The organism is Methanoregula sp., assembly GCF_041663825.1.
Classification (GTDB): Archaea; Halobacteriota; Methanomicrobia; order Methanomicrobiales; family Methanospirillaceae; genus Methanoregula.
Window position 1 is genome coordinate 1 of sequence record NZ_JBAYLY010000007.1, and the last position, 55,416, is coordinate 55,416.

Annotated in this window: 58 protein-coding genes, 2 tRNA genes and 1 pseudogene; 31 read left to right on the forward strand and 30 right to left on the reverse strand. The window is 51.6% G+C overall.

Annotation, left to right across the window (positions count from 1 at the left end; all coding sequences use genetic code 11):
- Nucleotides 1-224: 224 nt before the first annotated feature.
- Nucleotides 225-749, forward strand: coding sequence for a DJ-1/PfpI family protein (locus WCX19_RS04625; RefSeq protein WP_373005621.1), 525 nt, complete (start codon nt 225-227; stop codon nt 747-749).
- 97 nt (nt 750-846) lie between these two features.
- Here the strand turns inward: WCX19_RS04625 and WCX19_RS04630 are convergent, their stop codons facing one another.
- Nucleotides 847-1,212 (reverse strand): hypothetical protein, encoded by a 366-nt coding sequence (locus WCX19_RS04630; RefSeq protein WP_373005623.1) that lies wholly within the window; start codon nt 1,210-1,212, stop codon nt 847-849.
- Between WCX19_RS04630 and WCX19_RS04635 the strand changes: the two genes are divergently transcribed.
- Nucleotides 1,190-1,627, forward strand: a complete 438-nt coding sequence (locus WCX19_RS04635) for a methyltransferase domain-containing protein (protein ID WP_373005625.1) — start codon at nt 1,190-1,192, stop codon at nt 1,625-1,627. The genes WCX19_RS04630 and WCX19_RS04635 overlap by 23 nt on opposite strands.
- Before the next feature lie 132 nt (nt 1,628-1,759).
- Here the strand turns inward: WCX19_RS04635 and WCX19_RS04640 are convergent, their stop codons facing one another.
- From WCX19_RS04640 to WCX19_RS04650, 3 genes are all read right to left on the reverse strand, one after another.
- Complete coding sequence (locus WCX19_RS04640; RefSeq protein WP_373005627.1) at nt 1,760-2,278, reverse strand: tryptophan transporter; 519 nt, start codon at nt 2,276-2,278, stop codon at nt 1,760-1,762.
- Between the two features lie 327 nt (nt 2,279-2,605).
- Entirely contained in the window at nt 2,606-3,037 is a 432-nt protein-coding gene (locus WCX19_RS04645; protein WP_373005629.1) for a nuclear transport factor 2 family protein, read from the reverse strand.
- Between the two features lie 136 nt (nt 3,038-3,173).
- The gene (locus tag WCX19_RS04650) at nt 3,174-5,141 is read right to left on the reverse strand and encodes an alpha/beta fold hydrolase (RefSeq protein WP_373005631.1); all 1,968 of its coding nucleotides are present in this window, start codon (nt 5,139-5,141) and stop codon (nt 3,174-3,176) included.
- 549 nt (nt 5,142-5,690) lie between these two features.
- Here WCX19_RS04650 and WCX19_RS04655 point away from each other — a divergent pair.
- Nucleotides 5,691-5,828, forward strand: a complete 138-nt coding sequence (locus tag WCX19_RS04655; RefSeq protein WP_373005633.1) for a hypothetical protein — start codon at nt 5,691-5,693, stop codon at nt 5,826-5,828.
- A gap of 477 nt (nt 5,829-6,305) precedes the next feature.
- Here the strand turns inward: WCX19_RS04655 and WCX19_RS04660 are convergent, their stop codons facing one another.
- The gene (locus WCX19_RS04660) at nt 6,306-7,253 is read right to left on the reverse strand and encodes an IS5 family transposase (protein ID WP_373005635.1); all 948 of its coding nucleotides are present in this window, start codon (nt 7,251-7,253) and stop codon (nt 6,306-6,308) included.
- 87 nt (nt 7,254-7,340) lie between these two features.
- Nucleotides 7,341-8,039, reverse strand: coding sequence for a hypothetical protein (locus WCX19_RS04665; RefSeq protein ID WP_373005637.1), 699 nt, complete (start codon nt 8,037-8,039; stop codon nt 7,341-7,343).
- Nucleotides 8,040-8,210: 171 nt separating this feature from the next.
- Between WCX19_RS04665 and WCX19_RS04670 the strand changes: the two genes are divergently transcribed.
- Nucleotides 8,211-9,566 carry a PAS domain S-box protein gene (locus WCX19_RS04670; RefSeq protein WP_373005639.1) on the forward strand — a complete coding sequence of 452 codons (1,356 nt, stop codon included), beginning with the start codon at nt 8,211-8,213 and terminating at the stop codon, nt 9,564-9,566.
- Nucleotides 9,567-9,755: 189 nt separating this feature from the next.
- Here WCX19_RS04670 and WCX19_RS04675 read toward each other — a convergent pair whose 3' ends face one another.
- Entirely contained in the window at nt 9,756-10,103 is a 348-nt protein-coding gene (locus WCX19_RS04675; protein ID WP_373005641.1) for a hypothetical protein, read from the reverse strand.
- Nucleotides 10,100-10,363, reverse strand: a complete 264-nt coding sequence (locus WCX19_RS04680) for a hypothetical protein (protein WP_373005643.1) — start codon at nt 10,361-10,363, stop codon at nt 10,100-10,102. Before WCX19_RS04680 ends, WCX19_RS04675 begins: the two co-directional genes overlap by 4 nt.
- A gap of 206 nt (nt 10,364-10,569) precedes the next feature.
- On the opposite strand from WCX19_RS04680, the gene WCX19_RS04685 reads away from it, so the two are divergent.
- From WCX19_RS04685 to WCX19_RS04695, 3 genes are all read left to right on the forward strand, one after another.
- Complete coding sequence (locus WCX19_RS04685; RefSeq protein WP_373005645.1) at nt 10,570-11,979, forward strand: phosphoadenosine phosphosulfate reductase family protein; 1,410 nt, start codon at nt 10,570-10,572, stop codon at nt 11,977-11,979.
- Nucleotides 11,954-12,562 (forward strand): imidazole glycerol phosphate synthase subunit HisH, encoded by a 609-nt coding sequence (hisH, locus tag WCX19_RS04690; RefSeq protein ID WP_373005647.1) that lies wholly within the window; start codon nt 11,954-11,956, stop codon nt 12,560-12,562. The genes WCX19_RS04685 and hisH overlap by 26 nt, the downstream gene beginning before the upstream one ends.
- An 85-nt stretch (nt 12,563-12,647) precedes the next feature.
- Nucleotides 12,648-13,481 (forward strand): hypothetical protein, encoded by an 834-nt coding sequence (locus WCX19_RS04695; protein ID WP_373005649.1) that lies wholly within the window; start codon nt 12,648-12,650, stop codon nt 13,479-13,481.
- Nucleotides 13,482-13,594: 113 nt separating this feature from the next.
- Here the strand turns inward: WCX19_RS04695 and WCX19_RS04700 are convergent, their stop codons facing one another.
- The 4 genes from WCX19_RS04700 to WCX19_RS04715 form a co-directional block, all read right to left on the reverse strand.
- Nucleotides 13,595-14,185: an ArsR/SmtB family transcription factor gene (locus WCX19_RS04700; protein WP_373005651.1), complete on the reverse strand. Its 591-nt coding sequence runs from the start codon at nt 14,183-14,185 to the stop codon at nt 13,595-13,597.
- Between the two features lie 2 nt (nt 14,186-14,187).
- Complete coding sequence (gene alaS / locus WCX19_RS04705) at nt 14,188-16,932, reverse strand: alanine--tRNA ligase (RefSeq protein ID WP_373005653.1); 2,745 nt, start codon at nt 16,930-16,932, stop codon at nt 14,188-14,190.
- Nucleotides 16,933-16,994: 62 nt separating this feature from the next.
- The gene (locus WCX19_RS04710; RefSeq protein WP_373005655.1) at nt 16,995-17,318 is read right to left on the reverse strand and encodes an SWIM zinc finger family protein; all 324 of its coding nucleotides are present in this window, start codon (nt 17,316-17,318) and stop codon (nt 16,995-16,997) included.
- Entirely contained in the window at nt 17,309-18,016 is a 708-nt protein-coding gene (locus tag WCX19_RS04715; RefSeq protein ID WP_373005657.1) for a Nif3-like dinuclear metal center hexameric protein, read from the reverse strand. Before WCX19_RS04715 ends, WCX19_RS04710 begins: the two co-directional genes overlap by 10 nt.
- Before the next feature lie 93 nt (nt 18,017-18,109).
- Here WCX19_RS04715 and WCX19_RS04720 point away from each other — a divergent pair, with 93 nt between their 5' ends.
- Genes WCX19_RS04720 through WCX19_RS04730 form a run of 3 tightly spaced genes read left to right on the forward strand, consistent with a single transcriptional unit; the run spans nt 18,110 to nt 20,711 of the window.
- A complete protein-coding gene (locus WCX19_RS04720) occupies nt 18,110-19,618 on the forward strand; it encodes a homocysteine biosynthesis protein (protein ID WP_373005825.1) in 1,509 nt (502 codons plus the stop codon).
- Nucleotides 19,615-20,001, forward strand: a complete 387-nt coding sequence (locus tag WCX19_RS04725) for a DUF362 domain-containing protein (RefSeq protein WP_373005659.1) — start codon at nt 19,615-19,617, stop codon at nt 19,999-20,001. Before WCX19_RS04720 ends, WCX19_RS04725 begins: the two co-directional genes overlap by 4 nt.
- Entirely contained in the window at nt 19,998-20,711 is a 714-nt protein-coding gene (locus WCX19_RS04730) for a UPF0280 family protein (protein ID WP_373005827.1), read from the forward strand. Before WCX19_RS04725 ends, WCX19_RS04730 begins: the two co-directional genes overlap by 4 nt.
- Here WCX19_RS04730 and WCX19_RS04735 read toward each other — a convergent pair.
- Nucleotides 20,706-21,116 (reverse strand): hypothetical protein, encoded by a 411-nt coding sequence (locus tag WCX19_RS04735; RefSeq protein ID WP_373005661.1) that lies wholly within the window; start codon nt 21,114-21,116, stop codon nt 20,706-20,708. The genes WCX19_RS04730 and WCX19_RS04735 overlap by 6 nt on opposite strands.
- Before the next feature lie 101 nt (nt 21,117-21,217).
- Here WCX19_RS04735 and WCX19_RS04740 point away from each other — a divergent pair, with 101 nt between their 5' ends.
- The 7 genes and pseudogenes from WCX19_RS04740 to WCX19_RS04770 all read left to right on the forward strand — a co-directional run bounded on the left by WCX19_RS04740 (nt 21,218) and on the right by WCX19_RS04770 (nt 25,405).
- Nucleotides 21,218-21,490: a MarR family transcriptional regulator gene (locus tag WCX19_RS04740; RefSeq protein ID WP_373005663.1), complete on the forward strand. Its 273-nt coding sequence runs from the start codon at nt 21,218-21,220 to the stop codon at nt 21,488-21,490.
- A gap of 2 nt (nt 21,491-21,492) precedes the next feature.
- Nucleotides 21,493-22,023 carry a tRNA (cytidine(56)-2'-O)-methyltransferase gene (locus tag WCX19_RS04745; protein WP_373005665.1) on the forward strand — a complete coding sequence of 177 codons (531 nt, stop codon included), beginning with the start codon at nt 21,493-21,495 and terminating at the stop codon, nt 22,021-22,023.
- Nucleotides 22,020-23,093 (forward strand): ATP-grasp domain-containing protein, encoded by a 1,074-nt coding sequence (locus WCX19_RS04750; protein ID WP_373005667.1) that lies wholly within the window; start codon nt 22,020-22,022, stop codon nt 23,091-23,093. The genes WCX19_RS04745 and WCX19_RS04750 overlap by 4 nt, the downstream gene beginning before the upstream one ends.
- On the forward strand, nt 23,093-23,614 hold the full coding sequence (locus WCX19_RS04755) for a transcription factor (protein WP_373005669.1): 522 nt from the start codon (nt 23,093-23,095) through the stop codon (nt 23,612-23,614). The genes WCX19_RS04750 and WCX19_RS04755 overlap by 1 nt, the downstream gene beginning before the upstream one ends.
- Nucleotides 23,607-24,104: an HD domain-containing protein gene (locus WCX19_RS04760; protein ID WP_373005671.1), complete on the forward strand. Its 498-nt coding sequence runs from the start codon at nt 23,607-23,609 to the stop codon at nt 24,102-24,104. The genes WCX19_RS04755 and WCX19_RS04760 overlap by 8 nt, the downstream gene beginning before the upstream one ends.
- Nucleotides 24,105-24,163: 59 nt before the next feature.
- Nucleotides 24,164-24,587 (forward strand): annotated as a pseudogene (locus WCX19_RS04765) (hypothetical protein).
- Nucleotides 24,588-24,658: 71 nt separating this feature from the next.
- Nucleotides 24,659-25,405, forward strand: a complete 747-nt coding sequence (locus WCX19_RS04770; RefSeq protein ID WP_373005673.1) for a cyclopropane-fatty-acyl-phospholipid synthase family protein — start codon at nt 24,659-24,661, stop codon at nt 25,403-25,405.
- Between the two features lie 181 nt (nt 25,406-25,586).
- Here WCX19_RS04770 and WCX19_RS04775 read toward each other — a convergent pair whose 3' ends face one another.
- A complete protein-coding gene (locus tag WCX19_RS04775; protein ID WP_373005675.1) occupies nt 25,587-26,087 on the reverse strand; it encodes a regulator of amino acid metabolism, contains ACT domain protein in 501 nt (166 codons plus the stop codon).
- Nucleotides 26,088-26,377: 290 nt separating this feature from the next.
- Here WCX19_RS04775 and WCX19_RS04780 point away from each other — a divergent pair.
- From WCX19_RS04780 to WCX19_RS04790, 3 genes are all read left to right on the forward strand, one after another.
- Nucleotides 26,378-26,462: transfer RNA gene (locus WCX19_RS04780), tRNA-Leu, on the forward strand.
- A gap of 107 nt (nt 26,463-26,569) precedes the next feature.
- On the forward strand, nt 26,570-26,725 hold the full coding sequence (locus WCX19_RS04785) for a hypothetical protein (protein ID WP_373005677.1): 156 nt from the start codon (nt 26,570-26,572) through the stop codon (nt 26,723-26,725).
- A gap of 1 nt (nt 26,726) precedes the next feature.
- A complete protein-coding gene (locus WCX19_RS04790) occupies nt 26,727-27,248 on the forward strand; it encodes a GNAT family N-acetyltransferase (protein WP_373005679.1) in 522 nt (173 codons plus the stop codon).
- 118 nt (nt 27,249-27,366) lie between these two features.
- On the opposite strand, the gene WCX19_RS04795 is transcribed toward WCX19_RS04790, so the two are convergent.
- From WCX19_RS04795 to WCX19_RS04805, 3 genes are all read right to left on the reverse strand, one after another.
- The gene (locus WCX19_RS04795; protein ID WP_373005681.1) at nt 27,367-27,588 is read right to left on the reverse strand and encodes a type II toxin-antitoxin system HicA family toxin; all 222 of its coding nucleotides are present in this window, start codon (nt 27,586-27,588) and stop codon (nt 27,367-27,369) included.
- Nucleotides 27,589-27,608: 20 nt separating this feature from the next.
- Nucleotides 27,609-27,803, reverse strand: a complete 195-nt coding sequence (locus WCX19_RS04800; protein ID WP_373005683.1) for a type II toxin-antitoxin system HicB family antitoxin — start codon at nt 27,801-27,803, stop codon at nt 27,609-27,611.
- 226 nt (nt 27,804-28,029) lie between these two features.
- Entirely contained in the window at nt 28,030-29,271 is a 1,242-nt protein-coding gene (locus WCX19_RS04805) for a hypothetical protein (RefSeq protein ID WP_373005685.1), read from the reverse strand.
- A gap of 204 nt (nt 29,272-29,475) precedes the next feature.
- Between WCX19_RS04805 and WCX19_RS04810 the strand changes: the two genes are divergently transcribed.
- On the forward strand, nt 29,476-29,643 hold the full coding sequence (locus tag WCX19_RS04810; protein ID WP_373005687.1) for a hypothetical protein: 168 nt from the start codon (nt 29,476-29,478) through the stop codon (nt 29,641-29,643).
- Nucleotides 29,644-29,650: 7 nt separating this feature from the next.
- On the opposite strand, the gene WCX19_RS04815 is transcribed toward WCX19_RS04810, so the two are convergent.
- The 5 genes from WCX19_RS04815 to WCX19_RS04835 all read right to left on the reverse strand — a co-directional run bounded on the left by WCX19_RS04815 (nt 29,651) and on the right by WCX19_RS04835 (nt 36,831).
- A complete protein-coding gene (locus tag WCX19_RS04815) occupies nt 29,651-29,902 on the reverse strand; it encodes a hypothetical protein (RefSeq protein ID WP_373005688.1) in 252 nt (83 codons plus the stop codon).
- 165 nt (nt 29,903-30,067) lie between these two features.
- A complete protein-coding gene (locus WCX19_RS04820; RefSeq protein ID WP_373005690.1) occupies nt 30,068-31,534 on the reverse strand; it encodes a DUF5677 domain-containing protein in 1,467 nt (488 codons plus the stop codon).
- A gap of 69 nt (nt 31,535-31,603) precedes the next feature.
- Entirely contained in the window at nt 31,604-34,732 is a 3,129-nt protein-coding gene (locus WCX19_RS04825; protein WP_373005692.1) for an Eco57I restriction-modification methylase domain-containing protein, read from the reverse strand.
- A gap of 741 nt (nt 34,733-35,473) precedes the next feature.
- On the reverse strand, nt 35,474-36,670 hold the full coding sequence (locus WCX19_RS04830; RefSeq protein WP_373005694.1) for a BMP family ABC transporter substrate-binding protein: 1,197 nt from the start codon (nt 36,668-36,670) through the stop codon (nt 35,474-35,476).
- 23 nt (nt 36,671-36,693) lie between these two features.
- Complete coding sequence (locus WCX19_RS04835) at nt 36,694-36,831, reverse strand: hypothetical protein (RefSeq protein ID WP_373005696.1); 138 nt, start codon at nt 36,829-36,831, stop codon at nt 36,694-36,696.
- A 575-nt stretch (nt 36,832-37,406) separates the two neighbouring features.
- On the opposite strand from WCX19_RS04835, the gene WCX19_RS04840 reads away from it, so the two are divergent.
- The 8 genes from WCX19_RS04840 to WCX19_RS04875 all read left to right on the forward strand — a co-directional run bounded on the left by WCX19_RS04840 (nt 37,407) and on the right by WCX19_RS04875 (nt 47,419).
- Complete coding sequence (locus WCX19_RS04840; RefSeq protein ID WP_373005698.1) at nt 37,407-37,955, forward strand: cache domain-containing protein; 549 nt, start codon at nt 37,407-37,409, stop codon at nt 37,953-37,955.
- Nucleotides 37,956-38,407: 452 nt separating this feature from the next.
- Entirely contained in the window at nt 38,408-39,646 is a 1,239-nt protein-coding gene (locus WCX19_RS04845) for an aldo/keto reductase (RefSeq protein ID WP_373005700.1), read from the forward strand.
- The gene (locus tag WCX19_RS04850) at nt 39,639-40,325 is read left to right on the forward strand and encodes an MBL fold metallo-hydrolase (RefSeq protein WP_373005702.1); all 687 of its coding nucleotides are present in this window, start codon (nt 39,639-39,641) and stop codon (nt 40,323-40,325) included. The genes WCX19_RS04845 and WCX19_RS04850 overlap by 8 nt, the downstream gene beginning before the upstream one ends.
- A gap of 9 nt (nt 40,326-40,334) precedes the next feature.
- Nucleotides 40,335-41,006: a TetR/AcrR family transcriptional regulator gene (locus tag WCX19_RS04855; protein ID WP_373005704.1), complete on the forward strand. Its 672-nt coding sequence runs from the start codon at nt 40,335-40,337 to the stop codon at nt 41,004-41,006.
- On the forward strand, nt 41,003-41,731 hold the full coding sequence (locus tag WCX19_RS04860; protein ID WP_373005706.1) for an ABC transporter ATP-binding protein: 729 nt from the start codon (nt 41,003-41,005) through the stop codon (nt 41,729-41,731). Before WCX19_RS04855 ends, WCX19_RS04860 begins: the two co-directional genes overlap by 4 nt.
- A complete protein-coding gene (locus WCX19_RS04865; protein ID WP_373005708.1) occupies nt 41,724-43,130 on the forward strand; it encodes a hypothetical protein in 1,407 nt (468 codons plus the stop codon). Before WCX19_RS04860 ends, WCX19_RS04865 begins: the two co-directional genes overlap by 8 nt.
- A gap of 73 nt (nt 43,131-43,203) precedes the next feature.
- Nucleotides 43,204-44,289, forward strand: coding sequence for an AI-2E family transporter (locus WCX19_RS04870; protein WP_373005710.1), 1,086 nt, complete (start codon nt 43,204-43,206; stop codon nt 44,287-44,289).
- Nucleotides 44,290-44,848: 559 nt separating this feature from the next.
- Entirely contained in the window at nt 44,849-47,419 is a 2,571-nt protein-coding gene (locus WCX19_RS04875; RefSeq protein ID WP_373005712.1) for a 6-bladed beta-propeller, read from the forward strand.
- A 132-nt stretch (nt 47,420-47,551) separates the two neighbouring features.
- Here WCX19_RS04875 and WCX19_RS04880 read toward each other — a convergent pair.
- The 4 genes from WCX19_RS04880 to WCX19_RS04895 all read right to left on the reverse strand — a co-directional run bounded on the left by WCX19_RS04880 (nt 47,552) and on the right by WCX19_RS04895 (nt 49,951).
- Nucleotides 47,552-47,625: transfer RNA gene (locus WCX19_RS04880), tRNA-Thr, on the reverse strand.
- 228 nt (nt 47,626-47,853) lie between these two features.
- Complete coding sequence (locus WCX19_RS04885; protein ID WP_373005714.1) at nt 47,854-48,045, reverse strand: hypothetical protein; 192 nt, start codon at nt 48,043-48,045, stop codon at nt 47,854-47,856.
- A 311-nt stretch (nt 48,046-48,356) separates the two neighbouring features.
- Nucleotides 48,357-49,265, reverse strand: coding sequence for a mechanosensitive ion channel family protein (locus WCX19_RS04890; RefSeq protein WP_373005716.1), 909 nt, complete (start codon nt 49,263-49,265; stop codon nt 48,357-48,359).
- Complete coding sequence (locus WCX19_RS04895; protein WP_373005718.1) at nt 49,262-49,951, reverse strand: DUF432 domain-containing protein; 690 nt, start codon at nt 49,949-49,951, stop codon at nt 49,262-49,264. Before WCX19_RS04895 ends, WCX19_RS04890 begins: the two co-directional genes overlap by 4 nt.
- Nucleotides 49,952-50,191: 240 nt before the next feature.
- Between WCX19_RS04895 and WCX19_RS04900 the strand changes: the two genes are divergently transcribed.
- Together WCX19_RS04900 and WCX19_RS04905 are read left to right on the forward strand one after the other, a co-directional pair.
- A complete protein-coding gene (locus WCX19_RS04900; protein WP_373005720.1) occupies nt 50,192-50,833 on the forward strand; it encodes a hypothetical protein in 642 nt (213 codons plus the stop codon).
- A gap of 31 nt (nt 50,834-50,864) precedes the next feature.
- Nucleotides 50,865-52,019, forward strand: coding sequence for a geranylgeranyl reductase family protein (locus tag WCX19_RS04905; RefSeq protein WP_373005722.1), 1,155 nt, complete (start codon nt 50,865-50,867; stop codon nt 52,017-52,019).
- Nucleotides 52,020-52,035: 16 nt separating this feature from the next.
- On the opposite strand, the gene WCX19_RS04910 is transcribed toward WCX19_RS04905, so the two are convergent.
- From WCX19_RS04910 to WCX19_RS04925, 4 genes are all read right to left on the reverse strand, one after another.
- The gene (locus tag WCX19_RS04910; protein WP_373005724.1) at nt 52,036-52,935 is read right to left on the reverse strand and encodes a metal ABC transporter permease; all 900 of its coding nucleotides are present in this window, start codon (nt 52,933-52,935) and stop codon (nt 52,036-52,038) included.
- Nucleotides 52,936-52,948: 13 nt separating this feature from the next.
- On the reverse strand, nt 52,949-53,710 hold the full coding sequence (locus tag WCX19_RS04915; protein ID WP_373005726.1) for a metal ABC transporter ATP-binding protein: 762 nt from the start codon (nt 53,708-53,710) through the stop codon (nt 52,949-52,951).
- On the reverse strand, nt 53,701-54,654 hold the full coding sequence (locus tag WCX19_RS04920) for a metal ABC transporter solute-binding protein, Zn/Mn family (protein WP_373005728.1): 954 nt from the start codon (nt 54,652-54,654) through the stop codon (nt 53,701-53,703). The genes WCX19_RS04915 and WCX19_RS04920 overlap by 10 nt, the downstream gene beginning before the upstream one ends.
- Nucleotides 54,655-54,896: 242 nt before the next feature.
- Complete coding sequence (locus WCX19_RS04925) at nt 54,897-55,334, reverse strand: metal-dependent transcriptional regulator (RefSeq protein WP_373005730.1); 438 nt, start codon at nt 55,332-55,334, stop codon at nt 54,897-54,899.
- Between the last annotated feature and the right edge of the window lie 82 nt (nt 55,335-55,416).

Below are 55,416 nucleotides of genomic sequence, written 5' to 3' on the forward strand. Positions count from 1 at the left end.
ATAGAATACGACCGATTTCGTCCTGATTTCCATTGTCGCTTTCACCCGCAAGCACCGGTTCGGTGCTCTTGAAAGCGGACATAAATACTGTCACTATATGAGGACAGAAACTCTGGCACTCTAAACATATCGTTTGAAAATCGGGACAATACTTTTTATTGATATTGGGTTTAACCCTGTATTTTGCCAACCCTCAAATATGAAGAAAGAAAATTACGGATATCATGAAAGTCGTCATCGCAGTAGCACCGGAAAAATATCGTGATGAAGAACTGGCCGAGCCAGTTGCTGCCCTGAATAAAGCCGGGATCGTGTTCGATATCGCGTCAATCCACCCCGGCCCATGCACGGGAATGCTTGGCGGTAAAACATTAGCAGGAATTTCGTTTGATGATATCGACCCGAAGAGTTACGAGGGGCTAATCATCATCGGGGGCTCCGGGTGCCAGTTACATCTTTGGGAGGATGATATGCTCGTGCAGTTGACCCGGTATTTCCACGAATCCGGGAAAGTTGTTGCTGCAATCTGCCTTGCGCCCGCAGTGCTCGCCCGGTCCGGGATCCTCAAAGGAAAGAAGGCAACAGTCTATAACAGCCCCGCTGCTATTTTCGAGATGAAAAAAGGAGGGGCTGTGCTTGTTGGCCAGCCCGTTGTGACCGACCACAGGATCATCACCGCGAACGGCCCGGCTGCCGCCAGGGGTTTTGCTGCGGCGACGGTAAAGGAACTATCAGATGAGTTCTGGTAAGGGACAGAGCATATCTTCGGATTTTTTTATTTGGCGATCACTCAATAAAAGACCACCTTGAATCAGTATTGTAACAGAAAAAATTCCTGTCACTTTTTTACCCGGGCCGGTGATGAGGGAAAATCCCGCGATAACCTGCCTCGCTGATCCGGCAGGATAAAATAACCACAATTTTTTTCACATCACCATATTCATCATATTCCCTGCCAATGCGCTTGTATTCGTGCCGTGATGCGAAGACCCGGGCCGGGTACGGATGGCGCATGATGTCGCCCGGGCCATCATCAGGACAATCCGGCCGGAGCTGGATATGGACGTGCTGGACTTCGGGCGCGGGACGGATCTGTTGACCCTTCTCCTCCAGCCCCAGGTCTGCACGAGCACGGCAGTCGACAGCTCGCAGGGTATGTTCGACGTGCTGGACAAAAAGATCATGGCGCATGATCAGAAAAAACGTCATCATCCGGCGCGTGGACCTGGAACAGGGAGACGAACTCCCCGGCACATTCGACCTCGCGGTCAGCAGCATGACCTTTCATCACATCCGGGACACCTGCATGCTCCTCAACCGGATCGCCGGCGTCATAAAGCCTGCAGGAAGAATTGCCATCGCCGATCTTGATTCCGATGAGGAAAAGTTCCATGACTCAACCGCGGGTGTGTTCCATCTCGGCTTCGATCGGCACACTATGATGAAATCCTTTGAGGGCGCCGGTTTTTCTTCGATCCGGAACCGGACTGCGGCAATTTTCAAAACCCGGACCTTCCGAGGAGATGCGGATGTTTGTGATAATTTTGATGACCGGGGAGAAAATGGTTTAAGTTACCCTCCAGAGTGTGCTTTTTTAACGTCTCACCCTCGTTTTTGGGTTTTATAAGGTGGCAGGATCCCTGTGTCAGCCCGAGTTCCGGGAATACATCACGAGCGTAAAAAGGGCGTTGAAGCGTTGACGAGACCCCGCGTACCCGCTTAAATAAGCCCTGATGATCGCGATCATCCCGTCTGTTTTTCAGATCTGTGCCCGCACCTTGCCCATGACGATGGTCAGTGCCTGGATAATGACCGCATTGAGTAATGCAGTAATAACGATGAGGGGAAGAAATGCCAGGACAAATCCTGCAAACGTGCTGTATGTGGCACGGATTGTTCCGAACATAACCACAGTGACAATTACAACGAACGTAACACCGCTCACCAGCGTGGCTGAAGTGGTTGAGACGAGCGGGGCAAGGTTGCTTTTGTCCCGGACAAGTTCATAACAATAAAAACAGCAACACGCCCCTACGATCCCGCTTACCAGGTTTGCAGGAGGGAGGATGGAACCGGGGATCATCATTGACAGGGCCCCGCCAATGATACCGATACCCAAGGCCTCGTTCACCTTTGGCCAGAAGAGAATAATCGAAAGACAGTAAAATGCGGTAATTACATCCGGTATAATCGGAGTGTTGAGCCAGGAAAGGCAGTATTGCAGGACCGTACCCGCGGCAAGCAGGACTGCGACAAGGACAATATCACGGGACTTCATCGGTATCACGTTTTTTTATAACCGGACACTTATTCCGGTCAATCCCTCTTTTGCTCCCCGGTAAGAATGTATGGAACTGCATCCCATGCCGGGTTTATTATGATAGTATACAACGGATGAGATTCGGGTTGATAATTATTCTGACACGAAATAAACTTTTCTTGAAAGTTTTACAACCGGACACTCTGTCCCTTGCGTAACCTTTTTAAAAATACGGTTTTGCAACACCAGGTTCTGGCAGTAACCGGATCCAGAAGCGACGTGTGAAAAGAGGTAATATCGACTCTCCATGCGCGGGCCAGATAAAAAAAAGTCCTGGCGCTGCCTTCACGCGCCGGGGAACGACTGGCCCGAGGACTGGCCTCCGTAAGGCATGGAGAAATGGTACTGTTCGATTTTCCAGCGGCTGCCGGTGTTTCTCATCACCATCGTGGACCGGCCGTGCATCGTCTGCTTTTTTGCACCCGGGAGGGTAAATGTGATGACTGTCTCTGTCATCAGCCATGCGACCCGTCCCTCGCCAAAGATCACTGTGTCCGAGAAATCGACCGCGTTCACCGTGGCCTGGCTCATGTCGCGCGTAATCTGCCGGATGAAATCGTTGATGTTTTGGACCACTTCGTCCGGCCCACTGCCAAACCCGCAGATACCGGGGGAAAATACGGCAAGTAATCCTTTGACATCCTTGTTCCGGTATGCCATGACGTACTGCTGCATCGTTTCTTTGACTTCAGCTTCCTGAGCATTTGTGAGTGCCATAGAGATTGGTTGTCGAGTCCGATCAATTATTTTTTGTTACGTGTTGCCAAAAACAGGGGGAAATTCATGAAGCGCGTCCTTGCAGGGTGTGACATAACACGTGACCTGTGAAGAACAGGATCATCCTGCAAAAAAATCAGGTACTCCCGTTTACGTACCGGTTCATCCAGTCGATCTCCCGGAGCCAGAGGTCCCGGACCTGTTGTGGCTCGGTCGGGAAATGGGCGGCTCTCGGGTAGATGACCAGTTGCGTCGGGATGCCTCTTTTTGTGAGCCCGGTATAGAACTGCCGACCCTGCCCGGGCGGGACCTGGGCATCTTCCTTATCGGTGACAATGAGCGTGGGGGTCGAGACATTCCCGATATGCCGGACCGGTGAACGTTCCGAATAATAATCCCAGTCATTCCAGTACTCGGTCCCGAAATAGAGGGGTGTCATGTCAAGGCCTTCCCTTGTCCCGGCATTGCTGATGATATCCGTGATGGGCGCTATCGCGACAGCTCCTTTGAACCGGCCAGTCTGCGTCACGGTCCAAACCGTCATGTACCCGCCATAGCTGTGCCCGATGATCCCAAGCCTTTCCGGATCCGCAATCCCCCGGGCCACCAGGTCATCGACGCCCGCCATCAGGTCCCGCTCGTCCCCGCCGCCCCAGTCATGATAATTTGCCCACGTAAAGTTCGGTCCGTACCCGGTCGAACCCCGGATATTGGGCCGGAGAACTGCATACCCGAGCGAGGAGAACGTGGCGACCGGGACTACACCCCCGGTCCCGGTGTAGATGTGTACATAATTATCAGATGGCCCGCCATGGGGTACGACAATGAGGGGGTAAACTGTGCCCGGTGTATAATTGACCGGGTAGGTGAGCAGTCCCTCAATCCCGGTACCATCGTACGATGTCCAACGGACGATCTCGGTTTTCCCGAATTTCGCCGTGGGGAGATCGCTGTTGAGCCGGGTCACCTGGACGGGACTGAACGTGTCCGCCGGGGTAACGTAGATCTCCGATGCTACATCCGTGTCTTCAGCGGTGCAGGCAAGGATAGTCTTTTCCCGGTTTTCGGCAAGTGTCCCGATGGACCCGTACGTGAAGAGTACTTTTTTCCCGGATCCATCTGTCGCGATGGCATAGACTGAGACCAGGGTCCGGTTTGATTCCGGTGCATACAGGTACTTCCCGTCTATCGACCAGAAAAGTCTGTAATTGAGCAGAAGCGTGGCCGGGATGTCGAGGTCGTGTGCAACGATCCGGCTGCTGCCGCCGGTTACGGGAACTACAAAGAAGTCCTGGTAGGGAATGGCGCCAATCATGCTGTAGGCAACCGTTGTTCCGTCCGGGGAAAAAACGACCCGGTAGTAACTGCCCTTATCCGGCTGTGGGGCAATGGTTGTCATCTTCCCGGTCGTTGGGTCCAGGAGGGATATGGATGTGTCGGGCGAGAGCAAATCAGTATTTGGTGCAGTGATAGCCGCGATGGATTTCCCATCCGGCGACCAGTCCCAGCTCACAATGCTTGCCGTATCCGGCGAGATGAGTTGTGCGGTCTGCGGGTATTTGGCCGATGAGATATCGGAAATAAGGTAGAGGCCGGTCCTGTACGTATTGTTCCCGAAAACAATCACGATATTTTCCGCTGCGGCCGCACGCTTCTGTTCATCGGTGAGTGGCAGCATCGCGGAGTACGTGATCCGGTTTTTGTCCGGTGCCCAGGCAAATACCGCGACCCCGGTCTCCTGGTTTGTCAGTACAAAAGCACCGGAGCCATCAGCGTTCATTACCCGGATCTGGGGGAGACCGGATTCAACACAGATGCCCGCGATCTGTTTCCCGTCCGGGGACCAGGCGGGACTTGAGCAGGAATCCGTATCGTTGGTGAGCTGCCGTGTGCCGGTCCCATCGGTATTTACAACATAGATAACCGACTGGTACCCGCTTTCCGTACCATTCAACACCGTTTTCTGGACCGCGTATGTGATCTGGTTTCCATGTGGTGATACATCCAGGGACTGGACTGCAGCAACATTGAACGTATCGGCGATTGTCCATGAGGCATTCTCATCGGCGGATCTCTGGGATCCTGCAGCCGAAGCGACCGGCATGCAGGAAAAGAAAAACAAAACCAGAAACCCGAAGGAGAGATATGTTCCCCATGAGTGCCTTATGAGGGATATCATAGTCCCGTCTGGATGCAGGAGAGTAAAAACGTTATGAAATGTTTTTTGCCGGATAAAACAAGGAAGGTGCGGAGGATTACAGATCGATTTTCAGGGCTCTCTCATTTGGGTCTCCTGACCCGTGACAGATAAGGGGATGTGGTGGAAAATGCACGGAGATAAAAAAAGGTACGAATGACCTTACCGATAACCGCAAAAAAATTTTTCAACTGACACCATGTTTATGGCAAATCGTGCTGTCTATTACAGTATGAAATGTTGTGGCTGCCGGGTCTGGTGGCTGTGCCCTTACTACAATGCTGACCGGTATTAAACCCTCATGCGCTATTGACAAGGCCGGGTTTCTTCGTTGTTTACTCTTATGTCACCCCCGCTCTTTGTTTATTCGAAGTTAAAGGGGCGCCACAATACAGGGATATATTAAAAAGGAAAAAAGCCAAATTAAATCAGCCACAGACGTAGCGAGGTAACTGTATGCCAACGAGTAAAAAACAGATGACGAAGCTGAACCAAGTGAAGAAGGCCAAGGCTGAAGAGCTCTCAAAACAGGCGGCTGCGGGTAGCAAAGACGCCAAGAAGAAACTCAAGAAACTCGAAAAAAAACTCAAGTAAGCTGCCTGGAAACGGCATCGTCCTTTTTTTATCCGAAAAGTTATCCTGAAAAATTTCCGCAGGTAAAAGAATCAGGACGAGACCCGGACAAATGTCCCGTTTTACATCCGGATGTCTCGAACACGTTGAACCAGACGCGGTCGAAAGTCCCGCAGCTTGCAAAACGTGAAATTCACGACAGTGTCGGACATGGTTTCGCGGAACATATTCCCGTTATATGATGTGAGGAACAGGGGCGCCGGAGCATGGCCGGGATAGAAAGGTAGCCCCAGTGGCATTCGGGACTATCCGGATCCTGCCGTAATATCCTCCGATTAATGGTTGGAAATGATCTTTTGGGATGGCGATCACCTCCGGGCCGGGAGGGCCATAGCGGCCTTTTTTGCCCCGATCACGTATTCTAACCCATCCGGAAAACAGGTGCCCGTACAGGTCCGCTATTATGCAGGTTCAAGTGGCCTTGGTTTTGCCCTGTTTTCAAAGATAATTCCAAATTGTCGTTTTTTCTGCTCTGTAGAAAACCTCAACAAAGAAAAAGAGTAAGAACCTGTGAATGTTACAGACAATCATTTTGTTAGCGATTTCTTTGATCTGAATCCTGAATCTTCTTGCTTTAAGATCCCCACCAAACTTTCTTTTCAAGACGGAAAATTTTGTTTCTACGAGTTGTCGTCGAGGATAAATAATATCATTGAACCGTTGCGCCATTTCCTGACGGTAAGTACCGCCAATAATCTCGTTATTCCAGGAGCGGATGGGAATAACAGAATTGGCGTGAAGGCCCTCTCGGATCTGTCGATGAATTGCTTCAGAGTCGTATCCTTTATCCATGACGTAGCAATCTGACTTTCGGAGTTTGTGACATTGTCGGAGTAATTTCACAGCATGTCGAGTATCGTGAACCCGGCTGTTCGAGGCAACAAACCCTGTAATCGCCTGTTGCTCGGTATCAACGGATATGGAAACTTTCAGGAAATGTTTTCGGATCTTACCCGTTCGTTCGGAGAAATAATGGCTACAGTACCCGCTGGTAAACCCGGATGAATCAATGGCGGTTATGGGAATATTTTCATCGGAAGAATAAAACAGGTTCACCATTTTTCTGAAGGTGAACCGAAGATAAAGAGTTTTTAGCCGACTGATAAATCTCTGGAGCGTTGTGAAATGAGGTACCTCGGAGAGATCAAGAATCCCCTGAACTTCGGCCATATCTCCGACATCTTCGATGAATTCCCGGTAGTGCTGGTTTCGGAAATCTTTGAACAAAATCAGGACGAGAAGTTGGTGTTGCGTGTAGATCTTCTTTGAAAATTTACAGGAATAGGGATTGAGATGCGTGAACTTTACGATAGAAATGGCCGCTTGGATAAACCTGATATTCCGGCTTAACGATTTCTTATTTGTCTCCTGTCTTTTTGACCACACATCAAAAGAAGGAGACGCTGTACCTTAGATCTTTCGGTCATCGGTACAACTCGTTTTAAATTAGGATTTCTACAGAGCAAAAAAATTTTATGGTTTCTCTTTCTTCGCGACCACTGAATCGATGATCTTATCCATGATCGCTTCGCTGCGGTTCTTAAGCCCGAAGCCGACGATGATAGCAATTGCTGCGCCAAGACCAAGACCGATACCCCATGCAACCGGGGTAACAAACGTGTAGATGATGGTGAGGTCGAGCATCAGCTGGGAGAGGGAAAGGACTACAATCACGAAGTACAAAAAGAGCCGGAGCAGGAACAGGAACGGCGAGATGAACGAGATGTCCTGCTTTGAATAGTACTTTGCGAGAAAGTCGATGAAATAATCCGCGAGAAGGAGACCCACTACAAGAATGATGACAAATGCTACAACATGCGGGATATACTCAACAATTACTGTCATCAGCTTGCTCATGTAATCCATGTTGAGGATGTCAACTGCGGCAAGGATTGCAATCAGGTAAACAAATATCCTTACTGCGATATCACCGATATAACCGACAGTGAGGCCGGCGTTTTTCACAGACCCGGCAAAGGATGCCTGATCGGCAACCTGCTCGACAATATGCTGTTCGCTGATCTTATCGAGAACAATCCGGACTGCTTTTCCTAACAGGCGGCCAACAATCCACCCGATAAGAAGTACAATAATTGCTCCCAGGATAGTGGGAACATATGTCATTATAGTGGCATACCATTGGTCTATCAGACCAGAAGCGATAAAAGCCATTTACATTTCCTCCAGTTTTCTGTCATACTTTAAAATAATTGAATATTTAGAGTAAGTACATTGATCATGATAAATTATAAATCTTTTCATTATCTGCCATACATATAAATGAGTGACGGCAATTATAAATATGTATTTGAGTATACCATTTGAAAAGGAACAGTCATTCATATGATGCACGATTACCAGCAGGAACTTATTCTCATAAAGAATCTTCTCAAACAAAACCCTGAAGGAATGAGTGTTACTGACATAGCAAAGGCGCTCAAAAAGAACAAGAATACGACTGGCCGCTACCTCGATATTCTCCTGATCTCCGGGCAGGTGAATATGCGGACATATGGGATGGCAAAAGTGTTTACCCTCTCACAGAGAGTCCCCCTGTCAGCGATGCTCAGTTATTCAAAAGACCTTATCATGGTCCTTGACAATGAGTCCCGCATCATCGAGATCAATGATAATTTTCTGGCACTCCTTTATCTCACACGAAAAGAGGCAGTCGGGAAAAACATCTCGTTTCTCAAATCACCTGAGGTGGATGTACATGAACTTGTCAATTCCCTTGCTACGACACCCTCTGAAGAAACAGAAACTACCCTCTCGTTCCAGGTAAAAGAGACCGGCGAACGTATCTTCAAGCAAAAATCCATTCCCACGGTTTTTGATGATGGTGCCCGGGGGTTCACGATCATCCTTTCCGATGTGACCGGGGACATCATGAGGGAACGGGGGATCCGTGAATGGGAAGAACGGTTCAGGATGATGGCAGAGAATATCCAGGACGGCCTGCTTATCCTTGAGAATGAAAAGTGTACGTTCGTGAACCGGAGGGTTGCCGAGATTACCGGGTATACTTTTGAAGAACTGTGGGCAATGGACCCCATGACCATCATCGCGCCGGAAGATCGGAAAAAGATCAAGCCGCTGGTGGATCCCCGCAAGAATCTTCCTTCGGGGCTCGCCGAATTCCATGGACTGATCCGGAGGAAAGACGGAGTGTACCGACATGTGTATGTCAGGATCACCGGCATTGAGCACGGAGAGATCCTGTACCACTTTGTTATTATAACTGATGTCACGGACCTCCAGTTAAAAGATGCCGCACTTGTTGAGAGTGAGCAGCGGTTCAGGATGATGGCAGAGAACATCCAGGATGCCGTGCTTATCATCGAAAACGATCAGTTTGTCTATGCCAACCGGCGCATCTGCGAAATCTCGGGATATTCATTAGAGGAGCTGAGTACGAAGAACACTCAAGACCTGGCGACACCGGAGACAAGGTTGATGATGGATGAGCTCTACCGGAAATCCCAGACCTGTACAGAACCTCCGGCAAAATTCCAGACATGGATGCTCTGCAAAAACGGGGAGAAGCGGTGTATATATGGACAGATCAATTCGGTGCGGCACGGGGACACGGTAAGTACGTACTTCACGATGACTGATGTGACAGCATTTGCACAGCGTGAGCAGGATCTTATGGACAGGATCGCTGCGCTTGAAAAACGCCTTGCCGCAGATCGGTGATCGTCTCCCTCTTTTTAGGAATTTGGAAAAATGGGTTCTGTTAAAATCCACACCGGTTCACAGAAATCTGCCGTTACTCTTTTTGGAAAGTTCGATAATGCCAGAGGCAACAGCGTCTGATCAGGAAGAGAAATGGGCAGTATACCGGATAAGACCTGCGTACATCCGCTTAAATTTAGACATAAAAAATTACCGATTGTCTTTTTGTTCTTTGGATACTTGTTGGCCCGGTACGGTTTTACGACAAACTTCGTTTGCTGCGATCCGGTTCAGGATCACGACAAGGACACACATCAGGACTATAGCAATAATGTATAACAGATATTGTAGCCCGCCGGTTGTAATCCAGAGAAAAAGACCGTAGCAGATCCCGGCGATGGTGACAAGTGCGATGGCAATAAAGCCGGCCCGCAGACCGGTAAATGCCCTGCTCCGGATATCCGGAAAGAGAATCAGACCAATCACGCTGATCCATCCAAAACCGATGGCTGCAAGGAGCAGGATGTACAGGAACACATCCACCGCCCACTCGATCATAGAACCTCACTCCGGTGTACCTCAGCGATCCGTATGGTGGCCACAAATACGATACATTCAATCAGCCCCGCAATTACCGGAATGATCAGGTTCCCCGCAGACACCGTGAGGGTAAGCGCTCCCGCACATGCAAGGGTAGCCGCTACGTTTACTGCAAGAAGTCGGTCATGCAGAGTCGGGCCGGGAATGACACGCAGCACTGCGCAAAAAGCAAGGACAAAAAGGCAGACTGCCGCAAAAAGCCAGATGTCAAGCGTCACCTGCGATCACACTCCGAAAACCACGGGATATCCGGGTCCCCTGCGGTCTCGTATCACAGTATTAAAATGGAGAACAGGTACATATCAAACCTCCCGATACACCCGGCATCCCCGGTTTTGTCCCATGGTAATACGGCAATTGTAACCTTACATGTGATGGGAAAAGCGCCTACCCTTTTATCGGACAAACGCGAACAAATGTAGGAATGCACCCGTCCTATCTTGGTAAGATCCTGCTGCGCTGGTGCGACAAGTGCCATACGCCGGTCTTGGCAAAAACCTGTGCCTGCGGTGCAGCCACCCGCGAGGTTCCACTCACCCCCCCAGGTGATGCCCGACCGGCATTTCCGGCGGATGTCGCGCTCATCAACAGTATCTTTACAGAGCACTTCAGGGCGCCACTCGTTCCTGACGGACACCTTGTCCTCTTGAACAAGGTACCGGACAACGACCGGATGGAAGAGATTATAATCGGCGGCGGGCTCGCCGGCTCCATCCGGTACATCCCAATGGAGCGGCGCTGGGAACCGATCCCCCGCCCAGAGGCATACGGTCTTTTCAAACCCACAAAACACGTCGTTGTCGTGGATGACAGTGCTGCGCCGTTTATCCGCGACCAGGGGATGAGCGTCCTCAGGCCGGGCCTTGTTTCCCTCGATGATGCCATCCGTACCGGTGACGAGGTCTTTGTTGTTACCGAAAGCGGGGAGTGCATCGCAGTGGGCCGGGCAAAAGCGGGGGCAGAAGAGGCGCGGGCGATGCAGAAAGGCCAGATCGTCCGCACCCGCAGGAACGTTCCCTCGCAGATCGTGCCAGGGAAGGCAACCTGGGAGGATGCAGTCCGGGCAAATGCAGATGTGATCACGCGGGCTGAAGAAGAATCAGTCCGGTTCGTCAAAGACGTCGCCGCTGCGTATCCCCTCCAGCCTACGGTCTCCTACTCAGGAGGAAAGGACAGCCTCGTGACCATGCTTGTCGTGAGAAAAGCACTCGGGAACGTCCCGCTGCTCTTTGCCGATACCGGTCTCGAATTCCCTGAAACGTATGCAAATGTGGAGGCGGTGCAGCAGAAGTACAACGCAGAGGTTATCCGGACCAATACATCGACCAAATTCTATGAGACGCTTGCCCGGGAAGGCCCGCCGGCGGTTAACGCCCGCTGGTGCTGTAGCGTCTGCAAGTTGTTGCCGGTCGCCGCGACAATCCGCTCGACCTGGGGTGAATGCCTCTCCTTTATCGGACAGCGCCGGTACGAATCCCTCTCCCGGGCAGAGAGCGATCGGGTCTGGAAGAACCCGACGGTAAAAGTCCAGGTCTCCGCGGCACCGATCCAGGACTGGACCGCACTTCATGTCTGGCTGTACCTGTTCCGCGAGAAGGCCCCGTATAATGTCCTCTACGAGCGCAGGCTGGACCGGATCGGATGTTTCATGTGCCCGTCCAGTGATATGGCATTAATCCACATGATCGAGACCGACTTTGCCGATCTCTGGAGCGGATGGGTAGAACGACTTAATGCGTGGCAGCAGGCACAGGGGCTGCCGGACGACTGGATCACGAGCGGGGCATGGAGATTAAAGGAGGGCGTACATGGGAAAGAACGTCACCATCATTGATTACGGCCTGGGAAACCTGCGGAGCGTAAAAAAGGGACTTGAAGCCGCAGGAGCGGATGCGACAATCACCGGGAATACGGAGGAGATTGCAGCGGCTGACGGAATCGTGCTCCCGGGTGTCGGCGCCTTCCACGAAGGTATGGACCAGCTGGGCCCACTTAAGGAAACGGTCTGCGCTGCCACAAAAGAGGTGCCGCTCCTTGGCATCTGTCTTGGTATGCAGATGCTTATGGACTCAAGCGAGGAACACGGGACACACCGGGGCCTCGGCCTCATCCCGGGCTGCGTGCGCAGATTTCCCCGGGTCCCGGGTGTAAAAGTGCCTCACATGGGCTGGAACACTATACAACTCAATAAAGAGAATAACCCCCTCTTATCAGGACTCTCCCCGGAAGAGTATGTCTATTTTGTTCATTCGTACTATGCAGATACAACACCGGAATATACGCTTACGACAACGGAATACATTGTCCCGTTTGCTTCGTCGATTGTGAGGGATAACGTGTACGGCGTCCAGTTCCACCCGGAAAAGAGCGGGGCGGTCGGCCTGCGGCTGCTCAGGAATTTTATCGATCTGGTCTGATGCATTGCTGTGCAGCCGGACCTGTACCAAAACCTCTGCAGATGAAGGGGGAACCTTTTTAATTTTGCCATTCGACAATTTAGACATGAAAAAGTATCTTTTTGTCCTGCTTCTGGCGACCCTGTTACTTGTGGGATCAGCATCCGCGTACGGGATGTACCTGAACTGTTCACCCAAGACAATCCCGGTTGGGGATACCCTCAAATGCGCGGTTGATTCCGATTTCCCGCCAGGGACCAGTTTTGACCTTGTCTTTTACCAGTCGCAGTATACCTCTACGGAAATTGACCGTCAACCCATGACAATCCAGCCAGACAAGTCTACCCAGTACAAGCTTTTCGATACTACGGGTCTTAAAGGCGGCCAGTACAAAATGGAGATCCATTTCAATGGAGTTGTTCCGTCAATGCGTGATGACTCCGTATCGAGCCTGCTTATAACCCTCACCGACCGGTCCAGCGAACTTACCATTACATCACCAACCACCCAGAACCTGGCTGATGCGCTCCTGATTGCAGGTTCCCTTAAGAAAGGAGGAAATTCGGGCATTCAGTTACAGGTTGACGGTGAATCGGCCGGGCGGGTGTTTGGTCCCCAGTATATCAGGACTGAGAACAATTTGCAGAGCGGTGACGGCTTTTTCACACAGACCGTAACCGTGACGCAACCGGATAATTATAATGTTCAGTTCGCCGATGCCAAAGGCACCATTGCTGTAATAACGTTCCATGTCGTGGCACCTACTGCAGCAACAACGGTACCTACAGTGACGACAACAAAAAAGGTCACCATAGTAAAAACTACTGCTCTTACTCCGATACCCACCGCAACCAAATCGCCCCTATCGGCGGTTCTTGTGATCGGGGCACTGGGAATCGTGATGTTGATCGCAAGCGGGATCAAAAAAGACCGAAAGTAAATAAATCCCCAGATTTTTTTTTTAGTAAGAGAAACCCGGATAATTTTACGGTACAAATAATGTGTACCGTAACCGCAGATAATTAAAAAAAATCTGTTGTTCACGTTGCAGGTTTATCGTTTCTTCTTCCAGAGATATGCTTCGTAGCAGAGCAGGACAAAGATGACAAATGCCCCGCCGCAGAAAAAGGCAAGTGCCAGGTCAGGAGATACTTCCTGCACAATACTTGAGTCTGCCACGGCTTTTACGGCATACATTTCCGATCCCCCTGCCCGGTTCGCCGCCATGGGAACTGCCCCGACCGGGGCCTGCGAAGCAAGAAGTGGGGTGAGTGCGAAGATCGCAAGCGTACCGGCAATGACAATCCCAAAGAGGGAACTGTACTTGAGAAGAAGGGCCCTGACATTGGTCTGTTTTGGCGCGACGATCAGGAGCTGATCGGTGAGTGAGTACATCTTGACCTCGCGCCCTTTGATGCTGTACCGTGTCTCGGAAACGGTAATGAGACCGGCATCGAGCAGGTTCTCGGCATGATATTTTGCCGTGGTGAGGGGAATGTTGAGCTGCTCGGTGATGTCAGTGAGGCTCTTTGTGCCGGCGGCAAGGAGGGTAAGAATGTCACTTGCTGTCTGGCTGCCCATGGCTTTTGCAATCTTCTGCGCCCGTTCATCGCCGGGTTCCAGCACCACGACATTTCCCGTCATGTTTAACTCTTTTGCAGCGCAGCAAGAATTCGCTCGCGCCCTACGTTCAGGGCAAAGTCAAGTTTTTCGACTTCCGGCCCGCCTCCCTGTGCCATGTTTGGTTTTCCGCCACCTTTGCCACCAAGGAGACTGCAGACCTGCCCGATGATCTCCCCGGCGTTCACCCGTTTGTCCCCCGATGCAAGGACAACCCGGGCGGTTTCGCCTAGGGAGGCAAGGAGAGCGACCCCGCCCTTTTCAGAAATTGCTGAAGCAATCGTTGAGAGTTCGCGTGGTGCGAGATCGATACGTTTTACAACTACAGGAATCACGCCGATCGTTTCGGACCGGATCGTCTTTATCTCAAGGTCTACCAGTTTCTGGCTCATGCGTTCGATCTCTTTTTTCTGGTCTTTCCATTCGGTGAAGAAACGGGAGACTGTGGTCGGGAGGTTTTCGAGCTGGACTGACAGGGTATCGGCAGAGGAGGTTGCAATCTGTTCAAGATGCTGCAGGTAATAGACTGCTGCCGTCCCGGCCGCAAACTCGATCCGTTCGATCCCGTCCTGGATGTGTTCGACCCGGAGGATCTTGATAATCCCAATCTCCCCGGTGCTCCGGCAGTGTGTCCCGGCGCAGGCCTCGATATCGCCAGCAACTTTTACGACACGGATGTCTTTTCCCTGCGGGACGCCCCCCTGATACAGAGAGAAACCGTACTGCTGTTCGGCCTTGGTGCGGCTCTCGACAGAGATCTCGACCGGTTGGTTAGCCATGACCATCCGGTTTGCCGCGATCTCGATCTTGCGCAATTCTTCTGGAGTAATGTGCTTAAAGTGCCGGATATCAATACGCGAGCTTTCGGCCCCTTTCTGCGCCCCCGACTGGTGGATGTGGGCACCAAGCACCTCTTTTGATGCGTGGAGGAGAATATGGGTAGCCGTATGGTGGCGCATCAGCGAGAAGCGCCGTTCCTCGTCAACCATACCCTTGACCCGCTCACCACGCTGCAGGAGACCGCCGCTGATATGATGGAGGATGACATCGCCGACTTTGACTACATCGTCAACGCGTGCCATGCTTTCGGATCCCACAAGGCTGCCGGTATCTGCCGGCTGGCCGCCGCCCTCCGGGTAAAAGAGCGTCTGGTCAAGCACCGCATACCCTTCGAAGAAGTCGATGACGACCGCTTCGAATTCGATATCTTCGGGTTGCTCGTAATAGAGTTTCTTTGTCGGCGGAAGGCCCTGTACTCGTTCGGTATATTTCGCGGTCTTGTCCAGAACAACCTCCTTCTTTGACTCGGAGTGCATGTCGGCAATCTGGGAATAAAAATTGTCCGGGAGATCGATGACAGCGCCTTCCTTTGTGGCGATATCCTTGATCATCTCGGGCGGGATGCCGTGGGAATCGTACAGGGTGATGATCTCGGAGAGCGGCACGCGCTGGCTCTTTGCCTTGTAGGTCTTTGCGACCTTCTGGACGATCCGGGTCCCGCGGTCGAGTGTCGCCGCGTATTTCTCTACTTCGCGGTCAACAATTTCACGGACAATGGCAATATCCTGCTCGAATTTTTTCAAGCCAATGATCTTCATCTGTTCTTCGATGAGATCGGCCAGGGAATCCTGCATCTTAAAGTCGTTCATCATCCGCAATGTCCGTCTGATGACAAGCCGGGCAAGGTAACCTTCGCGGACATTTGAAGGCACGATGCAATCACCGAGCATATACGCAAGGCACCGGGTATGATCGCAAATCGCGTACACCTTCTCGATGGGTGTCATCATCTTGTCAAGTTTCTCGGGCGAGATGTCGATGGCAGCTGCCACTTTCTTCCGCAGGTTAAAGAGATTGGAGCCGGAGATGTCCATGAGCCCGGCAAACTTCGCGTTCAGGGCCAGGATTTTCGTATAGTCCTTGTTTTCAAGCAGGTGTGAGATCCCGGCCGAACTCATGACCCGGCTGACCATTTCGGGGAACACGGCGTCGTAGATTGTCGGGGATCCTTTCGAGGCCCAGACCAGCCGTTCAAGCCCGTACCCGGTATCGACAATCCGTAGTTTTATCGGGTAATACATCTCGCCATTGAGATCGTAGCCGGGGTGGTTTGTCTTCTGTCGGCCAAGGCTCATGAAGACAAGGGTTGCAACCTCAAGGCCGCCGATCATGACCTCAACACTCGGCCCCGCGTTTCCGCCGCCAATCCACGGGTGTTCCTTATATGTGACCTTGGTGAGGTCGCCGCCGATGGAAGCGAGGAACTGGTCGCAGAGTTCGACAGTGCGGTCTTTCCAGTAAATCTCTTCGGTAGGGGTGTTGAATGCGTGGTGGGCAAGCATCTCGAACGTGGTCAGGTGCCGCCCGGATTTCCCGACCGAATCAAGGTCGTTTAACCGGATACAGGGCTGGGAGATGGTGAGCGGGTTTGCGGGCGGAGGGACAATGCCACTGGTCACAAACGGCTGGAAGTCGGCGATGGAGGCGATGGTGAGATAGATATCGTCCCGCCAGCGTGCGGCCACCGGGTAGCGCTCGATACGGGTGTGCCCGTTCTTTTCAAAAAATGAGAGAAATGCCTCGCGCATCTCGTCGATCGTATGGGGAGTAAACACGGGATTGCCGATAAACGTATAGGGTTCGCAGGCTGCGTCGCCGCAGTTATCCCGGGAACTGTCGCGGGTCCAGAACGGAGAACCGCATGATTTGCAGATCTTCCGCGTAAATCCCTGATTCTTGAAATATTCGAGCTGGTATTCTTCTTCGAACATGTGAAAACCACGACTGCCTGTATAGATAAGGATACCAGCATAGTTATTGTCTTTGGCTGCACTTATTTTTTCCAGTTTTCCTGGTACCAGGTATCGATCGTCTCAAACAGGCCGGTTGCTTCCGCAATCCTGACGGCAATAAGATGCCAGCAGGGTTTTTGCCGGAAGGCAAAATCCCGGCAGGTGCAGACGTTTTCAGAGACAACGTACTCGCCGGTTGACCCAATGACTACAAAAAAATCAAGATATTTTTTCACCAGGTTCCGGTCAATGGCATCAAGTGCCTTTGTGCCCCTTGTCCCGAATTCAGCGACAATACCGGCGCGGAGCGCGTCATCCAGTGCTTTTTTTTCGCGCAGCTGCTGCCAGAGATCGTTCATGGGCATACGGAAAGGAGCGGCGGATCGTCAATGTACTGCCAGCCCCGCAGGCCGGAAAGGCGCTTCATGGCCGGCGCTTCGAGTGCATAATGGGTCGACTCAATGCAGGGGAGTGATGCGGCCCGGGCGACCGAATGTTTCATCTCGGCCGAGAGGAATGCATCGGCCCCGAGCTGCTGTGCTTCGGCAATGAGGGAGAGATCAAACCCGCTGCCCGCTACAACCGCAAGCCGGCGGCAGGATACGAGAGTGCCCCAGATCCGGAGGTTCCCGCCCAGCCTTCGGGAGATTTCCGGGAGCGGAAGCGTGCAGGTGCCGACCGCGCCAAGAGACATCGGTTCGCATTCTGAGAGCCCGAGAAGTTCGGCAAGGGCATCGTTGACGCCGCCGGCCGCGTGATCGAAGTTCGTGTGCATCACGTACACGTTCAGGCCCCCGACAAGGATCTCCCGCATCAGGGAGGCAGTGGGCCCGGTGATCGCAGTAATCGGTGTCCAGATTGGCGTGTGATGGACGACGAGCATGTCCGCCCCGGAGGCGACTGCCTGCCGGACCACGGCGGGTGTGGCGTCCAGCGCACAGCAGACTTTATCAATTTCCGGTCTTCCTTCCACCACGAGCCCGATCCTTCCGGCATCGAACTCTTCGGCAAGAGCCGGGGGGGCAAGGGCCTCCATCTCTTCTGCAAAGGCACGCATCTGCATATACAATGAGTATCGCCGGGCGGGGATATATACCATTTATTACTATGGGTAATAGCAATGAGTTTTAATATTCATAAAACGATATTTTCAGCCATGCACAAGTCCATCGAACAGATCAACGAGCGCATCCGTGACGGCAGTGCCCGTGTTGTCACCGCAGAAGAGATGCCCGGCCTCGTTGACGAGTTGGGTGAAGAAGGCGCGCTTAAAGAGGTCGATGTTGTTACCACCGGGACGTTCGGTGCAATGTGCTCCTCGGGCGCGTTCTTGAATTTCGGGCACTCGGAACCGCCGATCCGGATGGAGCGGATCTGGCTCAACGATGTCGAAGCCTACGGCGGGCTTGCCGCGGTCGATACCTATATCGGCGCGACCCAGCAGTCGGATACGCTCGAAGAGCAGTATGGCGGGGCTCACGTTCTTGAAGATCTGGTCTCGGGAAAATCGGTGGAACTGCGGGCAACCTCCCGGGGCACTGACTGTTACCCGCGCAGGACGATCACGACCGAACTGCTCCTCGAAAACCTCAACCAGGCGATCATGTGTAACCCGCGGAACGCGTACCAGCGGTACAACGCGGCGACAAACACGACCGACCGGCTCCTGCATACCTATATGGGAACGCTCCTTCCGAACTCCGGGAATATCACCTACTCGGGAGCAGGTGTGTTAAACCCGATCTCAAACGATCCGAAACTCCGGCTGATCGGAAGCGGCGTCCCGATCTTTTTGTGCGGGGCTCAGGGTATGGTCGTTGGCGAAGGAACGCAGCACTCTCCGGGCGGCGGTTTCGGGACGCTGATGGTCACGGGCAACCTCAAAGAGATGTCATCCGAGTACCTCCGCGCTGCAACCATGACCGGGTACGGCGTCACGCTCTACGTGGGGCTCGGGGTGCCGCTGCCGGTGCTCGATATTGACGTAGTCAGGGCAACGGCGGTCCGTGATAAGGATATCTCGGTCGACCTGATCGATTACGGCGTGCCAAGCCGGAACCGGCCCCTGGTCCGGAGCGTAACCTACGAGGAACTGCGATCGGGATCGGTCGAGATCAACGGCGAGCAGGTGCGGACTTCGTCGCTGTCGAGCTATCGCAGGGCGCGCCAGGTTGCCGGGGAACTAAAAGACTGGATAGGGAAGGGAGCGATGCAGCTTACCCTGCCCACCCGGCCCATAGATAATACCAAGAAAGCACACCCGATGCATGAGACCAGAAAAGGCCCGCGCGTCATGGACATCATGGACCGACAGGTCGTGAGCGTCGGAGAATCAGAAGAGATCCGTGCGGCAGCGCAGAAACTGCTCAAGGGTGAGACCAACCACCTGCCGGTCATCGGGAAGGACGGGAGACTCGTGGGTATCGTGACCACATTCGATGTCTCAAAGGCAGTTGCTAATCCCGGCAAGGCCAGTATCGTTGGCGACATCATGAAAAAGAAAGTGGTGACGACCACGACCGATGAGGCAGTCGATATCGCGGTGCAGAAACTTGAGCAGAACAACATCAGCGCACTGCCTGTTGTCGATAAGGATCGCCACGTGATAGGCATGCTCACCGCGATCAATCTCGGGAAACTCTTCGGCGGGAGGTGGCTGAAATGAAACTGCTCGTGAACTTTTCCCGGGGGAAGGGGAATGCCCCGATCATCGCGCAGGTGGTAAAGGATACCGGCGTCCTCATCAATGTCGAACGTGCCGTGATCGATTCGTCGGAAGGCGAAGCGCTCATTGAAGTACCCGACGACCAGTGCCAGCTGGTCCGGAAGACCATGACCCGGCTCGGGGCGACCGTGCGGCTGCTAGAACACGGGATCAACCTCAACACGAGCGAGTGCGTGGACTGCGGCGCCTGTATCTCAATCTGCCCCCGCGAGGTCTTCTCGTTTGATAATGAGTGGAAACTCGTGATTGTTGAAGACCGGTGCGTGCTCTGCGGGAAATGCGTGGACGCGTGCCCGCACAGGGCGTTGTCTTTGCCGTTATGATCCGCGAGCCGTTCCGGTTCCGCGAGACCTTTGCGGCGATCCTCGCAGAGACCCCCGCTCACGCGGCAGCGGCAAAGGAGGGTATGATCGCCGCCCGGCAGGTGCTCGAAGGCTATATCGCCCGCGATCCTTTTTTTGCAAGCACGTTTTCCCCCTACACGCCGGATACGGACGAGCCCCTGATCCTGCATATGGCCGCTGCTGCATCCGCCGCCGGCGTCGGGCCTATGGCAACTGTGGCAGGAGCCATCGCTGCCGCCGGGATCGATGCCATGATCGGGGCAGGTGCTCGGTTCGGAGTCATCGATAACGGAGGGGATATTGCGCTTGTCAGCGACCGGGACGTGAGGGTGGGCGTGCATGCCGGGACTGCCCCGCTCTCGGACAAAATCGCCTTTGTCGTCCCGCCGCGCAACAAACCGTTTGGGATCTGCACCTCGTCTGCCACGGTCGGCCCGTCCATCTCGTTTGGTATCGCGGACGCGGTCACGATCTTCGCGTACGATCCCCTGCTTGCCGATGCGTGGGCAACCGCAGTCTGTAACCAGATCCGCCCGGACGACAAGAGTGTTCTTGACCAGATCGACCCTGACACGGTGCAGGGAGTCTTTGCGATTATGGGAGAGACCGTAATAAAATGGGGTGTTGTCCCGCCCGTTGTCCCGGCCCGGGTGGACGAACAGCTGATAAGCGCCGGCGACCGGTTATAACGTCGATTCGATATAGGTCTGGCTGTCGGCCACCGCACTCGCGCCGGAAAATGTTTTTAAGGGGTCTTTCCCGTCAGTTACAAGGATCTCGGGCCGGTTGTTTTTGACCCGGAATACTCTCGTAAGCAGCTCGATCTCATCGATCTCCACTCCTTCGACAAGCGACGATGCAGGTTCGAGTTCGAGGCGCTCCCGCACCAGTTCGTCCGGCACGGTGCGGAAGAAATAATAGAATACCTGCCACGCGTTCAGGAGATCCGAGACAATGAGTTCGTTTCTTGTCGGCCCGGGCAGGGTCTCCAGTCCGCGCATGAGCACGTCATCATCCTCGCCGCTTTCATCCAGCAGGCAGTCCGCGATTTTCACCAGTTCGGGAAATGTCGGCGCGGGATTTTCTGTATCCATGGGATATGGTATGCGGGAAAGGACAAAAAGAGTGCCGTAAAGGCCGGCAAAAAAACCCGCCGGCAATAAACTATAATCGGGCCGGGCGGGAATGATTACAGGTGAAAGAAGAGGATGCCGACTGGCTGATCTACCATCTCATCGCGCAGAAAAGTACGGCAACTGCGGAAGAACTGGTAAAAGAGAGCGGCCTTGACGCAGCAGCTGTCGACGCATCGCTTTTGCGGCTCGACCATAATCTCCTCATCAACCGGACCGGTTCAGAGGTCCGGGTGCTCTCTGTCGGGGAGTCACTCGTAAAATGCCAGGCAAAATACGATAATGAGCTTCCGTACGTTTTCGAAGATGGCGTGATAAAAGCCAGGAAAAAATAATTATGACGGGAAAAGATGTTGCAATACTCCGGATCGGCCACCGGCCCGAGCGCGACCAGCGGGTGACCACCCATGTCGCGCTGACCGGCCGGGCGCTCGGGGCTTCGGGCATGTTTCTTGCTGCAAGCGACAAGGGCGTGGTGGAGAGTGTCAATGACGTGGCAGACCGGTGGGGCGGGAAATTTTTCTGCGAGGACAATGTCCAGTGGCGTGCCTGCATCAAGGAATGGAAGGCTGCCGGGGGAAAAGTTGTCCATCTCACGATGTATGGGATCAACCTGCCCGATATCATCGGCGAGATCCGGCCATGCGAAAAACTTCTTATCGTTGTTGGGGCGGAGAAGGTGCCCGGCGAGATGTACGGCCTTGCGGACTACAATGTCGCCGTGACCGGCCAGCCCCATTCAGAGATCTCAAGCCTCGCGCTGTTTCTCGACCATCTCTACGAGGGAACGGAATTCTCTCACCAGTTCCCTGATGCAAAGATCCGGATTGTCCCCTCAAAGGCAGGGAAGCAGACGGAGGAGTTGTGAGAGGCCGGGTCCTCGTTGCCGGGTTTTCCACGCGCCATGTGGTGCAGTCGGCCGCACGGGCCGGCTATGAAGTCTGTGCGGTCGACCATTTCTGCGACCAGGACCTGTTCTGGTATACCCGGGACCGGATGAAGTTTGAAGATCTCTCTGATCTTCCCGAGACCGTGGACCGGATGTGCCGCAACTATTCATTTGATCTCGTGATTGCAACATCAGGGGCTGAAGACCTGACGTTTCCTGTCCCGCTGTGCGGCACTCCCCGGGATAGGGTGGGCCGGTTCCTTGACAAACTGGATATGCAGCACTTTTTTGAGGATCTCAAAGTTCCGGTTCCCCGTATTGCTGCGGACGGAAAATACCCGGTGATGGCAAAGCCCCGCAGGGGTGCGGGCGGGTGGAGGAACGCGGTGATCCGGGATGCCGACAAGGAAAAACACTGGGCATCCCTGTACCCGGATATTCCTTATATCCGCCAGCAGGTGGTTGACGGAATCCCCGCAAGTGTCTGCTGCGTGGCAAACGGCCATGAGGCCCGGGCGATTGCCGTAAACGAACAGCTGCTTCGGGGAGATGGCGAATCCGCATTCGGGTTCTCCGGGTCGGTGACACCTTTTGACCATCCATTGGCCGGGCAGATGATCGCCCTTGCCGAAAAAATTTCCGCATCGAGCGGATGTAAGGGAACGCTCGGCATCGATTTTGTTCTTGGTCGCGACACACCGTGGGTAATCGAAGTGAACCCCCGGTTCCAGGGAACGGTCGACACCGTGGAGATGGCCTGCGGATGCAGCCTGTTCCAGTACCATGTCAATGCCTGCGCGGGAACGCTACCGGAAGTGCCGGAGATGCAGGAATATGCAGCGCGGCGCATCCTTTTTGCCGACCGGGACATGACCCTGAAAGCAGATCTCAAGGATCTCGCACCCGTGGTATCCGATATCCCGTGGCCGGGAACTTTTTTTGAAGAAGAGCAGGCAATCGTGAGCGTTTCCGGGACCGGAAAAACACGCGATGAGGCACTTTCTGTGCTGGATAAAAATATTAGCTCTGTCCGACAATATGTTCACTAATGGACCCTGTGGAAGAAGTGCTCAATAATCCGGCAATGCGGGCTTACATACACCGGCTGATTGGCGATGAGGGGCTCAACCTTCTGGAAAAATTCCCCAAAGAAGGCGAGCACAGCGACGAGGATTTGGCCGCAAGTACCGGGATTAACTTAAACTCCGTGCGTCACACGCTCTACACGCTGTATGAGCGAAGGCTCGCCGAATATCACAGGATCAAGAACAACGAGACCGGCTGGCTCACCTATCTCTGGCAACTGCGGATCGATCACATCCACGACGCCATCCGCGATGATATGGAAGTGGTGCTGGACAAACTCGAACACCGGGCGCAGTTCGAAGAAGAAAACGATTTCTTCATCTGCAAGGACTGCCACGATATCTTTACCTTTTCGCAGGCGATAGGCGGCGACTTCAAGTGCCCGAACTGCGAGCAGCCGCTTGGCCATTTCGATAACGACATGCTTGTAAAAGCGCTCCGGGATCGCATCGACGCGATGAAAAAAGTCCTGGGTCATGCCTGAAACACGGGATCGCTGTATCGCGCTCTTAAAAAGTGCCGGGTGCAGCCCGAAGGTGATCGCTCACTGCGAGGCGGTCTGTGACTGTGCGATGGAGTACGCACGAAAGTGCGATCGTGCCGACCAGGAACTGGTCATGACCGGGGCGCTCCTCCACGACATCGGCCGGGGGAGCACGCACGGGATCGACCATGCCCAGAAGGGCGCGGATCTCCTGCGCACGATGGGATTTCCCGAGAACGTTGCGCGGATCGTGGAGTGCCACACCGGGGCCGGGATGACCGCGGACGAATGTGTGGCCCTCAGGCTTGCCCCCCGGGACTGTATGCCGCAGACAATCGAGGAGAAGATCGTCACCCACGCGGATAACCTGCTCTCCGGGACAAAACGGGTGACCATCGATGAGAGCATCGCGTCAGCGAGCCATTTGCCGGAAGAGATCCGGGAACGGATGCGCCGGCTTTCCGATGAAGTAGAACAGCTTACAAAGTAAGCAAAAAGGACTTTTTTTTAAGGGCTGTTCTAGATTAGCTAATCTGCTAATCTATGAAAATGAAGCTCAACAATGGTAAATTAAAGAAAAATTCTCAAATCAGGCTGCTTGAATATTTCGTGCTGGAAGTTACCACCAGATCAGTAACTAATCTGCTTGATATTCACCCCAATACGGCAGATCTATTCTATAAAAAGATCAGGCAAATTATCTCCTTTCATCTGGCGCTTCAGGCCAGTGAAGTTTTTGATGGTTGTATTGAACCTGATGAGAGATATTTTGGCAGTGTGTTAGCCAAGGGTAAGAATCATATCAATGGTATTGAAAATTTTTAAAATCAGGCCAAAAGAGTGCTGATGAAATATAATGGAATCCACACGGATTCTTTCCCACTGTTTTTAAAAAAAGAGTGTGAGTTCAGATTTAATTACGGAACACCAAAAGCAACAACTCGAAACGTTGAGGCTGGGGTGTGATATTTAAAACCCCTATCTACTACAGTCACTAAAGGTATATCCCAGTTATTTCACAACTTAGTAAAAGGAGTGTGTGCATTGGACATCCCACGTATCTTTAACATTACCGAAAGTGCTCACCGCATCCATAACCCGTTCACACCAGAAAATCTCGCCACTCTCGGCGCAGCGTTGCGCCTGGAATTGGGGGCCCGTGTACTCGATCTCGGCAGCGGTTCGGGCGAGATGCTGTGCACCTGGGCACGCGATTACGGAGTTATCGGCGTCGGCATCGACATGAGCCAGTTGTTCACCGAGCAAGCGAAACTCCGCGCTGCAGAACTCGGAGTCGCCGATCGAGTCAAGTTCATCCATGGCGACGCTGCCGGCTACGTCGCCGATGAAAAGGTCGGTGTGGCAGCCTGTCTCGGTGCCACGTGGATCGGTGGGGGAGTCGCAGGCACCATCGAACTTCTGGCGAAGAGTCTTTGCTCCGAAGGGATCATCCTCATCGGCGAGCCCTACTGGCTGAAGTTACCTCCGACGGAAGACGTTGCCAAGGGATGCGGTGCTAATTCTGTCTCCGACTTTCTCATGCTTCCAGATCTTCTCGCGTCTTTTAGCGACCTCAATTACGATGTTGTGGAAATGGTTCTGGCTGATCAGGAAGGCTGGGACAGGTACGAAGCCGCCAAGTGGCTCACCATGCGCCGATGGCTCGAAGTGAATCCCGACGACGACTTCGCGAAAGATGTCAGAGCCCAACTGACTTTGGAACCAAAACGCTACGCCACGTACACGCGTGAATACCTTGGATGGGGTGTGTTCGCGCTGATGGCGCGGTGATGGGAGGCAGCTGGGATATTCGAGCGGATTGTCAACGGCCGGGGCAGCTGAGTTATACCTGATGGCTCATCGAAGTGGGAGTTCAGGTTTCATTACGGAAACACCCTGGCAACAACCCGCGAACGTTGAGGCTTGAGGGGACCATATAAAACTCTCATCTGGTACCACCCCTTTTTTTATGTTATATGATGACCTGGCGCACCTGCGGCAGGGCGCGGATCTCGCTTACCACGCCGGCGGGAAGCGGGTCTTCCACGATGATGACGAGTTTTGGGTCCTCGGAGAACTGGGGGTCGGTGACAAAGATCTGCCGGATCGAGAGTGAATGGTTGGAGAGCACCCGGACGGCTGCGCCAACGATGCCCTTCTCGTTTGCGTCTTTTGGCATGACGGTAATGACCGCCATCCCGAGCGACTCTGCCACCTGGCTTAAGTCGGGGGTTGCCCGCATATTGAGGAAGAGATCGCGCAAGGCGGGGCGTTCGAGGATGCGCCGGGCGGTAGAGTCCACGACGCGGCGGTCCGACCCGATGGCCTTTGCAACGGCAGTTGCCGGGATATCGATGCCGTTACAGCAGATCTTCCCCGATTCGTTGACCCCAAAGCCGTTATCGAGAAGGAACCGCACGACGCGAGCCTGGGAAGGCGAGTCGGAAAATTCGTGGATGATATCAGACCACATACAGACTCCGGATAAAACGTATGAAAATATACATGTATGCCTCCTGCATGTCATCAGCGTATATAAAAAAAGAGTCCGGGTGTCTCCGGCAAATGACGGATCAGACTGGCCCGGCATATCATAAGCCGGGCAGGCGCCCGGGCACCGGCCGCACCGGTCACGGGCCCGATGTTCTGACGTGGCCCGCCCGTAATATGCCATAACATTCTTTTAGATAGACAACCTCTTTGTTATGGCACAAAAGCGAGGTAAGCCGGGGTTCCGGTGTTCGCGTGTGCAATCGTATTCGGGCGAGGGTAGCCAAGCCAGGTCAAAGGCGCTAGGTTGAGGGCCTAGTCTCGTAGGAGTTCTTGGGTTCGAATCCCATCCCTCGCACTTTTCTGATGTTTGTCTCTCACTAACACGTAACTTATATAAACGGGAGTCAAGTATTACTGTAATATTACACTGGGAATTCAGGTGTCAGACAAAAGGTGGTCAATATGGCAAAACAGATTGAGTTAGAGACGGTATTACGAGGTGAAGAAGCAAGGGCGTTTAACCGTTACATCGAAACCCCTACCCAATCCTTCACTCCAGAGAGCCGCGCTCTCTTCCGAGAAGCACGCCAGCTCTCAAAAGACTGGTTCCGTAAATGAAATGACAATTGATCTCCAATCTCTCATTTTTTCAAAATTATCCGATGAGTCAGACGTCTCGTCGTTTCTTTGTTCTGACTCTGAAGATCTTCGGGATTTTCTACAGAACGCTGCAAAAACCGGGCAGCATGAAAAGATCAGCATCACCTATCTTGTCTATTCAGGCCCTTGTCTAGTAGGATTTTTTTCCTTATCGATGGGGTGTATCACATCCAAGGATGTGCCAAAAAAGACACTTGAGATTGAAGATCCCCCAAATAAATTTCCGGCACTTCTCCTTGCAAGGATGGCTACAACCGATGGGATGCGTAGTCAGGGTATCGGTCGCGAAATGCTAAAGCGTGTCTTTAACATAGCATTCGATTTGACGGAACAGATAGGGTGCAGATTTGTAAAAGTTGACGCAAAAAAGGATCCACGGACGGTTAGTTTCTACAAAAAAAATGGTGGGTTCATTCAGATACATGAAAATTCGGACACCGTTCAAATGATAGTTGATCTCAATAAGATCCCTAGTGAGTGAAGATGCGACACGAGGGAGACCATGAGGGCGTGCCGGGCTTTGTCTGCGGGGTCGGCAACGTTGAGGGTTCGGAGGGAGAGGAAACATCACCCCCGACGAGAAAAAAATGGGACTGATATTATAACAATTCAAGAAATTGTTCAACGGTAAGATCGGCATCCTTGATAATAATCCGCAGGGTACCCCGGGCAATTTCCGGGTGGTTGGGTACGGTCAGCGGGCGCCGGACCGGATGCCTGAGGTGGACATGACTTCCTTTCTGGTCATTTACAATATATCCGAGTTTTCCCAATGCCCGGATAACATCGCGGCCGGAGAGGATGGGGAGTTTGTCCGTCATATGTCAACGGCGACAAATGTCTATTTTGTACCCGGCCGCTGATAGAGGGGGATGCCGTCGCGGGCGAGCGCGCTTAAGTGCAGTTCGATGGCTTCGGCAATATTTTTCTTCGCCTCTGCCTCGGTCTTTCCCTGAGAGACGCAGCCCGGGAGTGCCGGTACGGTAACGATGTACCAGCCATCCTCGTCCTGTTCAATCGCAATTTTGAAGTCCATGCCTGCTCCCCGTATTGTATACAGATATTTGGTTCCGGTATTTAAGAGGGTTTATTGCCTGCCTTCCACAATCTCGATCTCTTCCGGTGTCAGCCCGTACAACTCGTACACCAGTTTATCAATCGCCGCATCCGTCGCCTCGATCTGCCGGTGCTCATGCGAAAGTCAAAGATCCCCTCGACCGTTTTGGGCTCCGGGCAGATGGGGAGTTCATCACTTTAGCCAATTATTTTTTGTATGGTTCAAGTAAAATGAAACTCTTCTCTTTTCGTATGCAATAGCCCTTATTTTCCAGAGAATCTACAGCTAATTCTAAATCCAATGCTTCAAGTTTGGATTCTCTGATGGCTTCAACCATTGAGATCTCATTTTCTGCACCAAAAATATCGTATAAGTTTAGGAAAATTTTCCGGGCATCTCCGGTTAACTCAAGCATATGGCTCGTTTTTATGGGAGAAGATTCGATCTGTTCAGCTCGTCTCCACATATCAAACCATAAATCCGTGACGTACTGAACATCCTCTTGCCGAATGTCGGCACTGGATTGCAAACGACAATATGATGTGGCCAATTTTGGGATCGCACCCATATTTTGATTATAGGGCATAAGCCCCACAGAAAAACATTGTTCCCGCATCCTATGAATTTCGTTTAGCATCAATTTTTCAACTTTTTTTGGTGTTTGCGGTCGGATTAAGAGCGCGTCCAAAATATGCGCTGTAATAATTTTAGATTCAACTTCCAATTGGTCCTGAAAATCTTTGGAGATCCTTTTTGGGGATTCATCAAGAATTACGATTGGAATATCTGACAGAAGTTTTTTCGGGCGATGTATTGCAATATTTGTTTCTCCGATTTGCTTTGGAATTTCTTTTTCAATTTTAGAAATATAGTAATAATAATCCGATGTCAATTTACGTAATTCCTGTGGCAGGATCTGAAGCGAATTGTTAAAAAGTTTCCATTGATAATCCCGGCTGAGAACCGCAGATCTAATTCCGCCACAGGTTTGCTCTTGGTGCGGTGAAGATACTGCAAAAAGTGAAGTGCAACCTGCAATCTCAATAACGCTATCGGCTTCTCCTTTATAATACCGAGTGAAATAATCAATAATTTCTAAGAAATCCATTGTTTTTCTTCTAGCTGCAAGCGGAGATGGATCGAAAGGTTGCCACCGGTCAATTATTTTTAGGGGGATCCACCCTCCTCCCGAGGTCCCCGAATAAATTGAAGTTTCTTCAACAATATGGATTTCGATAAAACTGTGATTTTCTGGCAACGGGGACTGGGGGCAATAATAAATCTCTTTTTCAGGACGCTTCAGGAACGGGGATGGCTGGAGGAAGAAATAATTCCCGGATTTAGAGTGATATTCTACATATCCCACATTTACGTATTTTTTATCAAAGGTCAATGCCCATTCAATTTGCGATAGTTCAGATCCCATCGTTCTGTTGAAAAGGCTCATACTGAGATATTCCTCCCGGACTATTTTATAATTGTAGTTTTGTTGATATTTCGAGCAGGATCCTGCAAAAATTGCATTGATCAAAGGATCTTCATCAACTACCTTAACACTTTCACTCCATGCGGTGGCTCTTATATCTGATGTGAGGTGTTTTTGGGATCTGGGGTAATCTTCATGATCTGAAGATTATTTCCAGGTGAAAATATGGCAAAAAACACCGGTAATGACTTTCGCCAGGGAGCAATTGATCAACGGAGTCAGGTTCTTAATCCAAGAACCGACCAGTTTGTAAAGAGAGATACGACCACCGGACAGTTTATTGATGTTAAACAGGACGGTACGCCTTTCAAAGGCGTGAGAAAAGAGAGATAACTCTCATCTATTTTCCACCAGTTCCCTCCACAATCCCAATCTCCTCTTCCGTCAGCTCATACAATTCGTACACCAGTTTATCTATAGAAGCATCCGTCGCCTCGATCTGCCGGGACAACTGCGTCTTCTCCTGTTCGAGGCGGGCGGCCTGCAACCTCTTGTTCAGGTCAAGCATCTGCGTAACGAGTGAAACCATGCGGTCGTGCCGGGCTTTGTCTGTGGGGTCGGCGGGGTTGAGGATAGGGATTTCAGATTGCACACAATTTGCATGAGTACCCATGATTTTTTTCATCCGGTGCGGCGATACCGGCTCATTCTCTCGTTTCGTATTTGCGAGGGGATTCACGCAATTTTCGCGCAATACGCGCAATGCCTTATGCTTTGGGATCGCCGTTACGAGATTCATGTTCGTGCATTCTTCGGATTATTTTGTTTCCACTCGATAAGGGAATTGTGGATAAAGTCGATCTACATCACCCAAGATTTTATTTATAAGATTAATTGCATCTGGAATAATATCATTTAATTGCGGACTACTATTTATTGGAATTCTATGAAATCTGTGTAAGGGGTTGCCACAATATTCAAAAGTGGCCTCATTAACTGCTTCCCACATTCCATGGACAAAACCTGAAGTGATGGTATAGTATAAATCGTACTCTTTTTTTGTTCCGGATTTTTCGCTCATATCTCGCAATGAAGTTTTTTCCCAATTCCCGAGATTTATCGATAAGAATTCTTCCCCACGATCATAATTAATATTCAATTTTAATTTTCCTTGATCAACGAAATTGGGGCATTCACCGATTTCATCAAACTTTAACAGAGCCAGTTTTACTTGTCCTGATCCATAATTCCTATATGCTAACCATAAATCCGGATTATCATTTTTGCGTAAATATCTCAATGTAATAAAACATTCAACAATTGATCTCAATGCAGTTCTCCCAAGAATTGTATTTTGCATTTGATTTTTTACAATCTCTCTAAAAATCTGGAGGGAGTATAGTGAAATTCCAAAGGTTGTATCAAATTTTGGATTGATTGCACTATCCAAGCGATTTTTATTACAATGTTCATTTAGTTGTAAGATCAACGAATCAATTTTATCGATATTGATTGAAGTGCATGTTTCTTTTTGTTCCATCAGGAGTTCCACCTTTTCACATGGGGTATTCAGCAGACATGTTTGCCAAAAATGTTCAGTCCAATTATTGGGATTTGCTCCTATGTTCTGTAGATCATCGATTGCCCCTTCCATTGAACGAATTGTTGGTCGGACCGCTCTCATATCTCCATGATGCGGATAACGCAATAACTCCTCTGAAAGGTGAATTAAATGTTGGGGAAAATGCATTTTTCCCCTAACCGTTTGATATAACGGTCTAATCCATCGACAATCTGTTGCTTCTTGGGATTGATGGTCATAACATTTAACAATGGCCTCTTTTAAAAGATCCCATTTTTCTAATGATGCCATCTCATCCAAATTTTTTATCCAACTTTTTTGTCCTGGCAAATTTGGAAAAAGGGTTAAGGGAGATAATGAAAGATTCACATCATCATCGTCACAGAGTTCTACTATTAATCCATCAAGTATTTCGGGTTGAATTTTTGATAATGCAGTTAAAGTCAAATCTTGAGGTTGATCCCCTTCAGGTAAACCTGCCAAGTAATTTACAACATTTCTGAAATGATATAGTGCAATATCGCGTTCAGCATGAGAAATGATTAGAACTGCCCATAACATCTCAGGCAATCTGAAATTAGTCCAAGATTTTAACGCCAAATTTGGAAGCAGCAGAAACGGTGGAATTAGATTTTTTCCTTGTCGTTTATGGTCAGATAACGAGGGGTAATATTTCTCTCGTTTATTATAGGTTTTCGTCATTTTCTAAGTCGTTTTTTATTGATTGACATTAAAATATGTTCTTCTAGATCAGCGCAAATTATTTTATATTCAATTCTTTTTTTCAACAATCTCAATCTCCTCCTCCGTCAGCCCGTACAACTCGTACACCAATTTATCGATAGCCGCATCCGTCGCCTCGATCTGCCGGGACAACTGCGTCTTCTCCTGTTCGAGCCGTGCGTCCTGCACCTTTTTGTTCAGGTCAAGCATCTGCGTGACGAGCGTAACCATGCGGTCGTGCCGGGCGACGTCGGCGGGGTCGGAGGGGTTGATGGTGCGGATGGGAAGTTTGGAAACGTACATCGGTTTGTATTCGTAATAGCCGCCTTGTTTTGTTGATGAAATGGAATGCATAACAAAATCGAGCACAGTTGAATTGAGAAGCCCCAGAAGGTAGAGATCATTTTTGGGGATAATTGAGGTTTTATCACTCGAATAAAAGTTTTTATCATCAAAAGTATATGAGGCACTTTTCACTATAGCAGGAATAACTATTTTGGGTTTATCGAATTCTGTGTAATAATTTGATCCAAATCTTTGGAGTGCATACCATTCATATCGAATTTCTGTTTCATCGGTATTTCGTGAAATTAATTTATCTTTATATGAACTGAGATGGTCGTAAATTGCTGGATATTGAGATTTAAATTCACTTTCTGCCTTTTTCGATGCACCCGTTATTGATGAATCCGTATGAATAGGGAAATGCCAAGGGATATAAATCAAATACTTTTCACATTTCAATGAGCCATACCGCTTCACATCTCGACCTGTAATAAACGGTTTAATTACGTCTCCACTTCTTGGATCTTGCTCGATCAATCGATTCTTAATTTTTTCATCTATAACAAATGCCTCATTACAACCTGTAACAACCCCTCGATACATTTGACCATTCGTATATTTTTCAAGAGAAAATCCCACACTTTGTAATTTTCTTAACAGGTCTTCAATTCCTTTCACACCGAGTGTCCATCCATCATCTGTAAGGGTTTTTGGATCTATCGGATGCCAATTTCCCCCTACATATTCATCAAGGCTAGGAAAATCTAGAGCATTAACTTTGACGTTACAGAACTCTCGCTCGGTCTTTTCGTTGGAAACTCGGATAATACAGGGATACGCTATCGCATTCTTAAAAACCGGAAGATCACCAAAGTCTATGATCTCCTCGATCTGTTTCGTTAACGAATATTTTCGGAGCGGTTTCCCATAATTCGCTCGCATCCATTTATTAGCAACTATAAATGAAAACAACCCTTTGGAGCGAAGAAGGGAGATTCCTTTCTCAAAGAAGTACGCATAGAGATCCGCCGTTCCCTGATACACCGTGTAATGGGTCTCGAAATATTTTTTCTGCTCCTTCAATCCTTCCTGTCTCACATACGGCGGATTCCCAATCACCGCATCAAACCCGCCCGCCTTCATGATATCGGCAAACTCCGTGTCCCAGTCGAACGGGTTGATCCGCTTGATCTCATCGGCCGGCATCTCGGGGGTCATCACGTCCCAGCCGATCAGCGAGTTCCCGCACTTGATGTTATCCTGAAGCGAAGGAAGCGCCCGCTCTGCAAAGAGTTTGAGCTGCTTGTCGATATTCTCCTCGTTCTCTTCTTCGAGCACTTTCAACAGGAGCGAGAGTTTGGTCACTTCAACGGCCTGGTTGTCGATATCGACGCCGTAGATATTGTTTAAGAGGATGCGTTTCTTCTCGGCAGTCGTCAGCCGCCAGTCGCTCCGGGTCCGGGTCGCATCGCCGCTTGTCCCGGCCTTGTAGATCGGGAGATCGACCTGCGTCATTTTCTTTTTGGATCGTGGTGCCGGTTCGGGAAGAAGAGCGAGCACCGCCGGATCGGTTACGGAAGCCTTCTCCTTAAAGACCGGGACGAGATGTTCGATATACCAGTCCCGATGCCAGGTGAGCAGGAAGTGATATGCCCCGATCAAAAACGAACCGGAACCGCACGCGGGATCGAGAATGCGGAGTTTCGCAACGTCGCGGGGCGTCTTGTCCTTCACCAGTTCGCCGACCGTGTGCGCAACAATGTACTCCACGATATATTGCGGAGTGTAGAACACACCGCCCGCCTTCTTTACCTCCGGCTTATACTCCACCTTTGCCTGGTGGCCGTCCGTGAGCCGGATCACCTTCCCAAGGAACTGCTCGTACACGTGGCCGAGAATTGCCGGCGGGATAACCGAGAAAAGGTACGGCGTCTCCGGGTAGTAGAGCCGTTTGATAATCTCTTTGAGCACCTTGTCATCGATCACAAGCGAGAGCGAGAGGGTGTCGGGCATCTCATCCCCCTCATATTCCTTCTCGAAATGGAAAATCCCGGAATTGTACTTTGCATCCGCCTGCCGGAAGATCTCGCAGAGCCGGGAGTAGACGTTATCTCCCTCGCGCAATTTATGCAGGGTCGTGTACTCTTCGATGCCCCGGTCTTCGCAGATCCGCAGAAAGATAATCCGGTCGATGGTGCGCTGGACGACCGTGTTGAGTTCATCCACCGAAAGCGAGGGATTCCGCAGCGCGATATTCTTTGCGAGTGCATCCCGCCAGGACTCGATCTCGGTCAGGATATCGTCGTCAACCGTTGCCGTGCCTTTCTTTCCTTTGGTCGATTCCGCATACTTGTCAAACGACCCTTTTAGGATACTGTCCTGCGAGAAAACCGAGACAAGATATTCCCATTTCGCCGGAATCTCGTTATACAGGAAATACTCGATCCGTCCCTTGGCAGCAGAATCGCCATTCTCCGGCTTTACCGTGCAGTCATAGATCGCAAACTCCTCAAAGTTCGTGAGAATAGAGAGCGGGAGTTTTGCGTTCCACGCATACCGACGCAACTGGAGTGCAGATTCGGCATCGTCTTTGATCCGCACGGAGGGCTTTTTGGTTTCTACGATAAACTTCCGGACTCCCCCGATGCGGAAGGTATAATCAAAAAAGTAGGTTGTCCCGCGAATCCGGACCGGTTCTTCAAGCAGCACTTCACGATAGGCTTCCGAGAATCCTTTGTTATTGTTCACGTCCCAGCCAAGAGCATGAAAAAGCGGATCGATAAAATCCTGCCGGAGCTGGGTTTCGTTGTATTTTTCCTGCCCGCGAAGATACGCATCGCGGTGATACGTATACCGGTCAACAAGTGGCTGGATCGTGTCGGGTGCTGCCATTACCAAAGTGTTGCATTCAATCCCGTTAAAGGTGTTGAAATATAATTCTCATAAATTTTACGGAAACGTTCGGGTCACGAGCCTGAAGATTATGGGAAAAGAGCGACCCGGCAGCCGGACATTTTTTTTAAATTCGCAAAGGCTGGTGACAATTCCGAAGAATGCTCACTAACATTACCTGACTTTCCAAAAAAAGTTCACCGAGGTTATCAACTTTTTCAAAAAAGTTCACCCAGAGTTACCGGTCTTTTTAAAAAATGATCGGATCGCAAGCGGGGAATTCCGGGAAAAAACCGGCCCGATCTGGATCTGATAAGAGGGGGGTACCCCCGCCCAGCCCGGCACATGGGGGGGAGGGTGACCCCCACTTTGATCGAAAGAAGGGGAGGGGGGTGGGGGTACCCCCCTCAACCTTTTGTGCCGGAAAACCTCTTTTTCCTGCACGGCCAAAACCATCGTTTCGTGTGGAATTGTCGTCGTGAACTGCGGAGGTTGGCGTTTTTTTTGCATTCCTGTGGCAGGCCCCGGCCGGCACCTGAAGGGGAGGGGGTACCCCCTACCTTGCCCGGCACAAGGGCGGGGGGGTGATCCCCTTTTTAAAAAAAAGAGGATGGGGGGGTAGGGGATCACCCCCCTCCCCCACTTCTTCCGCAAAACCGGGCCGGCACCCGCACCGCGATTTGCCGGGCAGTCCGGTAATTGTCGTCCTTGTGTCTGGCTCTCATAAAACAAAGTTCTGATTCAGGAGAAAAACCCACGTGTACAACAAGAATTTCTCTGAACCGGTACAGGCCTGGTCCCTGCTGCCGCAGTCATGAGTACGGTCCCGGGTTGCCCTCCAGTAATCCGGCAAATCGGAATTTTTAATTCAGGGCGAGTACCCGACAGGAAAAAAATAGTGGCAGAATTCAGGTCATGGCACTGCTGTGCCCTCTGCTGGGCACGGGTCCGGAGATACGTTGCTTCTTCTTCCTGTGCTGTTGCTTCCCACGCACTGACCGTCTCATTATAGAATGCAAATTTCGGGTTGTATACCATGCCGGTTGCGCCATCTTTGAGCCCGGTAACTTTTTCACCACCGGCAAAGGACCCGTTCAGGTACTCCCCGATACCGGTATAAACGACCCGGTCCACCCGTTTTACTGCTGACGCAAGCACGAATTCCGGGCCAAGCGGGGACTGATCGGAATCTGTACCGATAATATACCGTCCGGTTGAATTTTTTGCTGCATTAATTGCCCCGGTATTGGAATACCCGGCAGTCGTATAGATCACATCGGTCCCGTTGCGGTACATCCCTTCAGCAATCCGGCCTGCCTCTTCAGGATCCTTAAACCCATCCGGGGAATATTGCTGCACCCAGGCATGATCAACGATAATCGAAGAATTGACCGCATGGACACCCGCTGTGTAACCCTGCCGGAATGCATCAAGAAGTTCGGACTGCATCCCCATGATGATCCCGACATGCCCGGTCTTTGTTGCCGATGCTGCAAGTACGCCGGCCAGGTAACTGTCGCCGTAAGAGGTAATCTCGGACGCCCTGACATTATCCGAACCGATCCCCGTCATGTCAATGGCAAGGAAAGAAATATCCGGATACTTCTCTGCGAGCTGGTGAGTATAGTTGGTATACTGGAAACCAATCGTTATGACAAGACCGGGTTTTTCCGATCCCTTGGCGCGTTCCAGAAGCCCCGGAAGGGTTTCACTTTCATTTAATGTAAACTCCTTTGGGGTAAATGACATATCTTTTTGCGCTGCGAGAAAACCCTGCCAGGCACTGTCGGTATACGACTGGTCACCTTTCTCCGATGCATACACGATATACACTGACTGAACCGCAGGATCGTGCGGCATGATACTGAATGCAGCAATTGCTGCAAGAACAATAACCGCTGCACTGATGATCCCGAAAGCGAGAATTTTTTTATCCATGTAAATTTCCTGGTATACTGGTTTTAGCCCCGGAGGTTGACCGTGCCTGGTTCCATGTACCGGCCGGCGCCAGGCACCCTTGTCCCGTCAACATCTGCCACATACCTGATCTTAAACCGGGTGGTGTCAGTCGAGGGATTCACCGAATAGTACTCAATCATTCCATTACCTGTACGGGCACTTTTGAGGATTTTCCGGACAGGGTGTGTTTCCATGATATCCGTTGCATTGTACCTATGAGCGCCAGTGCAGGAACCGCTAAAGTGGGAAATGCGTGGAAATCCCGTGTCCATGTATAGTAATGGTGCATTATTGTTTTTAAACAGGGATGATTTTTTCTTTAGACGTTAAAACGCGTTGATATTTTCGGCATAAAGAATGGTTTGAATTTTATTTCGTGATCTCGTGGCATCTCCTCCGGCTCCGGGTCTCAATATATTTCGATAAAAACAGATTGGCAGACCAGATAAAATTATTTCACGTCCCTCATATTCTTCTCGTAATACTACCCGGTTCTTTTTAAGGGCCTGATCCCAATTCTCTCTAAAACCACCGTCATCGTGCGTATCGTTCGTAAAAAAAACCCGCATTATCGCAGTCCCGACAAGGTTTTTAATTCATCGCATGTTTGTAACTTTTGACTATCTGCCTGCGGTCTGGATTTGTGTTACGGGTTCAAATTAAGGTCAGTAGCAAAATCGACATGTTTTAAGTGGAGAATTGTCCAATTATAGTCATGAAAAAATTGTCAATTTTAGTTTTGGTTGTGCTTGTTCTCGGCCTGTTTTTTATCACCGCCGGTTGCACGCAAAACCCGCCCGTTGTAACCCCTTCAACACCGGGAAGTAATACAACCCTGCAGCAGAGGGCATCCACCTCAAATGAAACACTTGTTGCCTTTGTCGACAGCGCGGCAGCCTATGCAAAGGCAAATGGCAAAGAAAAAGCCCTTGCAGAATTTTCGAATCCGAATGGTTCGTTTGTCAAGGGCGAACTCTATATCTATGCCTACGACTTTAATGGAATAACTCTCGCCCACCCATTCAACCCGGAGAAGATTGGCACAAGCCGTCTTACTGAACCCGATGCACACGGAGGCCTTTTTATCACCGATCTGCGTAATATGGCGAGGAACGGAAGCGGTTTTGTGAGATTTTATTACATCAATCCGGTCCATAACCGGACAGTTGAAGCAAAACTGGGATATGTGGAAAAAATTGACGATGACTGGTGGCTTGGTTCCGGAATATACACAGGGCCGGCAGACACGGTCACAAAAAATTAGCAAGGATGTAATAACCCTGTCCCTGCCGGTTACTTTTAGTCCCGTCACGGACATTGGCGGGATTTGGACCGGGACAACCGCCGGGCATACCAGAATCAAGCCCGGTTTCCTGACCCGTGTCTGTTTTTATCCCGCCGATTAAAAATTACCCCCTCCCCCCTTCCATCCCAAATCACCCCCCGACAGATCGCCGCCAGAGTGCATAAAAAAGTCCTCTCAAATCCGACATTTCCAAAATCATACTCCGATTCAAAGACTTTCTCTCCCCTGAACAATAAGCCCAAAAATCCTGCCTGCCACAGATCATTCCTGGGAATCGGGGAACAATCCGGGCCCGGATGTGCTGGGAAAACCTCAGTTCTTACCGCCCGGCCGATCAACCGCAAATCTATATAGCCGGCCCACTGACATATTGACTGACCAGTCAATTTACCTGAAGGAAGGTATTTTTCATGCTCTTTCGAACCGTTCCAAAAACCGGCGACCGGCTCTCCATCCTTGGCTTTGGCTGTATGCGGCTCCCGTCAAAAAACGGCGGCATCGATGAAGCCCGGGCGATCCGGCAGATCCGCCACGCGATCGATTCCGGAGTCAACTATCTTGATACGGCTCCGGCCTACCATCTCGGCAAAAGCGAACAGGTCCTCGGGAAAGCATTGCAGGACGGTTACCGGGAAAAAGTGCGGATCGCAACCAAGCTCCCTCACTGGGAAGTCCGCGACGCGGGTGACATGGAATGGATCCTCGCAAAACAGCTGGCAACCTTACAGACAGATCACATCGACTACTACCTGCTCCACAGTATGAGCAAAGAGAGCTGGGAGAAGATGGCAAAACTCGGCGTGCTCGCGTTCCTCGACCGTGCAAAAAGCGAGGGGAAGATCGTAAACGCCGGGTTCTCGTTCCATGGCACCCTTTCGGCATTTAAGGAGATCGTGGACGCATACGACTGGCAGTTCTGCCAGATCCAGTACAATTTCCTTGATGAGAACAACCAGGCAGGGACTCAAGGGCTCAGGTATGCAGCAGGAAAAAACCTTGCCGTGATGGTCATGGAACCGCTGCGTGGCGGGAACCTTGCCGGGCCGGTACCGGATGACATACAGCGAATCTGGGACAAAGCCCCGATAAAACGGTCAGCGGCCGAGTGGGGTCTTCGCTGGGTCTGGAATCACCCGGAGGTAACGGTCGTCCTCTCGGGTATGAATAACGAATACCATATCGATGAGAACCTCAAGGCCGCCGGTTCTGCACTCCCGGAGTCGCTTACTCCGGACGACCTCGCCCGGATCAGCCGGGTAAAAGAGACGTATCTACGACTCATGAAAGTCGGGTGTACCGGATGCGGGTACTGCATGCCTTGCCCGGCCGGGATTGATATACCGGGTTGTTTTGCGCTCTATAACGCCCACCACCTTTTCCCGAAGGACCGGAGCACACGTTTTCATTATATCAGCCGGCACGGGGGAATTATCGGGGATGTCTCGTATGCAGGGCTCTGCCTGCAGTGCGGGAAATGCGCGAAGGCCTGTCCCCAGCACCTGCCAATCCCTGAACTTATGAAGGATGTGAAAGCGGACATGGAGGGGATGATACGTGTCGCTGTGCCGGTGTTCAAAGGCGGCTTGTGGTGCATGAATAAAATAGCAAAAGTCCGTGCCCTTTTCTCGCGGGAGAAATCCCATGACTGACCGCAGTCCCCCCGGAGGTACCATCGTTTGCCCGATTGCGCTTGGTCATGTGAACGCGTTTCTTATAAAAGGAGCCCGGCCGATGCTGGTCGATACCGGCCTGCCGGGAAATGTCCCGAAGATCCTTGCCGCTTTACAGGCAGAAGGTATCATGCCGTGGGAGTTAGCGCTTATTATTATCACCCATGTGCATACCGACCATTTCGGGAGTGCAGCCGCAATAGCTGGAGCAACCGGTGCACCGGTGCTTGTCCATTCACGGGAGGCAGAGTACCTTGCTTCCGGGGCTGGTGTCCCTTCCGTACCGGCTTCATACCTTGGTCGGGTGCTTGGCCTTATGATCGGGAAACCTGCCCCCGCACCTGAACTTGCCATTAAGCCGGTGATTCAGGTTGATGCTCCGTTTCGGCTTGACACGTTTGGTATAGATGGAGAGATTATCCCCACACCCGGCCACACGGACGGGTCGGTTTCCGTCATGTTTGCAACCGGCGAATGCATCGTGGGCGACCTTGTGATGGGTATGTTCCCGGCATACAAGCCCCGGCTCCCGGTCTTTGCCGAGGATCCGGAAGCGGCAAAAGAGAGCATCCGCAGGGTTCTTGACCGGAAACCTGCCGTAGTCTATACCGGGCATGGCGGGCCGTTTTCCTGCGATCAGCTGGAAGCCCTTCTTTAGGTGATTGGCATGGAACCTCCAAACGACAAGCGGGAAGCGATCCTTGAAACCGCACTCGTGCTCTTTACCGAGCGGGGATTTTATGGTACGCCGACCGCGATGATCTCCCGGGAGGCCGGGGTCGCCACCGGCACGCTCTTTTTTTATTTTAAGACAAAAGAGGAGCTCATCGATGTGTTGTACCGGCAGATCAAGAGCGAGGCGGCATCAGCCCTCCGGGAAGGAGTTGATCGGGAGCAGACCGCGAGAGCAAAAATTTTCAGGGTAGGGGAGAATGCAATCGCCTGGTCGACCACGAACCAGAGCAAGTTTCGGTTCATGGAGCAGTTCGCCCATTCGCCCTTTGTCTCAACGACAACGCACGAAGAAGGCATGTCGCATTTTCTCTTTTTAAAAGAACTTATCCGGGACGGGATACGGGAGGGTGTCATCCGGGAGTCCGACACGGAACTCCTCTGTTCGGTGCTGGCCTCGTCATTATCGGGAATCACGGCCCGGATCATGGCAACCTCTGATCCCGTCCGACAGAAAGTCCTTGTCCGGCAGGGACTTGCCTTTCTCTGGAATGGCATTGCCACGCACCCTGACGAGGAGCCCTGCGGTAACAATGGAGAAAAAACGGGAACAACAAAACAGAACAGACAACCCGGGAACGGGAAATATCCGGGAGGAATACGATGACCGATTACGTAATCAAGGCCGATGGCCTCACGAAGATGTATGGCGACCTGACCGCTGTCAACCATGTGAACCTGTCGGTGGAGAAAGGCGCACTCTACGGGCTCCTTGGGCCAAACGGCTCCGGTAAGTCCACAATGATTAAAATGCTGACCGGCCAGATCCGGCCAAATGCCGGCACGGCAACAGTCCTCGGGATTGATGTGCAGAAAGATCCCATCGGCGTCCGGGAGCATGTAGGGATCATCCCGGAGCAGGAGACCCCCCCGAGTTTTCTTACAGCATCCGAGTACCTGCAGTTCGTGGGTGCGATCCGCAAGATCCCTGAAATAGACCAGCGGGCGGTGGAATGGTTTGATCTCCTGGATTTTGCGGACAAAAAAGACGTCCTCTGCAAGGACCTCTCTCGGGGGACCCGTCAGAAACTGATGTTTGCGCAGGCCTTCATCCACAAACCAAAACTTGCCCTGATCGATGAGCCGCTCATCAATTTCGACCCGATTATGCAGCACCTGGTGAAGGACTACCTCAGGGACTATGTAAAAGCAGGGAACACGATCTTTATCTCAACCCACATCCTCGAAGTTGCGGAGGAGATCTGCTCGGGGTTTGCGATCCTGCACAAGGGAAACATCCTCCACACCGGGACGGTGGCCGATCTTACCGCAGAACACCGGCACCTCGACGAATTCTTCCTCTCGCTCGTACAGAAGGCACCCCATGCTTGAGCTTTTTGTCGCGATGGTAAAGGAGGAGTGGCGGGTCCACTCGACGATGTTCGGGAGCCTCTCCTTTGCGCTTTTTCCAATCCTCATCTTCTGGATCGCGTTCATGGGCTCGTTCCTTCTGCCCCTCATGCGCCAGGCTCTTCCCGCAGGAGAACTCTCGCTCATCCTCCATGCAAACTACCTGATGCTCGGCTTTATGGTCGGGGCGTTCGGCCTTCTCGGGAGCGAGGTGATGAACCGGCGGTTCGGGCAGGCAAGCCTGCTCTCCTATTCCGCACGGAGCCTGCCGCTCTCCGAACGATTCATCTTTGCAAACTTTGTCGTGAAGGACACGCTCTACTACTTTGTCCTCTGGGTGCTCCCCTTAGCGCTCGGGTTCCTGCTCGCCTCGCCCTTTATCGGTATCCCCATAACCCTGCCACTGCTCCTTACGCTCACCCTCACGCTCTCGTTTTTGTCCGGGCTCTGTGCGGTCTTTTTCCTCTCCTCGGTCTACTCGCGCTCAAAGCCGGCGCTCGCAGCGATCCTCACAGTACTTGCCGTAGCAGCAGGAGCGCTCTACCTTGTCACCGGGCAGAACCCGGCGGTCTACTATCCACCGCTGAACCTCTTTCTGGCGTTCTCGTGGACCGGTCTTCTCTTCTCCCTTGCCGCAATCGTTTTTCTCTTCGTTATCTCGATCTGGCTCTTCTCTCCCGAGACAATCGGCGCGGCAAAACATCACAAAAGCATGCTCGTGCCACTCACCGGAAAACTTTCCGTCTTTCCTTACCCGCCCCTCGCGGCAAAGGATCTCATCGATATGTACCGGAGCGGGGGCATGGTCGGCCAGACGCTGTTCTCGTTTCTGATCCCGCTTGTCGTGATCTGGTTCTTCCTCTCCCTCCTCTCGGGCTACCTGCCCGCCTATGGGGTGCTCATTGAATTTGCGCTCGTGACCGGTGTCATTGCCTCGACCATGTACACGTGGATCACGATGTTTGACACCTTCGGGGCCTATGCATGCCTCCCGGTCAGTGTCAGGACACTTCTTAAAAGCAAGATCACCACGTTTTCTGTCCTCCAGATCATCCCCGCAGTCTTCATCGCGGCAGTCTCCATCCTCTCGGGCCAGGCGCTCTACCTTGTCCCGGCGGTCGTGCTCTGCCTCTCGGTCTCGTTCTACAGCCTGGGGATCACCGTCTGGCTGACCGGCCTCTCTCCGAGTGTGCTCGTCTACGATGTCAAAGTCATGGTCGTGTACCTTATCCTGATGGGGGCCGCGCTCCTCGTTCTCTCAGCGGTCGCATTTGCCGCACCGTTTGGCACTCTCGGTGCAGTCCTCCTCCTTATCCCTGCCGTGTTTTTTGCCCGGCTCGGTTTTGCAAAGTGGGAGACCCGCGAGCAGCCGGGATTCTAGAACCCCTTTTTAGCGGCCGTCTGATTTTGGCAGGTGAGGGGAATCTTTGTATCATCTGCCGACAGATACCAGCATGATGACGTTTCCCGCGACCCTGTCCCCTACCGAACGTATCCTGCTCTGCCTTGCTCTTGCCGTGGTCATTATCCTTGGCATCAAGATGATCGGATCGACAGTAACGATTGTCCTTGTCGCGCTGATCCTTACCATGCTCCTCTATCCTGCGACACGCTGGTTGCGCACAAAAGGAATCCCGACACTGGCAGCAGTTACCCTCGTGACAATCGTCGCCGTGCTGTGTCTCGTTGTGCTTGGGCTCGTAACTTTGTATTCGTTTAACATGATTATTGCCGACATGCCGCAGTACCAGAACGAACTTACGGTACGGTTTGCAGATGTCACCGCGTTTCTTGGCGCACACGGTATCAGCACCGGACCGCTCTTCTCAACTACACCAGACCTCGCGAGCATTATCCCTTCCCTGCTCTCATCGCTCATGAACATCAGCCAGGATCTCATGGACCTCTTTTTCATGGCAGCAACAACGTTTTTCATGCTGCTTGAGGCACCATGGTTTATAAAGAGAGTTGAATCGATGCTGCATGGCGAGCCGGAAAAACTCCGGCAGCTGTCCCGGATGAGCGGTTACGTAATCGACTTCATTGTTGTCCGTACCGAGACAAACATTATCCACGGTACGCTCTTTGGCGGGTCGCTCGCGGTTATGGGAGTCCATGGTGCGATCCTCTGGGGCGTCCTCACGTGTATCCTCGGCTATATCCCGTATTTCGGTCTCATCATCGCAGCGATCCCGGCAATTTTCTTTGCCTGGCTCCAGTTCGGGCTCTGGGGTGCGGTAGTAGTGATCGTGATCGTCTGCATCCTCAACCTGGTCATCGAGAATCCGGTTTTTTCCTGGCTCGCGGCACGCAAGTTTGAGATACCGGCGCTTGTTGTTATTATCTCGGTGATATTCTGGGGATGGCTGTTCGGTCTTGCCGGCATGCTCTTTGCCGTTCCCTTCACGCTGATGCTGTTGACCCTCATCCAGTTCAGTGATGAGCTCCGCTGGATCAACACGCTGTTTGGGGTCGAAAGTCTGTTTGGTAAGAGCGGGGCCGGGCCGGATCCGGGGCCGGATCCTGTGAAAGAGGTATGAGCCAGACCGGGAACCGGAAGAAGGCCGGACGCATGGGAGGTTCCCCAACTCCCAAAATGGAGAGATATCCTGTACCCCCGACCATTTTTTTAAAGCGTTATCCCCTCTCTTTTGGGTCAGGGAGGGGGATGTTACCTTCGTACAAAAGAGGGGGTACCCCTCCTATGTGTTATGCTGTTACAAATCTGCCCGTATAACATTCGGATGGGCGATCATAACGATGGGACTGATGCTCACATACCTCCACAAACGAGAAGTACTGCTGCACCCGGCAGGAATCTCCCGCAGTGGATTGATTTGCAGTCTTTCATGGGTCTGATTTTATTAAGTAAAAAATAACTTCGGAAAGTATATAATATCCAAGAAAACAGAAAAATGCTAGGATGTTTGAACAAAGACCCTCCGTCACCAGCCACCAGGTCAGAAAAAAACATGAACCAGTTAGCAGAAATGAGTGCAATTATTCTGTAGTCGTGTCTTTCTGCCATTGATGACGGCCGGGATTATCTTTGCACATGGGGTGTGGAGCCAACCATCCGGATCGTGAGTGTGAAAAATCATGAATAAACCCTTCTGGCAATTTGGGAACAGGATCGTAATAATTCTGTGTATCGTTATTGTTATGGCCGGTATCGGCATGCCGGTCTGTGCGGGAACAGTCGGGAATAATCCCGGTCTACAAAATCACCAGCATCCGTACAGTTCGCAATTGGCATCGAGTACCAGTCTGCAAACCAGCGAAGAGAGCGTATCTGCACCCACATTCCAGTGGGCAGTGCCTTCATCTGTCGGAGTGCGTCCAAGCTCTGTTGCCGTGGACAGTTCCGGAAACGTTTATGCCACGGATCAGATGGATAACAGTGTCTGGAAATACACATCTGACGGGACATATGTGACAAAATGGGGTTCCTCTGGTAATGGCACCGGCCAGTTCTCGAATCCTAATGGTATAGCGGTGAGTTCGAGCGGGAATGTGTATGTCGCAGATGGCGGTAATTCCCGGATCCAGGTGTTCACGTCATCCGGTACGTATGTGAGGCAGTGGGGATCCTCTGGTTCTGGCGACGGCCAGTTCTCGAATCCGAATAGTATCGCGGTGGACACAAGCGGGAATGTCTATGTCGTCGATTCATATAATTCCCGGATCCAGGTGTTTACATCAACCGGTACGTATGTGAGACAATGGGGATCCTATGGTTCCGGCGACGGCCAGTTCTCGTACCCTAATGGCATAGCGGTGGATGCAAGTGGAAATGTGTATGTCGCTGATAGCAGTAATTCCCGGATCCAGGTTTTCACATCTGACGGAACATATGTGACAAAATGGGGATCCTCTGGTTCTGGCACCGGCCAGTTCTCGTATCCTAATGGCATAGCGGTGAGTTCGAGCGGTAATGTGTATGTTGCGGATTCACATAATAACCGGATCCAGGTGTTCACGTCATCCGGTACGTATGTAAGGCAGTGGGGATCCTACGGTTCTGGCACCGGCCAGTTCTCGTATCCTAATGGCATAGCGGTGAGTTCGAGTGGGAATGTCTATGTCGTTGATAGCAGTAATTGCCGGATCCAGGAGTTCACGTCATCCGGTACATATGTAAGGCAGTGGGGGGCCGGGGGTAATGGCACCGGCCAGTTCATACGGCCCAATGGCATAGCAGTGGATGCGAGCGGTAATGTGTATGTTGCTGATAGTGGTAATTCCCGGATCCAGGTATTCACGTCATCCGGTGCGTATGTACGGCAGTGGGGGTCCAAGGGTAATGGCACCGGCCAGTTCCAGAGGCCCCATGGCATAGCGGTGGACGCGAGCGGTAATGTCTATGTCACTGACACTGAGAATGTCCGGATCCAGAAGTTCACGTCAACAGGTACATATGTGACACAATGGGGGTCCGAGGGTAGTGAAACCGGCCAGCTTAAGTGGCCTGAAGGTATAGCGGTGGACGCGAGCGGTAATGTCTATGTCGCTGATAGCGGTAATTCCCGGATCCAGGTGTTCACGTCATCCGGTGCGTATGTACGGCAGTGGGGATCCTCTGGTAGTGAAACCGGCCAGTTCTCTTCTCCTCATGGCATAGCGGTGAGTTCGAGCGGTAATGTCTATGTCGCTGATGCAGGTAATTACCGGATCCAGGAGTTCACGTCAACAGGTACGTATGTGACAAAATGGGGATCCTATGGTAGTGACAACGACAAGTTCGGCTGGATTTCGGGTGTTGCTGTCGATGGGAGCGGGAATGTGTATGTCACTGATTTTGGTAATTACCGGATCCAGGAGTTCACGTCAACAGGTACGTATGTGACAAAATGGGGATCCTGGGGTTCGGGTAACAGCCAGTTCCAGTCTCCTGAAGGCGCAGCGGTGGATTCGAGCGGGAATGTCTATGTTGTTGACAGTGAGAATAACCGGATCCAGAAGTTTTCCCAGTCTACCCAGTCTTTCGCGAGCGAAATTGGTATATTCCGTCCCTCGTCGGGCACCTGGTACCTGAACTACCACAACGATGGAAAGGTTGACAAAACGGTACCGTTTGGCAAGAACGGGGACACACCGGTTACCGGGGACTGGATCGGAGATGGAACCTCTGGAATCGGCGTGTTCCGGAACTCGACTGGAACCTGGTATCTTGATTATAACCGGGATGGAAAGGTCGACAAAACAGTGAAGTTCGGGAAGAGCGGGGACCTGGCGGTTACCGGGAACTGGAACGGAAATGGAATATATGGAATCGGTGTATTCCGTCCCTCTTCAGGCACCTGGTATCTTGATTATAACCTGGATGAAAAGGTCGACAAAACAGTGAGGTTCGGGAAGAGCGGGGACGCAGCGGTTACCGGAATCTGGAACGGAAAGGGAACATCCGGAATTGGTGTATTCCGTCCCTTGTCGGGCACCTGGTATCTTGATTATAACCTGGATGAAAAGGTCGACAAAACAGTGAGGTTCGGCAAGAGCGGGGACGCAGCGATTACCGGGGACTGGAACGTAAATGGAATGTATGGAATCGGCGTATTCCGTTCCGCGGCGGGCACCTGGTATCTTGATTATAACCTGGATGAAAAGGTCGACAAAATGATACCGTTCGGCAAGAGCGGGGATATCCCCGTAGTGGGACACTGGGCGTAAAGATCCCGGTTAAACCCGTCCTTTTTTTGTTCCGAAAATCTATGATGGTATACCGGGAATTTTAAAGAAAAAAATAGTGTTGTTTTAATTACCGATTTTCAAAAGAACAAAAAACAGAGAATTTTTAATGAGAGCCTAAGGCGAGATTCGAACTCGCGACTTCCTCCTTACCAAGGAGGTACTCTACCGGGCTGAGTCACTTAGGCAGATTGCCTAGATACATTGTAGGTTTTCCTTATAAAATATTGCGGAAACCTTCGGGTTTTTCCCACTTAAATTCCCTAGTTCTCGTTCGTTGACAGGTACATGCGCCTATTACTATCAAGCGTATGCAGGCTTTTGACCGCCTCCTCGTACCCCTCCACTTCTATCATAGGGGAGCCGCCGCTTTTCCTGACTGTCTCCATCACCGGCCCAAAATCAATCATGCCCTTTCATGCTGCCCGGTGCGAGTCTTCAATCGCGTTGTCGTCGTGCAGGTAGTAGTGCTTTTGCGCCGGGTGATTGAGAAACGCGGGAAGGTAGTGGTTCAGATGCGCATGGCCCCCATCAAGCGTAAACCCGCAGCTATCAATTAACGGAAACTCAGCCAGGGTCTTTATCAGGAAATATTCCCGGGTGTCCATGTTCTTAAAAGCGTATACTGCACCGGGTATTCACGTGCGGCACATGGAAAACGCGATAACCGATCGCTTTATCTGCCGCTCTGCCCGCTCCCGCTCTTTGCCACGCGAAGTATCCGGATGCACCACGACCGCCCTCGTTTACTTCCGCCGCAATGGCAAAGCACTCCTCCAGCACAACAACACACACCCAGTGGATCGGCTCCGGCAGGCTTGCGAGTTTTGTCCCCCGTCTGGGGCATGAATTGAAAACTTACCGGAATGGGAGGGGAATGATTCGGCATTCTCCGGGTGGTGGAGCCCATCTGGGGCACTCACTGTTGTTTTGAGGCAATATCCGCCGGAAGCGTGGGCTGGTTTGCAAACCAGACAACGCGTTGGGCATACGGTATCTCGATACCGGCCGCTTCGAGCGCATCCTTGATTCGAGGGAGGATCGCGGTGGAAAGGGATATGTCGTCCTGTGTCAGTTTCCAGTTCGATGGGAACCATGCACGGATCATGAGAACAACGCTGTCTGGCGTAATATCACTCACAAAGACGGCAGGTGCCGGGTTTTTAAGCACAAATGTGTAGTCGTCAAGAATTTTTTCAATAATTTCTTCTGCCTTTTTTACATCATCCTGGTAACGGATCCCAACCGAATATACAAAACGCCGGGCAACGTTTGCGTGGTTGTTTGAGACCGTAGTCGAATAGATCTGGTCGTTTGGGATATGGATATAGATCCCATCGGTAGTGCGGATGCGGACAGAAAACAGCCTGATCGAAACCACCGTTCCTGAAACTGCGCCGGTGCTGATAAAATCCCCAGTGGCAAATGGGCTCTCATATAAAAGAGCAAGGCCGGCTATCATGTTCGAGATAACTTTCTGGCTTGAGAGGCCGATAATGGTAATAATCGCGACAAGGCCAAGAAGGAGTATAGTTATACTCAGGTCAAGGAGTCCCGGGAGGGAGATCCCGATCGCAATGATCATCAGCACCGCACGTATGATCCCGGTGAGGATGTCGAGCTGGTCTTTCTTGAGCCGGTGGCTCATGCGCACCCTGATGTGGTGGCTGATGACAAGACCGAGAATATATGCCACGATAATCCCGACAAAAAAGATAAAAACATCCCTCGGACTTATGGTTCCAAAAAAATTATTATCTGAAGTAACGGTTGATTCGATATCGGTCGTACTTGGGAGTGTCAGGTTGAAAAAATCCAAAATGTTCATATCGTTCCCGCCTCCATGAAATATCCTTTCCTGTTTGTGATGGAAAAGCCCCGGGTAAGGTAGAGATCGATGGCCCGGTTCGGGCAGTCCTCGGGGGCGATATCTGAAAATGTCGTGTGGGCGATTAATGGCGAGAGTATTTCCATCGTGGCGGTCATGGCAACCCGGTCGCCATAGAAAAGGCACATGCTGCCACTGTCAAAGACCGCCCGGCTGACTGTCATGGTTTCTGACCCGGAGTTTTTTATAAGCAGGCTCATGACGCCTTCACGGCGCAGGTCGATGAGCGGGATATCCGTATAAAGATCGCTTTGGTACCACCGCGTAATAACGCCCGAACTTGGCGAACCGTACAGGGAAAATTTCACTGGCACAAGGGAAAAGACATCGAGTGGATCCGTTTTATCTCCTGATTCCAGGAACACCCCGATTTCGACAGGGAATTTTAAATAAATTGTTTGTTCTGCACCAGGTGAGATGAGCAGCGGTGGAAACGAAATCTCAAGGAAATGTGTGAGCGCCTCGGGCAGGTTGACAGGTTCCACCGGATGGATATGGATTGCTGAAAACGTGCGGCTCAGGTACCGGGATTCTTTTTTGCCTGCGCAGTCCCGTTCGTATTTTACCAGGCCTGCCTTGTCCGTCAGCTGGATCCTGATATCAGGATCTGCATAAGAAAAACCCATTTCGTATCGGCCGAACACGAGAAAAAATCAGTGATAGTCTGCAATAAAGCTGACGGAATGAACGGGCGGGAATCAGGAAAAAACCGCTCATGGTATGGTTGAACGGGTTTGTTTCAGGTTGTACCGGCAATCGGTGTAACGCCTGCCAGCAATTCTTTTGGCCACTATGAGAGCCAGGATTTTGAGTTTGTTTTACAATCGCATACGAAACTATTAACGCGAGAAAATAGAGGTAATTCTATGGATGCGAAACTGTCCTGCCTCCTCAAAGGGGTAATAGGTGTAATCTTTGGTGGTCTTGCTCTTATTGTGCCGGGACCTGTGCTCTCCTTATTCCTTGGTATTTTCTGGTTCCTCCTGATAGCAGGTATTGTACTCTGCGTGTTTATCGGTATTACCTCGCCCGCGGAAGATTCGTTTTTCTGGTTTTTCTGTTCTGCCGTGCTCCTTGTTGTCGGCATAATCTCCATTGTATTTCAGAATCTTATCGCACTTCTCTTTGTACTGGCCATTGTAGTACTGGCGTTCTATGCCGCGTACTCTGGTATATCACTGGCATTGACCCGGCCGCGATCGAAACATTTCCTTGTGGCGGGCGTGATAATAAGCAGTCTCGTTCTCCTCGCGTTATTTATCCGTTTTGTGCCGGCCATGAGTGAGACAATTCTCATGACCGTGGTCGGAACATTCTCGTTCGTCTTCGGGCTCTTTGCCATTCTCATGGGAATATCCATGAAAGAAGATACTGTAGCACCGATCCCCCCGCACGTCCTTATCTTTAAAACCTGCGGGCTTTCGGTAAAATCCACAGGAACTGAGACCACTTCAGCAAATATCCCGGATCAGTCGGGCGTAAAGCCAAATGATAAACCCCCCCGGTAAATCTATCTTTTTTTAAAAGGAGCTTATGATCATGCCCCTGGCCTATGATATCATTGTAGCCGGTGCCGGGCCGGCCGGATGCGCAGCTGCCCAGGCGTGTGCCAAAAGCGGGCTTTCGGTGCTCTGTATCGAAGAGCAGGGGAGTATCGGGTATCCGGTACAGTGCGCCGGTCTCCTTTCCCGGGCGGCTTTCGAAGAGTGCGCTGTTTCAGGGCGATCCATTCTCAATACCGTGACCGGTGCACGCATTCTATCCAGTACTGGACACGCGCTTATCATCGACGCGAAAACCCCAAAGGCACATGTGGTAGACCGTGGCATGCTCGACCGCGAGATGGCAGAGGCTGCGGCAGACGCTGGTGCAAACTTTCGTCTTAAAACTGCAGTCTGCGATGTCAGGGATGATCTGGTAGTCACGCGAGGGATCAACGGTCACGAGGAATTTTCATTTAAAATTCTGATTGCGGCGGACGGGCCCCGAAGCACGATCGCCCGTATCTACGGGATGGAACGGGCACCGGTGTACCTGGCCGGTATCCAGGCTGAGGGAAGATGCGACTGCGATCCCGGGTTTGTCGAACTCTACCCGGATGCATCCCCGGAATTCTTCGGGTGGGTGATCCCGTCCGGGAACGGCCGGGTCAGGGTCGGGCTGTGCGGAACAGAGCAGGTACGGGAGCGGTTTTCTGCATTTGTCCACAGGATCGGTCTCGTGTCCGATCTGCACCTAGTCACCGGTTCCATCCCGCTGGGCGTGATGCCAAAGACGTTTGGCCGGCGCACCCTCTTTGTAGGTGATGCAGCAGGGTTTGCCAAGCCCACATCTGGCGGCGGGGTCTATACCGGTGTCCGTACTGCCCGTCATGCGGCTACGGTTGCGGCTGCATGCTGCGAACATGACCTCTTTTCTGATGCAGCACTTGCGGATTACGAACGGCGCTGGCAGGCAGATATCGGGAGGGAACTTGCTCTTGGTTACCGTCTTTTTAAAATGCGGCAGAACCTGTCAGCAGAGACTATCGACCGGATGATTCTCGCCATGGATGATTCAGACATTATCAGGGAGATCGTGCAACACGGGGATATGGACCGGCCAGGCAACGTGGCAGGAATCCTATTGAAAAAACCCGCACTACTCCGGTTCCTCTCCCCGCTCCTTGTGTCTGGCATCCGGTCGTTTTTTTAAAAAAGGTAAAAAAAATTCAGGTTTTACCGGGGTCTTTTTGTTCTTCTGGTACCGTGTATCCCGGTTCTGAGCACTGGTGTTTCCATTCCTCGACCGGCAACTCTTTTTTAAACCGGGGCCAGAGTCGTGACAGGATTACTGTGAATATAAAGAACCCGATGGTGACAAGGACGATCGCTCCCCCGGATGCCAAGTTATAAGAGAATGAGAGCTGGAGTCCGATGATAACCGAAGCGATCGCGATGGCCAGTGCCGCAAGAATCGTACGCCGGAAGGGCAACCTGAGCTGAATTGCCGCAATCGCAGGGATAACCATGAGGCTTGAAACAAGAAGGACACCGACCAGCCGGGTGGCAACGACAACGGTAAGGCCGACGAGAACCGTAAAGAGGATCTCAAGTGCAGTCACTGGCATACCGGCGACCCGTGCAAAATCCGGGTCAAGGGTAATCCCCACCCATTCCTTCCAGAGCAGACAAAGTACCACAAGGACAATCACACCGAGCCCTGCGGCAAGGTACACATCGTTATCGTTAATTCCGAGGATTGTCCCGAACAGGTAGGAAAGGAGATCTGCCGGGGCGGACTGCGCCATGCTGATGAGGACAATGCCTATGGCAAGCCCTCCTGAGAACAGGATCGCGATCGCCGCATCAGATGCGACCCGGAGCCGGCCCAGTGCGTGAATCCCAAGAGATCCTGTAATGACTGCGGCCACGGCAGTATAGAGTGGATAGATGCCGGTCCAGAACCCGAGTGCAATCCCGCCAAACGCCACGTGGCCAAGGCCGTCTGAGATAAGCGAGAGCCGACGCAGGACAATAAAGACACCCAGGCTCGCACAGGTCACCGCGACAATCAGCCCGCCTATAAACGCTCGCATGCCAAATTTAAACATCAGGAATTCAAGCACCATTCAATCCCACCCCTTACTGGTTGCCTACCTGTAACATCAGGTTCCAGAGCCCTTTCGTGCCAAGGGACTGTGCCGGGCCGTCATACAGGACCCTGTGATGCAGAAAGACAATCCGTTCCATCATGCGGCTCAGCTCGGTGAGATCGTGGAGGATGATGAGGACTGTGATTTTATGCGTGTCGTGCAGGTGGGAAAGCAGAGCATAGAATTCCTGCTTGCTTTTTGCATCGACCCCGTTTGTCGGTTCGTCAAGCGCAAGGATGTGGGGATTTCCCACAAGGGCACGTGCGATCAACACCCGCTGCTGCTGGCCACCCGAGAGATCACAGAAGAGTTCCCCGGCGACACGGCCGAGGCCGGCTTCTGCAATCGTTTTTTCCACTGCCGCACGATCTTTTTCGGTCGGCCGGGTAAAAAGGCCGGACTGCCCGTAGGTTCCCATCTCGATCACTTCACGGACTGTCACCGGGAACTGCTGCTGGCGCAGCACCGGCTGCTGGGGAACATATCCGATACAGGGGCGGCAGGGAGACATACCCTCGCAGTCGTCCATGTGGCAGGTAAATTCAACGGTACCGGTTTTTGGTTCGAGCAGGCCGACCAGTATCTTGAGCAGGGTTGTTTTGCCGGAACCATTTGGGCCGGCAATACCAACAAACTCCTCCTGCCGGACCGTAAGCGTGATATCTTCTAGTACCGGTTCTGCGCCGTACGCGAAACTGACATTGTTGACGGTCAGGCATACCGGCCGGTCCCGGGGAGCGTCTACTGGCATTTCAGGGTCTGCCTCATCTGCTGGAGATTATTTTCCATGATGATCACATAATCGTTATCTCCGACATTCATCTGGCCGGTCGGCAGTATCTCCATGGTGGTATAAGGATAGATGGGCAGACCCAGTTCGGAGGCAATGGACTGGCTCAGTGACTGGACCTCATCGGTCTCTGCAATCACACCCTGGACATTTGCCGCTTTTGATTCATCGAGAATCGCCGCCATCTGCTGTACAGAAGGCTCTCTATCCGGGCTTAAGCCGGTAATTGAGAGTGCGGTCAGGTTGTATGCAGCTGCCTGGTAATTCAGGAATGAGTGGGATGTAAGGAAAGTCCTTGTAGTACAGTTTGAAAGTCCGGTGGTATACCTGGCATCCAGTTTCTGAAGTCGCGCCTCAAAGGTCTCTGCATTTTTCTGGTACGAGGAAGCATTGGCCGGGTCTGCCGCTGCAAGTTGTTGTGCAATATAGTGGACATAATACTCAGCAAGCTGCGGCGAGAGCCAGAGGTGGGAATCCTGTTCCGGGTTGGGGAAGTTTTTATGCTCGCTTTTCATCTGCGCAAGGACTGATGGCGGGATGGCGTCGATAAAAGGAGCACGGATAATGTCCGGGTTGGTGGAACCGGCAAGTTTTTCAGCCCAGGGTTCCATAAACGGCCCATCATAAAACAGTATTTTTCCTTTCGCAAGTGCCATCGCATCGTTTGGCGTTGGTTCGTATTCATGGGGTTCAGCACCCGGGGGGAGGATCTGGGTTACTGTAGCATAGTCGCCGGCTACCGGTTTTACCAGCAGAGTGATGGGACGAAATGAAGTGATGACCAAGAGTTTGTCGTTCGATCCGGCTGCGTGGGACGATGCAACCGGAATTCCTGCGTGGGAAATGAACGCAATGTATACCGCGACTATAATGACAATAATGGATATTACGAGAGCGCATATCATGAATTTTCTTTTCTTATCCGGTGATGATGACATATTCTTGACCTCTGCGGCAGGTTGCTTTTTTAATAATTCGCGATGCAATATCGCTTGTGAAGCCTATAATGATTATGAAAAATTTGGGTACACTCCAATTTTTATGATCCAGGTTTTCTCCGGATAGAAAAATTGTCGGTATTATAATTGACTAAACCAGTCCGGGTAAACCATTCTGACGTCGGAAATCCTGTCAGGTTGTTCCGGGATCATGGCGTCGGATCCTGGTTGTGGCATCCGTCGTCATGGGTAATTTCACCGCAGATCCCCTGGCCCGGGTGTCCCATTGCAGCGCAGATCCTGTCGATGGCCTCTTTTGATACCTGGCTTTCAAAACGCGAAGCTTCGGTACATGCCTGTTCATGGGAAAACCCGTAATGGGTGAGCATCAGGCTTAGGATACGGTGGCGTTTGATGAGATAATCAGCATACCGGTTCCCGTCGTCTGTGAGGCAGATCCCGCGATAAGGCTCATGAGTGATAAGACCCGTTTCAGAGAGCTCAGCGATGGTCTTTGTGATGGTCGATGGATCAACCGCAAACTGCGTGGCAAGATCGGTTGTCCGCACTCTCCCGCCATTGTCTTTTATGAACTTGAGATACACTACTTTTCGCGGTGAAAGTTCCCGTCCGTCCCGGATATCCATAATTATATCCGGATGTATTAGTCGAAAAATATTTGGTATCTGCCCAAATTTTTCTTAAATAAAAAATCCGGAAACTGATAAA

Coding starts and splice junctions, on each gene's coding strand:
- WCX19_RS04625 (WP_373005621.1), top strand. CDS start 225: ATGAAAGTCGTCATCGCAGTAGCACCGGAAAAATATCGTGATGAAGAA.
- WCX19_RS04635 (WP_373005625.1), top strand. CDS start 1,190: ATGATCAGAAAAAACGTCATCATCCGGCGCGTGGACCTGGAACAGGGA.
- WCX19_RS04630 (WP_373005623.1), bottom strand. CDS start 1,212: ATGATGACGTTTTTTCTGATCATGCGCCATGATCTTTTTGTCCAGCAC.
- WCX19_RS04640 (WP_373005627.1), bottom strand. CDS start 2,278: ATGAAGTCCCGTGATATTGTCCTTGTCGCAGTCCTGCTTGCCGCGGGT.
- WCX19_RS04645 (WP_373005629.1), bottom strand. CDS start 3,037: ATGGCACTCACAAATGCTCAGGAAGCTGAAGTCAAAGAAACGATGCAG.
- WCX19_RS04650 (WP_373005631.1), bottom strand. CDS start 5,141: ATGCCGGTCGCTTCGGCTGCAGGATCCCAGAGATCCGCCGATGAGAAT.
- WCX19_RS04655 (WP_373005633.1), top strand. CDS start 5,691: ATGCCAACGAGTAAAAAACAGATGACGAAGCTGAACCAAGTGAAGAAG.
- WCX19_RS04665 (WP_373005637.1), bottom strand. CDS start 8,039: ATGGCTTTTATCGCTTCTGGTCTGATAGACCAATGGTATGCCACTATA.
- WCX19_RS04670 (WP_373005639.1), top strand. CDS start 8,211: ATGATGCACGATTACCAGCAGGAACTTATTCTCATAAAGAATCTTCTC.
- WCX19_RS04675 (WP_373005641.1), bottom strand. CDS start 10,103: ATGATCGAGTGGGCGGTGGATGTGTTCCTGTACATCCTGCTCCTTGCA.
- WCX19_RS04685 (WP_373005645.1), top strand. CDS start 10,570: ATGCACCCGTCCTATCTTGGTAAGATCCTGCTGCGCTGGTGCGACAAG.
- hisH (WP_373005647.1), top strand. CDS start 11,954: ATGGGAAAGAACGTCACCATCATTGATTACGGCCTGGGAAACCTGCGG.
- WCX19_RS04695 (WP_373005649.1), top strand. CDS start 12,648: ATGAAAAAGTATCTTTTTGTCCTGCTTCTGGCGACCCTGTTACTTGTG.
- WCX19_RS04700 (WP_373005651.1), bottom strand. CDS start 14,185: ATGACGGGAAATGTCGTGGTGCTGGAACCCGGCGATGAACGGGCGCAG.
- alaS (WP_373005653.1), bottom strand. CDS start 16,932: ATGTTCGAAGAAGAATACCAGCTCGAATATTTCAAGAATCAGGGATTT.
- WCX19_RS04710 (WP_373005655.1), bottom strand. CDS start 17,318: ATGCCCATGAACGATCTCTGGCAGCAGCTGCGCGAAAAAAAAGCACTG.
- WCX19_RS04715 (WP_373005657.1), bottom strand. CDS start 18,016: ATGCAGATGCGTGCCTTTGCAGAAGAGATGGAGGCCCTTGCCCCCCCG.
- WCX19_RS04720 (WP_373005825.1), top strand. CDS start 18,110: ATGCACAAGTCCATCGAACAGATCAACGAGCGCATCCGTGACGGCAGT.
- WCX19_RS04725 (WP_373005659.1), top strand. CDS start 19,615: ATGAAACTGCTCGTGAACTTTTCCCGGGGGAAGGGGAATGCCCCGATC.
- WCX19_RS04730 (WP_373005827.1), top strand. CDS start 19,998: ATGATCCGCGAGCCGTTCCGGTTCCGCGAGACCTTTGCGGCGATCCTC.
- WCX19_RS04735 (WP_373005661.1), bottom strand. CDS start 21,116: ATGGATACAGAAAATCCCGCGCCGACATTTCCCGAACTGGTGAAAATC.
- WCX19_RS04745 (WP_373005665.1), top strand. CDS start 21,493: ATGACGGGAAAAGATGTTGCAATACTCCGGATCGGCCACCGGCCCGAG.
- WCX19_RS04755 (WP_373005669.1), top strand. CDS start 23,093: ATGGACCCTGTGGAAGAAGTGCTCAATAATCCGGCAATGCGGGCTTAC.
- WCX19_RS04760 (WP_373005671.1), top strand. CDS start 23,607: ATGCCTGAAACACGGGATCGCTGTATCGCGCTCTTAAAAAGTGCCGGG.
- WCX19_RS04775 (WP_373005675.1), bottom strand. CDS start 26,087: ATGTGGTCTGATATCATCCACGAATTTTCCGACTCGCCTTCCCAGGCT.
- WCX19_RS04785 (WP_373005677.1), top strand. CDS start 26,570: ATGGCAAAACAGATTGAGTTAGAGACGGTATTACGAGGTGAAGAAGCA.
- WCX19_RS04790 (WP_373005679.1), top strand. CDS start 26,727: ATGACAATTGATCTCCAATCTCTCATTTTTTCAAAATTATCCGATGAG.
- WCX19_RS04795 (WP_373005681.1), bottom strand. CDS start 27,588: ATGACGGACAAACTCCCCATCCTCTCCGGCCGCGATGTTATCCGGGCA.
- WCX19_RS04800 (WP_373005683.1), bottom strand. CDS start 27,803: ATGGACTTCAAAATTGCGATTGAACAGGACGAGGATGGCTGGTACATC.
- WCX19_RS04805 (WP_373005685.1), bottom strand. CDS start 29,271: ATGAGCCTTTTCAACAGAACGATGGGATCTGAACTATCGCAAATTGAA.
- WCX19_RS04810 (WP_373005687.1), top strand. CDS start 29,476: ATGGCAAAAAACACCGGTAATGACTTTCGCCAGGGAGCAATTGATCAA.
- WCX19_RS04820 (WP_373005690.1), bottom strand. CDS start 31,534: ATGACGAAAACCTATAATAAACGAGAGAAATATTACCCCTCGTTATCT.
- WCX19_RS04825 (WP_373005692.1), bottom strand. CDS start 34,732: ATGGCAGCACCCGACACGATCCAGCCACTTGTTGACCGGTATACGTAT.
- WCX19_RS04830 (WP_373005694.1), bottom strand. CDS start 36,670: ATGGATAAAAAAATTCTCGCTTTCGGGATCATCAGTGCAGCGGTTATT.
- WCX19_RS04835 (WP_373005696.1), bottom strand. CDS start 36,831: ATGATTGAGTACTATTCGGTGAATCCCTCGACTGACACCACCCGGTTT.
- WCX19_RS04840 (WP_373005698.1), top strand. CDS start 37,407: ATGAAAAAATTGTCAATTTTAGTTTTGGTTGTGCTTGTTCTCGGCCTG.
- WCX19_RS04845 (WP_373005700.1), top strand. CDS start 38,408: ATGCTCTTTCGAACCGTTCCAAAAACCGGCGACCGGCTCTCCATCCTT.
- WCX19_RS04850 (WP_373005702.1), top strand. CDS start 39,639: ATGACTGACCGCAGTCCCCCCGGAGGTACCATCGTTTGCCCGATTGCG.
- WCX19_RS04855 (WP_373005704.1), top strand. CDS start 40,335: ATGGAACCTCCAAACGACAAGCGGGAAGCGATCCTTGAAACCGCACTC.
- WCX19_RS04860 (WP_373005706.1), top strand. CDS start 41,003: ATGACCGATTACGTAATCAAGGCCGATGGCCTCACGAAGATGTATGGC.
- WCX19_RS04865 (WP_373005708.1), top strand. CDS start 41,724: ATGCTTGAGCTTTTTGTCGCGATGGTAAAGGAGGAGTGGCGGGTCCAC.
- WCX19_RS04870 (WP_373005710.1), top strand. CDS start 43,204: ATGATGACGTTTCCCGCGACCCTGTCCCCTACCGAACGTATCCTGCTC.
- WCX19_RS04875 (WP_373005712.1), top strand. CDS start 44,849: ATGAATAAACCCTTCTGGCAATTTGGGAACAGGATCGTAATAATTCTG.
- WCX19_RS04885 (WP_373005714.1), bottom strand. CDS start 48,045: ATGGACACCCGGGAATATTTCCTGATAAAGACCCTGGCTGAGTTTCCG.
- WCX19_RS04890 (WP_373005716.1), bottom strand. CDS start 49,265: ATGAACATTTTGGATTTTTTCAACCTGACACTCCCAAGTACGACCGAT.
- WCX19_RS04895 (WP_373005718.1), bottom strand. CDS start 49,951: ATGGGTTTTTCTTATGCAGATCCTGATATCAGGATCCAGCTGACGGAC.
- WCX19_RS04900 (WP_373005720.1), top strand. CDS start 50,192: ATGGATGCGAAACTGTCCTGCCTCCTCAAAGGGGTAATAGGTGTAATC.
- WCX19_RS04905 (WP_373005722.1), top strand. CDS start 50,865: ATGCCCCTGGCCTATGATATCATTGTAGCCGGTGCCGGGCCGGCCGGA.
- WCX19_RS04910 (WP_373005724.1), bottom strand. CDS start 52,935: ATGGTGCTTGAATTCCTGATGTTTAAATTTGGCATGCGAGCGTTTATA.
- WCX19_RS04915 (WP_373005726.1), bottom strand. CDS start 53,710: ATGCCAGTAGACGCTCCCCGGGACCGGCCGGTATGCCTGACCGTCAAC.
- WCX19_RS04920 (WP_373005728.1), bottom strand. CDS start 54,654: ATGATATGCGCTCTCGTAATATCCATTATTGTCATTATAGTCGCGGTA.
- WCX19_RS04925 (WP_373005730.1), bottom strand. CDS start 55,334: ATGGATATCCGGGACGGACGGGAACTTTCACCGCGAAAAGTAGTGTAT.